54 protein-coding genes and 1 tRNA gene (1 of these 55 running past the window's edge) are annotated in these 55,412 nt (G+C 64.0%); 19 read left to right on the forward strand and 36 right to left on the reverse strand.

From position 1 onward, the window contains the following. Positions 1-255: 255 nt before the first annotated feature. The 5 genes from ACVWY1_RS11845 to ACVWY1_RS11865 form a co-directional block, all read right to left on the reverse strand. Entirely contained in the window at positions 256-1,029 is a 774-nt protein-coding gene (locus ACVWY1_RS11845) for a TSUP family transporter (protein ID WP_102685482.1), read from the reverse strand. Between the two features lie 171 nt (positions 1,030-1,200). Then, complete coding sequence (locus tag ACVWY1_RS11850; protein WP_277503435.1) at positions 1,201-2,553, reverse strand: glutamine synthetase family protein; 1,353 nt, start codon at positions 2,551-2,553, stop codon at positions 1,201-1,203. A gap of 10 nt (positions 2,554-2,563) precedes the next feature. Next, a complete protein-coding gene (locus ACVWY1_RS11855; protein ID WP_457378303.1) occupies positions 2,564-3,115 on the reverse strand; it encodes a helix-turn-helix domain-containing protein in 552 nt (183 codons plus the stop codon). Further along, the gene (locus ACVWY1_RS11860; RefSeq protein WP_457378304.1) at positions 3,108-4,397 is read right to left on the reverse strand and encodes an NAD(P)/FAD-dependent oxidoreductase; all 1,290 of its coding nucleotides are present in this window, start codon (positions 4,395-4,397) and stop codon (positions 3,108-3,110) included. The genes ACVWY1_RS11855 and ACVWY1_RS11860 overlap by 8 nt, the downstream gene beginning before the upstream one ends. A 91-nt stretch (positions 4,398-4,488) precedes the next feature. Further along, positions 4,489-6,435 (reverse strand): DNA topoisomerase III, encoded by a 1,947-nt coding sequence (locus ACVWY1_RS11865; RefSeq protein ID WP_457378305.1) that lies wholly within the window; start codon positions 6,433-6,435, stop codon positions 4,489-4,491. A gap of 237 nt (positions 6,436-6,672) precedes the next feature. Between ACVWY1_RS11865 and ACVWY1_RS11870 the strand changes: the two genes are divergently transcribed. Continuing rightward, a complete protein-coding gene (locus tag ACVWY1_RS11870) occupies positions 6,673-8,523 on the forward strand; it encodes a polyurethane esterase (protein ID WP_277503439.1) in 1,851 nt (616 codons plus the stop codon). 54 nt (positions 8,524-8,577) lie between these two features. Here the strand turns inward: ACVWY1_RS11870 and ACVWY1_RS11875 are convergent, their stop codons facing one another. The 7 genes from ACVWY1_RS11875 to ACVWY1_RS11905 form a co-directional block, all read right to left on the reverse strand. Beyond that, complete coding sequence (locus ACVWY1_RS11875) at positions 8,578-9,012, reverse strand: GNAT family N-acetyltransferase (RefSeq protein ID WP_102682656.1); 435 nt, start codon at positions 9,010-9,012, stop codon at positions 8,578-8,580. Then, entirely contained in the window at positions 9,005-10,171 is a 1,167-nt protein-coding gene (locus ACVWY1_RS11880) for a ribosomal protein uL16 3-hydroxylase (protein ID WP_277503440.1), read from the reverse strand. Before ACVWY1_RS11880 ends, ACVWY1_RS11875 begins: the two co-directional genes overlap by 8 nt. Positions 10,172-10,252: 81 nt before the next feature. Next, the gene (gene purB / locus ACVWY1_RS11885) at positions 10,253-11,623 is read right to left on the reverse strand and encodes an adenylosuccinate lyase (protein ID WP_277503441.1); all 1,371 of its coding nucleotides are present in this window, start codon (positions 11,621-11,623) and stop codon (positions 10,253-10,255) included. Between the two features lie 152 nt (positions 11,624-11,775). After that, entirely contained in the window at positions 11,776-12,402 is a 627-nt protein-coding gene (gene hflD, locus ACVWY1_RS11890) for a high frequency lysogenization protein HflD (protein WP_102682654.1), read from the reverse strand. Further along, on the reverse strand, positions 12,399-13,523 hold the full coding sequence (gene mnmA / locus ACVWY1_RS11895) for a tRNA 2-thiouridine(34) synthase MnmA (protein ID WP_457378306.1): 1,125 nt from the start codon (positions 13,521-13,523) through the stop codon (positions 12,399-12,401). Before mnmA ends, hflD begins: the two co-directional genes overlap by 4 nt. Before the next feature lie 51 nt (positions 13,524-13,574). Beyond that, positions 13,575-14,015 (reverse strand): NUDIX hydrolase, encoded by a 441-nt coding sequence (locus ACVWY1_RS11900; RefSeq protein WP_102682652.1) that lies wholly within the window; start codon positions 14,013-14,015, stop codon positions 13,575-13,577. 160 nt (positions 14,016-14,175) lie between these two features. Continuing rightward, the gene (locus ACVWY1_RS11905) at positions 14,176-16,401 is read right to left on the reverse strand and encodes an NADP-dependent isocitrate dehydrogenase (RefSeq protein WP_046856175.1); all 2,226 of its coding nucleotides are present in this window, start codon (positions 16,399-16,401) and stop codon (positions 14,176-14,178) included. 450 nt (positions 16,402-16,851) lie between these two features. Here ACVWY1_RS11905 and icd point away from each other — a divergent pair, with 450 nt between their 5' ends. Beyond that, positions 16,852-18,108: an NADP-dependent isocitrate dehydrogenase gene (gene icd / locus ACVWY1_RS11910; RefSeq protein WP_102682649.1), complete on the forward strand. Its 1,257-nt coding sequence runs from the start codon at positions 16,852-16,854 to the stop codon at positions 18,106-18,108. Positions 18,109-18,185: 77 nt separating this feature from the next. Here the strand turns inward: icd and cspD are convergent, their stop codons facing one another. After that, complete coding sequence (cspD, locus tag ACVWY1_RS11915) at positions 18,186-18,440, reverse strand: cold shock domain-containing protein CspD (RefSeq protein ID WP_102682648.1); 255 nt, start codon at positions 18,438-18,440, stop codon at positions 18,186-18,188. Between the two features lie 231 nt (positions 18,441-18,671). Between cspD and clpS the strand changes: the two genes are divergently transcribed. Both clpS and clpA read left to right on the forward strand, forming a co-directional pair. Continuing rightward, positions 18,672-19,046, forward strand: coding sequence for an ATP-dependent Clp protease adapter ClpS (clpS, locus tag ACVWY1_RS11920; protein WP_023630410.1), 375 nt, complete (start codon positions 18,672-18,674; stop codon positions 19,044-19,046). A gap of 30 nt (positions 19,047-19,076) precedes the next feature. Next, complete coding sequence (gene clpA / locus ACVWY1_RS11925; RefSeq protein ID WP_038705843.1) at positions 19,077-21,347, forward strand: ATP-dependent Clp protease ATP-binding subunit ClpA; 2,271 nt, start codon at positions 19,077-19,079, stop codon at positions 21,345-21,347. A gap of 144 nt (positions 21,348-21,491) precedes the next feature. Here clpA and infA read toward each other — a convergent pair whose 3' ends face one another. The 3 genes from infA to aat all read right to left on the reverse strand — a co-directional run bounded on the left by infA (position 21,492) and on the right by aat (position 23,259). Then, complete coding sequence (gene infA, locus ACVWY1_RS11930; RefSeq protein WP_002553999.1) at positions 21,492-21,710, reverse strand: translation initiation factor IF-1; 219 nt, start codon at positions 21,708-21,710, stop codon at positions 21,492-21,494. Between the two features lie 103 nt (positions 21,711-21,813). After that, positions 21,814-22,521: an arginyltransferase gene (locus tag ACVWY1_RS11935; protein ID WP_102682647.1), complete on the reverse strand. Its 708-nt coding sequence runs from the start codon at positions 22,519-22,521 to the stop codon at positions 21,814-21,816. Between the two features lie 57 nt (positions 22,522-22,578). Further along, positions 22,579-23,259, reverse strand: a complete 681-nt coding sequence (gene aat, locus ACVWY1_RS11940; protein WP_102682646.1) for a leucyl/phenylalanyl-tRNA--protein transferase — start codon at positions 23,257-23,259, stop codon at positions 22,579-22,581. Between the two features lie 379 nt (positions 23,260-23,638). On the opposite strand from aat, the gene ACVWY1_RS11945 reads away from it, so the two are divergent. The 6 genes from ACVWY1_RS11945 to cysG all read left to right on the forward strand — a co-directional run bounded on the left by ACVWY1_RS11945 (position 23,639) and on the right by cysG (position 31,214). Continuing rightward, the gene (locus tag ACVWY1_RS11945) at positions 23,639-26,116 is read left to right on the forward strand and encodes a DNA translocase FtsK (protein WP_139671871.1); all 2,478 of its coding nucleotides are present in this window, start codon (positions 23,639-23,641) and stop codon (positions 26,114-26,116) included. A 62-nt stretch (positions 26,117-26,178) separates the two neighbouring features. Next, the gene (lolA, locus tag ACVWY1_RS11950) at positions 26,179-26,802 is read left to right on the forward strand and encodes an outer membrane lipoprotein chaperone LolA (RefSeq protein ID WP_102682644.1); all 624 of its coding nucleotides are present in this window, start codon (positions 26,179-26,181) and stop codon (positions 26,800-26,802) included. Positions 26,803-26,814: 12 nt separating this feature from the next. Continuing rightward, the gene (locus tag ACVWY1_RS11955; RefSeq protein ID WP_102682643.1) at positions 26,815-28,140 is read left to right on the forward strand and encodes a replication-associated recombination protein A; all 1,326 of its coding nucleotides are present in this window, start codon (positions 26,815-26,817) and stop codon (positions 28,138-28,140) included. Further along, a complete protein-coding gene (crcB, locus tag ACVWY1_RS11960) occupies positions 28,137-28,511 on the forward strand; it encodes a fluoride efflux transporter CrcB (RefSeq protein ID WP_102682642.1) in 375 nt (124 codons plus the stop codon). The genes ACVWY1_RS11955 and crcB overlap by 4 nt, the downstream gene beginning before the upstream one ends. A gap of 30 nt (positions 28,512-28,541) precedes the next feature. Beyond that, positions 28,542-29,822 (forward strand): serine--tRNA ligase, encoded by a 1,281-nt coding sequence (gene serS / locus ACVWY1_RS11965; protein WP_102682641.1) that lies wholly within the window; start codon positions 28,542-28,544, stop codon positions 29,820-29,822. Then, positions 29,823-31,214 carry a siroheme synthase CysG gene (gene cysG, locus ACVWY1_RS11970; RefSeq protein WP_110698414.1) on the forward strand — a complete coding sequence of 464 codons (1,392 nt, stop codon included), beginning with the start codon at positions 29,823-29,825 and terminating at the stop codon, positions 31,212-31,214. A gap of 131 nt (positions 31,215-31,345) precedes the next feature. On the opposite strand, the gene ACVWY1_RS11975 is transcribed toward cysG, so the two are convergent. The 8 genes from ACVWY1_RS11975 to ACVWY1_RS12010 form a co-directional block, all read right to left on the reverse strand. After that, positions 31,346-32,305 carry a glutathione S-transferase family protein gene (locus tag ACVWY1_RS11975; RefSeq protein ID WP_457378307.1) on the reverse strand — a complete coding sequence of 320 codons (960 nt, stop codon included), beginning with the start codon at positions 32,303-32,305 and terminating at the stop codon, positions 31,346-31,348. Between the two features lie 97 nt (positions 32,306-32,402). Continuing rightward, positions 32,403-33,419, reverse strand: a complete 1,017-nt coding sequence (locus ACVWY1_RS11980; RefSeq protein ID WP_457378308.1) for a glycosyl transferase family protein — start codon at positions 33,417-33,419, stop codon at positions 32,403-32,405. After that, the gene (locus ACVWY1_RS11985) at positions 33,416-33,751 is read right to left on the reverse strand and encodes a TusE/DsrC/DsvC family sulfur relay protein (protein ID WP_102682637.1); all 336 of its coding nucleotides are present in this window, start codon (positions 33,749-33,751) and stop codon (positions 33,416-33,418) included. Before ACVWY1_RS11985 ends, ACVWY1_RS11980 begins: the two co-directional genes overlap by 4 nt. Then, entirely contained in the window at positions 33,748-34,044 is a 297-nt protein-coding gene (tusB, locus tag ACVWY1_RS11990) for a sulfurtransferase complex subunit TusB (protein ID WP_046856165.1), read from the reverse strand. Before tusB ends, ACVWY1_RS11985 begins: the two co-directional genes overlap by 4 nt. Next, positions 34,044-34,403: a sulfurtransferase complex subunit TusC gene (gene tusC / locus ACVWY1_RS11995; RefSeq protein ID WP_457378309.1), complete on the reverse strand. Its 360-nt coding sequence runs from the start codon at positions 34,401-34,403 to the stop codon at positions 34,044-34,046. The genes tusB and tusC overlap by 1 nt, the downstream gene beginning before the upstream one ends. 1 nt (position 34,404) lies before the next feature. Next, positions 34,405-34,797 carry a sulfurtransferase complex subunit TusD gene (gene tusD / locus ACVWY1_RS12000; protein ID WP_028692375.1) on the reverse strand — a complete coding sequence of 131 codons (393 nt, stop codon included), beginning with the start codon at positions 34,795-34,797 and terminating at the stop codon, positions 34,405-34,407. A gap of 85 nt (positions 34,798-34,882) precedes the next feature. Further along, positions 34,883-36,262, reverse strand: coding sequence for a nucleobase:cation symporter-2 family protein (locus tag ACVWY1_RS12005; RefSeq protein ID WP_110698403.1), 1,380 nt, complete (start codon positions 36,260-36,262; stop codon positions 34,883-34,885). A 212-nt stretch (positions 36,263-36,474) separates the two neighbouring features. Beyond that, positions 36,475-37,146: a Bax inhibitor-1/YccA family protein gene (locus tag ACVWY1_RS12010; protein ID WP_028692373.1), complete on the reverse strand. Its 672-nt coding sequence runs from the start codon at positions 37,144-37,146 to the stop codon at positions 36,475-36,477. Positions 37,147-37,292: 146 nt separating this feature from the next. Here ACVWY1_RS12010 and ACVWY1_RS12015 point away from each other — a divergent pair. After that, positions 37,293-37,380 (forward strand) — tRNA-Ser (locus ACVWY1_RS12015). A 730-nt stretch (positions 37,381-38,110) separates the two neighbouring features. Then, complete coding sequence (locus ACVWY1_RS12020) at positions 38,111-38,275, forward strand: hypothetical protein (RefSeq protein WP_155952720.1); 165 nt, start codon at positions 38,111-38,113, stop codon at positions 38,273-38,275. A 1,192-nt stretch (positions 38,276-39,467) separates the two neighbouring features. On the opposite strand, the gene ACVWY1_RS12025 is transcribed toward ACVWY1_RS12020, so the two are convergent. Next, positions 39,468-40,283 (reverse strand): alpha/beta fold hydrolase, encoded by an 816-nt coding sequence (locus tag ACVWY1_RS12025; RefSeq protein ID WP_457378310.1) that lies wholly within the window; start codon positions 40,281-40,283, stop codon positions 39,468-39,470. Between the two features lie 65 nt (positions 40,284-40,348). On the opposite strand from ACVWY1_RS12025, the gene ACVWY1_RS12030 reads away from it, so the two are divergent. Continuing rightward, complete coding sequence (locus ACVWY1_RS12030; RefSeq protein WP_457378311.1) at positions 40,349-40,699, forward strand: ArsR/SmtB family transcription factor; 351 nt, start codon at positions 40,349-40,351, stop codon at positions 40,697-40,699. Positions 40,700-40,994: 295 nt separating this feature from the next. Here ACVWY1_RS12030 and ACVWY1_RS12035 read toward each other — a convergent pair whose 3' ends face one another. From ACVWY1_RS12035 to ACVWY1_RS12045, 3 genes are all read right to left on the reverse strand, one after another. Then, positions 40,995-41,948: a nucleoside-specific channel-forming protein Tsx gene (locus ACVWY1_RS12035; RefSeq protein ID WP_457378312.1), complete on the reverse strand. Its 954-nt coding sequence runs from the start codon at positions 41,946-41,948 to the stop codon at positions 40,995-40,997. Positions 41,949-42,476: 528 nt separating this feature from the next. After that, positions 42,477-42,662, reverse strand: coding sequence for a hypothetical protein (locus ACVWY1_RS12040; RefSeq protein ID WP_277503448.1), 186 nt, complete (start codon positions 42,660-42,662; stop codon positions 42,477-42,479). A gap of 392 nt (positions 42,663-43,054) precedes the next feature. Continuing rightward, positions 43,055-43,996, reverse strand: a complete 942-nt coding sequence (locus ACVWY1_RS12045; protein ID WP_110698293.1) for a LysR substrate-binding domain-containing protein — start codon at positions 43,994-43,996, stop codon at positions 43,055-43,057. Between the two features lie 103 nt (positions 43,997-44,099). Between ACVWY1_RS12045 and ACVWY1_RS12050 the strand changes: the two genes are divergently transcribed. From ACVWY1_RS12050 to ACVWY1_RS12060, 3 genes are all read left to right on the forward strand, one after another. Beyond that, positions 44,100-44,804 (forward strand): SDR family oxidoreductase, encoded by a 705-nt coding sequence (locus ACVWY1_RS12050; protein WP_457378313.1) that lies wholly within the window; start codon positions 44,100-44,102, stop codon positions 44,802-44,804. Positions 44,805-44,882: 78 nt separating this feature from the next. Then, on the forward strand, positions 44,883-45,374 hold the full coding sequence (locus ACVWY1_RS12055) for a GNAT family N-acetyltransferase (protein ID WP_046856079.1): 492 nt from the start codon (positions 44,883-44,885) through the stop codon (positions 45,372-45,374). Between the two features lie 47 nt (positions 45,375-45,421). Further along, positions 45,422-45,775 carry an SH3 domain-containing protein gene (locus ACVWY1_RS12060; RefSeq protein ID WP_023631242.1) on the forward strand — a complete coding sequence of 118 codons (354 nt, stop codon included), beginning with the start codon at positions 45,422-45,424 and terminating at the stop codon, positions 45,773-45,775. Here the strand turns inward: ACVWY1_RS12060 and ACVWY1_RS12065 are convergent, their stop codons facing one another. Beyond that, complete coding sequence (locus tag ACVWY1_RS12065; RefSeq protein ID WP_110698289.1) at positions 45,776-46,336, reverse strand: cysteine hydrolase family protein; 561 nt, start codon at positions 46,334-46,336, stop codon at positions 45,776-45,778. It lies immediately after the preceding gene. Positions 46,337-46,947: 611 nt separating this feature from the next. Here ACVWY1_RS12065 and ACVWY1_RS12070 point away from each other — a divergent pair. After that, the gene (locus ACVWY1_RS12070) at positions 46,948-47,139 is read left to right on the forward strand and encodes a hypothetical protein (protein WP_031315428.1); all 192 of its coding nucleotides are present in this window, start codon (positions 46,948-46,950) and stop codon (positions 47,137-47,139) included. Between the two features lie 121 nt (positions 47,140-47,260). Here ACVWY1_RS12070 and ACVWY1_RS12075 read toward each other — a convergent pair whose 3' ends face one another. Beyond that, a complete protein-coding gene (locus ACVWY1_RS12075) occupies positions 47,261-48,178 on the reverse strand; it encodes a LysR family transcriptional regulator (protein WP_102682578.1) in 918 nt (305 codons plus the stop codon). 101 nt (positions 48,179-48,279) lie between these two features. Between ACVWY1_RS12075 and ACVWY1_RS12080 the strand changes: the two genes are divergently transcribed. Further along, on the forward strand, positions 48,280-49,041 hold the full coding sequence (locus ACVWY1_RS12080; protein WP_277503450.1) for a sulfite exporter TauE/SafE family protein: 762 nt from the start codon (positions 48,280-48,282) through the stop codon (positions 49,039-49,041). 1 nt (position 49,042) lies between these two features. Here ACVWY1_RS12080 and ACVWY1_RS12085 read toward each other — a convergent pair whose 3' ends face one another. From ACVWY1_RS12085 to lpxO, 5 genes are all read right to left on the reverse strand, one after another. After that, a complete protein-coding gene (locus ACVWY1_RS12085) occupies positions 49,043-50,461 on the reverse strand; it encodes a diguanylate cyclase (protein ID WP_457378314.1) in 1,419 nt (472 codons plus the stop codon). A 115-nt stretch (positions 50,462-50,576) separates the two neighbouring features. Next, positions 50,577-52,406, reverse strand: coding sequence for an SLC13 family permease (locus tag ACVWY1_RS12090; RefSeq protein ID WP_457378315.1), 1,830 nt, complete (start codon positions 52,404-52,406; stop codon positions 50,577-50,579). Between the two features lie 154 nt (positions 52,407-52,560). Then, on the reverse strand, positions 52,561-53,130 hold the full coding sequence (locus ACVWY1_RS12095) for a GNAT family N-acetyltransferase (RefSeq protein ID WP_102682574.1): 570 nt from the start codon (positions 53,128-53,130) through the stop codon (positions 52,561-52,563). A 78-nt stretch (positions 53,131-53,208) separates the two neighbouring features. Continuing rightward, positions 53,209-53,553 carry a carboxymuconolactone decarboxylase family protein gene (locus tag ACVWY1_RS12100; protein ID WP_046856072.1) on the reverse strand — a complete coding sequence of 115 codons (345 nt, stop codon included), beginning with the start codon at positions 53,551-53,553 and terminating at the stop codon, positions 53,209-53,211. A 138-nt stretch (positions 53,554-53,691) separates the two neighbouring features. Continuing rightward, positions 53,692-54,591 (reverse strand): lipid A hydroxylase LpxO, encoded by a 900-nt coding sequence (gene lpxO, locus ACVWY1_RS12105; protein ID WP_110698277.1) that lies wholly within the window; start codon positions 54,589-54,591, stop codon positions 53,692-53,694. 216 nt (positions 54,592-54,807) lie between these two features. Between lpxO and thpR the strand changes: the two genes are divergently transcribed. Further along, positions 54,808-55,353 carry an RNA 2',3'-cyclic phosphodiesterase gene (gene thpR / locus ACVWY1_RS12110; protein ID WP_277503455.1) on the forward strand — a complete coding sequence of 182 codons (546 nt, stop codon included), beginning with the start codon at positions 54,808-54,810 and terminating at the stop codon, positions 55,351-55,353. On the opposite strand, the gene ACVWY1_RS12115 is transcribed toward thpR, so the two are convergent. Further along, positions 55,317-55,412, reverse strand: the 3' portion of a protein-coding gene (locus tag ACVWY1_RS12115) for an ABC-F family ATP-binding cassette domain-containing protein (protein WP_457378316.1). 1,332 nt of this gene lie beyond the right edge of the window; only the last 96 of its 1,428 coding nucleotides appear in the window; its start codon lies beyond the right edge, outside the window; it ends in the stop codon at positions 55,317-55,319. The genes thpR and ACVWY1_RS12115 overlap by 37 nt on opposite strands.

Here is a 55,412-nt window from a genome sequence, read left to right on the forward strand (position 1 = left end):
ACGGCCATGGATGGCCGTCGAGCGCTGCGCCCCAGGATGGGGCGTACAGCGCGGTACCCACGGGAGCAAGAACGGAGCGAGGGAACCCCGGAGCGCAGCGCAGGGGCCGTATGAATGGAGCCAGCGGTTTTTGCCTACTTTTGCCCAAGAGCAAAAGTAGGTCGCCGTAAAGGCGAAAAGGTGACTAGATGTCGACATATTTCAAGAATATGTATGCAAAATCAAAACAATCGAGCCAGAGCCAAATCCAGATCCCTACCCAAACCAATGCTGCCAAGCCAACCGAACAGTCAACGCCAGCACCACAGTAATAAACACCGGCCGAATGAACTTGCTGCCCCCGCTGATCGCCGTACGCGCCCCGAAAAACGCCCCGACCATCACCGACACCCCCATGCACAACCCAACGATGTAATCCACCTGCCCGGAAATGACAAACACCGTCAGCGCCGCAATGTTGCTGACAAAGTTCATGCTGCGCGCCACACCACTGGCCCGAACCAGGTCGATGGGATAGAGCAGCAACGTGCTCACGGTCCAGAAGGCACCGGTACCCGGCCCGGCAACGCCGTCGTAGAAGCCCAGGGTGAAGCCCTGCGGAAACTGCCACTTCCTTTTGATCGGCGCATCGGCGTCCACCGGCGCCTTCGGTGTACCGCCGAACAGCAGGTAGACGCCACAAGCGAACACGATCACCGGCAGCATCTTGTTCAGCCACTCGGCTGGCATGTAGTGAGCCACCACCGCACCGATCAGCGCGCCCACCAGCGTGCCGAGAATCGCCAGGCGCCACTGCGCCGGATGGAACAGCTTGCGCCGGTAGTAGGTGATGCTGGCCGTGGCGGCGCCGAAGGTCGAGCTGAGCTTGTTGGTGCCCAGCACCAGGTGCGGTGGCATGCCTGCGGTGAGCAGCGCCGGGGTGGTTAGCAGGCCGCCGCCGCCGGCGATGGCATCGATGAAGCCTGCGACGAAGGCGACCAGGGCGAGAATCAGCAGCGTGAGCGGTTCTACGGTGAGTTCGAAAGGCATGAGGGCACGGGCAGGCTGGACGGGAGGGTGCGGCAAAAGGCCGCGCTAGAGGTGGTGCATGGTAATGCCCTGTGGTCGGTGTTACCAGTTTTGGCCTCATCGCCGGCAAGCCGGCTCCCACAGGGATCGCGGTCCATCTGTGGGGCTTGGCAATGATGAGTCCGGTGAAGCTTACAGGAACCAGCGATACTCCCGCGCACTGACCTCCTGGAGAAACGCCAGATGGTCCTGGCGCTTGTTCTCGCAATAGACCATCACGAACTCCGCGCCCAACCCCTCGTTCACCGCCGGATGCCCACGCATCGCTGCCACCGCGCCGAGCATGTCCTTGGGAAAATCGATCCCGCTGCCACGGTCCTCGTTCAGCGGCGCAATGGGTTCCTGCGCGGCATCCAGCCCGTGCTCCATGCCGCACAGGATCGCCGCCAGCACCAGGTACGGATTGGCATCCGCCCCGGCCAGCCGGTGCTCGATCCGCAGGTTGCGCGCATCCGACTCGGGGATACGGATACAGGCGTCGCGATCCTCGAAGCCCCAGCTGGCGCGGCTTGCGGCGTTGACCATGGCCCCGTAGCGGCGAAACGCATTGTGGTTGGCGGCGAAGATCGGCATGCAATGCGGCAGCAGCGCCAGGCAACCGGCCACGGCGTGGCGCAGCGGCCGCTGGTTATCGGCGGACAACAGGTTGTTGCCCGCCGGGTCGTACAGGCTGACATGCACATGCATGCCGCTACCCGGCGCGTGCAGATAGGGTTTGCTCATGAACGAGGCGCGCAGCCCGTGCTTGCGCGCCACGCCCCGGGTGCTGCGGCAGAACAGTGCCGCCCAGTCGGCGGCGCGCAGGCCATCGTCGCAATGGCCGAAGTTGATCTCGAACTGGCCGGGACCCAGTTCGGCGGTAATGACGTTGGCGTCCACCCCCTGGATGTTGGCAGTCTCGACCATTTCGCGCAGCACATCAGCAAAGCGCGACAGGCGCTCGATATGCATGTTCGGCTGGTCGTCGGCATCGCCACTGACCGGGTCGCGGGGGAACTGCGGCAAGCCCTCTTTCAACGCTTGGTCGAACAGGTAGAACTCCAGTTCGAACGCCACCACCGGGCGGATGCCTCGACGTTCGAGGCGTTGCAGGACGCGGGCCAGCACCTCGCGGGGTTCGAACTCGATGGGCGCCGCAGTGCCGTCCGAGGTGATCAGCATCTGCCCCAGCGGCTCTCGCTCCCAGGTCACCGGCTTGAGCGTACCGGGGACCAGGCGGCGCGGGGCGTCCGGGTCGCCGTCGTTGAAGCAGTAGTCGCCGATCGGGAACAGCCCGCCCTGCACGCCGAGCAGTACGCAGTTCTGCGGCAGCTTGAGCGGGCTGCCGGCGGCGACTTTTTCCAGCATGTCGATGGGATAGCGCTTGCCGTAGAAATGCCCGGGGATGTCCAGGCTGATCAGGTCGACGTAGCGCACGTCGGGGTGTCGGGTGCGCAAGGCGCGTACTTCGCTGAGCAGATCGGGGAAGCCTGTTGTACTTGTCATTGGCATGCTCTCAACGGAAGACCCAGAGAACCCGGGTCGTTCGGGCGGTCAGGTTGGCGTAGCGGAACTGGCTGTGGGGTGGCAGCTGGAAGCTGTCGTTGGGGATCAGGGTGACGGCGCCGTCCTGGCCTTCGAGCCACAAGGTCAGCTCGCCCTCAAGGACGAAACCGCCTTGTTCCGAGCTGTCGTCCAGATGCCCCTCGCCACTGCTGGCGCCGGGCGCCAGGTGGCTTTCGAGCATGGCGAAGCGGCCACTTAGCATCGGCGAGACCAGCACGTCGGTGATCCCGGCGGCGTAGTACAGGGTGCGCCGCTCGCCGGGGCGGGTCACCCAGTCGATCTCGCGGGGCGGCACGGCCTGGTAGAAATAGGTGGTAGGCACGTGCAGCGCTTCGCTGATGGCAGTCAGGTCAGCCACCGTGGGCCGCGACAGCCCGCGTTCGACCTGGGAGAGGAAGCCCAGCGAGCGGTTGACCCGAGTTGCCAGCTCGTCAAGGGTCAGGCCGCGGTGCTTGCGCAGGTCGCGCACCTGACGGGCGAGGGCGTGGGTATCGTCAGACATGATCGCGCATCCTGTACCAGGCCTTAGCAGCCGCTTCCAGTGGCGCGGCCAGCAGGTCGCCGCCTGGGAAACGGCCATTGTCGATGGCCTGGTACAGTTTCAGCAGCTCGTCGTCACCGAGGATTGCGTCGCTGACCGCGCGTGCACCAGCCAGGGTCGGCAGTACGCCGTGGCCGGAAAAACCCTGCAGCCAGTAACGTTGGCCCTGGCGACCGATATCCGGCGTGCGCTGGATGCTGCAATCAATGTGGCCGCCCCAGGCATGCTCGATGGCTACCCCTCGCAACTGTGGGAACACCCGCTCCAGGTATGGCCGGGTGGCGCCGGCGACGTCCTTGGGGATACCACCGAGGTACGTGCAGCCACCGCCGAACAGCAGGCGGTGGTCGGGGGTGAGGCGGAAATAGTCGGGGACGAACTGGTTGTCGATCACGCAGCTGTTGCGCGGCAGCAGCGAGGCGGCGAAGTCGGCGTCCAGCGGCGCCGTGGCCACCTGGTAGGAGCCCACCGGCAGCAGGCGACGCGAGAGCGCGCGGTCGAGGCGGTCGATGTAGGCGTTGCAGGCGAGCACTATTACGCGGCTGCGCACCTCGCCCTGATCGGTGCGGGCGACGAAGCCGCCGGCGTGTTCCTGGTAATCGATCACCTGGCTCTGCTCGTAGATCCGCCCGCCGTTCGCTTCGATCACGCCGGCCAGGCCCTGGGCCAGCTTCAGCGGGTTGAGGTGGGCGCCATTGGGATCGTACAGCGCGGCCTGGTAGCGGGGGCTGTCGATCCACTCGGGCAGTTCCTCGCGGCCGATCAGGCGCAGGCAGTCGTAGTCGAACTTCTCCTGTGCTTCACGCCGGGCCTCCTCCAGCAGTTTTACGCGGCGCGGCAACACGGCGGTCCACAGGCTTCCCAGGCGATAATCGACGTCGAAGCCATGGCGCTGGGGCAGTTCGTGCAGCTCGCGGGCGGCCCAGCACATGCTGTCCCAGAGGCGCCGGCTGCGCTCCAGGCCCAGGGCTCGCTCCAACGGGGGCATGTCGCACGACCAGCCCGGCAGTGCCTGGCCACCGTTGCGGCCCGAGGCGGCCCAGGCCACCCGGCTGGCTTCCAGCAGGGTCACGCGCTGGCCGGCCAATGCCAGGCGCAAGGCCGTATGCAGGCCGCTGAAACCGGCACCGACGATCAGGACGTCGGTGTCGTGGGCGCCCTGTAGGGTGGGGCGCAAGGGGATAGTGGCGGGGTAGGTGCGGGCGTAGTAGCTGGCGACGTGCTGGGCGGATTGCTTGAACATGTCGGGGCCTCGTGAAATTTTTTCTGATTATTTTCATGAAAAAATAGCAGAGGATTTTCATGGCGCCAGTCGGGGATGCCCTCGCGAGGCGTTAGGTCGCCGCCTTGCGGCGCGTCTGCCTGGGTTTGCTGGCTGCGGCTTTGTCCTTGGCCGCGCTTTTACGCTTCTTTTTCCATGGCGTCGCAGCCTTGCCCGCCGCCGGCCCGCTGATGGTCAGGCGCATGCCGCTGCAACGTTGCACCAGCTTGCCCATCCACGCCGATTGCCGGGCGACGAACTCCTCCAGGCTCATTTCCCCGCTCTGCACCATGTCCAGCGCCTGTTCCCAGATCGCCGTGGTGCCGGGGTCGGCGATGGCCCGGGGCACGGCGTCGATCAGGCTGAAGGCGGCGGGTGTGGCCGCGAGGGCCTTGCCGTTCTTGACCAGGTAGCCACGGTCGAGCAAGCCCTGGATGATGCTGGCGCGAGTCGCCTCGGTGCCGATGCCGGTGGTTTCCTTGAGCTTCTGCTTGAGCCTGGGGTCGTCCACCAGCTTGGCGACGTTTTTCATCGCCTTGATCAGGTCGCCTTCGGTGAAAGGCTTGGGTGGCTGGGTCCACAGGTCTTTCAGTTGCAGGTCCCGCACGGTGCAGTCCTGGCTTTCGCGCAACGCCGGCAGCACCTGGGCCGGTGGCGCCTCGCGACCCTTGGCCGGAGTCAATGCCTCGGGCAGCGCACGGCGCCAGCCGGGCTCAATAATCTGTTTGCCCACCGCGCGTAGCGCATGGCCGGCACAATCGAACTCGGCCTGGGTGCGGTCGTACTCGTGGTTGGGCAGGAACTGCGCCAGGTAGCGGGCGCGGATCAGGGTATACACCGCCTTGTGCTTGGGTGGCAGGCGCGCCGGGTCACTGGCGGCGGCGGTGGGGATGATGCCGTGGTGGGCGCTGACCTTCTGGTCGTTCCACGCCCGCGAACGGCGCTGTGGGTCCAGGTAGTCCCGCAGTGGCGCGAGGCTGCTGTCGGCGCGATGCAAGGCGGCGAGGATGGCAGGGGCCTCGCCATGCTGGCTGAGGGGCAGGTAACCGCTGTCGCTGCGCGGGTAGGTGATGAGCTTGTGGGTCTCGTACAGGGCTTGGGCGATATCCAGGGTTTCCTGGGCGCCGAGGCCGAGCTTCTTCGAGCACACCTCCTGCAGGGTGCCGAGGTCGAAGGGCAGCGGCGCGGCCTCGCGCACCCGTTCGGTGGCGATCTTCAGCACCCGGGCGCTGCCCGCGGCCTGCATGTCGGCCGCGGCTTGTTGCGCCATGTCCTGCTTCAGGCAGCGGCCCTGATCGTCGCAGGCGTCCTCGGGGGCGCGCCACTGGGCGTTGAACACGGCGCCCGCGCTTTCCAGTTGCACGTCGATGGCCCAGAACGGCACGGGCACGAAGTTGGCGATGCTGCGGTCGCGGTCCACCACCAGGCGCAGTGTCGGGGTCTGCACCCGGCCCACTGGCAGTACGCCCTGGTAGCCGGACTGGCGGCCGAGCAGGGTGAACAGGCGGCTCATGTTCATGCCGATCAGCCAGTCGGCCCGCGAGCGGCCCAGGGCCGAATGGTAGAGGCTGAAGGTCTCCTGGCCGGGCAGCAGGCGCCCGAGCGCCTTGCGGATCGAGGCATCGTCCAGCGCCGACAGCCACAGGCGCTGGATCGGCCCGCGGTAGCGGCAGTGCTCGACCAGTTCGCGGGCAATCATCTCGCCCTCGCGGTCGGCATCTGTGGCGATCACCAGTTCCCGGGCTTCGCCCAGCAGGCGCTTGACCGCCTTGTACTGGCTGGCGGTCTTGGGCTTGACGGTCATCTTCCACTTTTGCGGGATGATCGGCAGGTCTTCGAGGGTCCAGCGTTTGTAGCGCTCGTCGTAGCTGTCCGGCGGGGCGGTCTCCAGCAGGTGGCCGATGCACCAGGTCACGCAGACATCGGTGCCCTGCCAGCAGCCATCGCCGCGGCGCTGGGCGCCGAGGACCTTGGCGATGTCTTTTGCCTGGGAGGGCTTTTCGCAGAGAAAGAGGCGCATGGCCGAAAACGCTTCATCGTGAAAGTTGGCCCCTAGGATGCGCAAGCCAGGGCGCGCAGGCAAGTTTTATCTGTATGCATGTACAGGTTTTTTGCCCGCATCTTTGGCAGGGACGTCATCCCTTCGGGTTGGACGAGGTGGCAAATGCGTGCCAGCTTTGCCTTTCGCCCGTCAGTCGTGTCACCGGACGATGTCGCTGGGGTGTCCTTCCTACAAGAACAACAGGGATGTAAACCAATGCCCGTATTCGATTACCGACAGCTCGACAGCACTGCCTCCTCTGCGCTTTACAAGGACGCCATGGCGCTGGCCACCTACGCCTACCATGGCATCGACGATGGCTTCGGCGCCGGCTACCAGAAGTACGGCTTCGGTCTAGGTCTGCCGGCCACGCTGGTCAAGGCACTGATCGGCGGTACCGACAGCCAGGGCGTGATCCCCGGCATCCCCTGGAACCCGGACGCCGAAGCCAGGGCCCTGGCCCAGGTGAAGGCCGCCGGCTGGTCGCCGATCAGCGCGGCGCAATTGGGCTACCAGGGCAAGACCGACGCCCGCGGCACCTTCCACGGCGAAGCGCAGGGCTACACCTCGGCGCAGGTGGAGATACTCGGCCGCTACGATGCCGCCGGCCAGCTCAGCGGCATCGGCATCGCTTTTCGCGGCACCAGCGGTCCGCGTGAGAACCTGCTGGGCGACACCATCGGTGACGCCATCAACGACCTGCTGGCGGCGATCGGCCCGGCAGGCTATGCCCGTGATTACGCCGGTAACGCATTCGGGCAGCTGCTCGCCGATGTCGCGGCCTTTGCCAAGGCCAACGGCCTGAGCGGCGCGGATATCACCGTCAGCGGCCACAGCCTTGGTGGCCTGGCGGTCAACAGCCTGGCCGACCTGAGCGGTTCGCGCTGGGGCGGCTTCTACCAGGATGCGCGCTACGTCGCCTTCGCCTCACCGACCCAGGCTGCCGACGCCAACAAGGTGCTCAATATCGGCTACGAGAACGACCCGGTGTTCCGCGCGCTCGATGGCACCTCGGCGACCTGGGGCACCCTGGGCGTGCACGACGGCGCCAAGGCCTCGGCCACCAACAATATCGTCAACTTCAATGACCACTACGCGTCCGACGCCTGGAACCTGCTGCCGTTCTCCATCGGCAACATCGCCACCTGGCTGTCGCACCTGCCGACGGCCTACACCGATGGCCTTGGGCGTGTGCTGGATTCGTCCTTCTATCAGTGGACCAGCCGCGACTCGACCATCCTGGTCAGCAACCTGTCGGACGTGACCCGTGGCTCGACCTGGGTCGAGGACCTCAACCGCAATGCGGAGCCGCACAAGGGCAGCACGTTCATTATCGGCTCGGACAAGGACGACCTGATCCATGGCGGGCGCGGCAACGACTACCTCGAAGGCCGGGCCGGCAACGATACCTTCCGCGATGACGGCGGTTTCAACCTGATCGACGGTGGCGCCGGCCATGACACCCTGAAGCTGCAGGATGCCTTGGCCAACCTGAGCATCGCCCGGGATGGCGAAGGCACGCTGTACGTGCGCGACGCCGAGGGCGGCATCAGCCTGGTGCGCAATGTCGAGAGCTTGGTGAGCAAAGAGTCGAGCCTGCTGATCTTCAGCAAGGAAGTCAGTCACGCGGTGGCGGCGCAGGGGTTGTTCGAAAGCGGCAAGATCACCCCCTACGCGTCCTCGCTCAACGGCACCCAGGCAGGCGACCAGCTGGTGGCGGGTAATCAGGGGCAGTGGCTGTTCGGCCTGGGCGGTGACGACCGACTGCAGGGCGGCGCCGGCAATGACGTGCTGGTCGGCGGCACGGGCAACGATGTGCTGATGGGTGGCGGGGGGCGCGACACCTTCCTGTTCAGCGGCCATTTCGGCCAGGACCGGGTGCTGGACTTCACCGGCCAGGACCGGCTGGTGTTCATTGGCGTGGACGGCGGCACCGCCGCGCCGGACTGGCGTGCCCATGCCAGCCAGGTGGGGGATGACCTGGTGCTGAAGTTCGGCGGGGACAGCGTGACGCTGGTGGGGATTGCGGGGCAGGGCGTTGGGGATGGGCAGATCGTGATTGCCTGATCAGGCGCGAGACCCGCTCCCACGTTGTGGAAGCGGGTTTGCCCGTGAAGGTGATCAGGCGATCTCGCGCGAATCCCGAACCATGTCCACATGCGGGATGCCGGCCTCGAGGAATTCCTCGCTGACCACGCGGAACCCCAGGCGCTCGTAGAACGGCGTTGCATGCACCTGGGCGCTGAGCATCTGCTGGCTGAGGTCACGGTTCTGCGCCTCGATGATCACCGCGCGCATCAGCGCATCGCCCACGTGCAAGCCACGCCAGTCCTTGAGCACCGAAACCCGGCCGATGGTGCCGTCAGGCAGCAGGCGGGCAGTACCGATCGGGTAGTCGCCCTCCATGGCCAGGAAGTGCACGGCGGTTGGGTCTTCGGCGTCGAACTCCAGCTCTGGCGGCACGTGCTGCTCGGCAACGAACACGGCGCTGCGGATGCGGTGGATGTCGGCATTGTCCTTGTACCAGTCGGCCAGTCGAACACTGATCTTATTCATCGGCAAATCCCAGGCTGCCTTGCATGACCAGCTGTTGTACCAGCATCAGGCCGTCTTCGTCCTGCAGCCACTGCCCCAGGTTTTCGCTGTGCAGGGCGTCGGCGGAGCAGATCAGCTTCAGCAGTTCGCGCAGTTTGCCTGGCAGCGGGCAGCTGCGACCGCTGGCGAACAGCAGCAGGTCGTCACCGAACTCCGACCAGGCCAGGCGTGCGCTCGGGTTGCGAATCAGGATGGCGCCTTGGCCGAGATAGTCGAGCAGCTCCTGTTCGCTGAGCTCTTCGCCCACCACCTGCTCAGGATAGCGAGGCTCGGTCATGAACTGGCCGAACCAGGTCAGCAGCAGGTCCTTGTCGGACATATGCTTGTCGATCAGCGCCTTGAGGCGGTCGAGGGCATCGTGCTGGATCTGGTGCGGGTCGCTGACCGGCTGGGCGTCGGCATCGCTGTAGCGCTCTTCATCCGGCAGGAACTGGCCGAGGAAGTCGGTGAAGTGGGTCAGCACTTCGGCGGCGCTCGGGGCGCGGAAACCGACCGAGTAAGTCAGGCACTCGCTCTCGGCGACGCCGTAGTGGGCCAGGCGCGGCGGCAGGTAGAGCATGTCGCCGGGTTCCAGGGTCCACTCGTCGCTCTGCTCGAAATCAGCGAGGATGCGCAGGTCTGCGTGGTCGATCAGCGCACTGTCGCTGTTGCACATCTGCCCGACTTTCCAGTTGCGCGTGCCGTCGCCTTGCAGCAGGAACACATCGTAGTTGTCGAAGTGCGGGCCGACGCTGCCGCCGGGCGCGGCATAGCTGATCATCACGTCGTCGATGCGCCAGCTCGGCAGGAAGCGGAACTCTTCCAGCAGCTCGGCCACTTCCGGCACGAATTGGTCCACGGCCTGCACCAACAGGGTCCAGTCACGCTCGGGCAGCTCGCTGAAAGCGTCCTCGGCGAACGGGCCGCGGCGCAGCTCCCACGGGCGCTCGCCGTGCTCGAGCACCAGGCGCGACTCGACTTCTTCTTCCAGGGCCAGGCCGGCCAACTCGTCGGCGTCGATGGGGCTGACGAAGTCAGGGAAGGCCTGACGTACCAGCAGCGGCTTCTTCTGCCAGTAGTCGCGCAGGAATTCACGGGCCGTGAGGCCGCCCAACAGTTGCAGTGGAGTATCAGAATTCATGTTCAACCTATTGAAAAAACGTAATTTTCGTACGGGAATAAAAACGCCCGGCCAGGCCGGGCGTTGCACGCGACGGTCAGCTTAGATGCGTTTTGCCTGGGCCACCGCGTTGCCGATGTAGGTCGCCGGGGTCAGTTGCTTGAGCTCGGCCTTGGCTTCGGCCGGCATGTCCAGGCCGTCGATGAAGGTCAGCAGCGCGTCAGGGGTGATGCCCTTGCCACGGGTCAGCTCCTTGAGCTTCTCGTAGGGGTTCTCGATGTTGAAGCGGCGCATCACGGTCTGGATCGGCTCGGCCAGGACTTCCCAGCAGGCGTCCAGGTCAGCGGCGATACGGGCTTCGTTGACTTCCAGCTTGCCGATGCCCTTGAGGCTGGCCTCGTAGGCGATGACGCTGTGGGCGAAGCCCACGCCCAGGTTGCGCAGCACGGTAGAGTCGGTCAGGTCACGCTGCCAGCGCGAGATCGGCAGCTTGCTGGCCAGGTGCTGGAACAGCGCATTGGCGATACCCAGGTTGCCTTCGGAGTTCTCGAAGTCGATCGGGTTGACCTTGTGCGGCATGGTCGAGGAGCCGATTTCGCCGGCAACGGTCTTCTGCTTGAAGTAGCCCAGCGAGATGTAGCCCCAGACGTCGCGGTCGAAGTCGATGAGGATGGTGTTGAAGCGGGCGATGGCGTCGAACAGCTCGGCAATGTAGTCGTGCGGCTCGATCTGGGTGGTGTAGGGGTTGAACACCAGGCCCAGCTCGTCTTCGATGAAGGCGCGGGCGTTGGCTTCCCAGTCGATCTGCGAGTAGGCCGACAGGTGGGCGTTGTAGTTGCCCACGGCGCCGTTGATCTTGCCCAGCAGCGGCACGGCGGCCACTTGCGCGATCTGGCGCTCCAGGCGGTAGACGACGTTGGCCAGTTCCTTGCCCAGGGTGGTCGGCGAGGCTGGCTGGCCATGGGTGCGCGAGAGCATCGGCACGGCGGCGTGGGTGTGGGCCAGGGTGCGGATCGCTTCGGCGATCTGACGCATCAGCGGCAGCAGCACTTCGTCACGGCCGGCGCGCAGCATCAGGGCGTGGGACAGGTTGTTGATGTCCTCGCTGGTGCAGGCGAAGTGGATGAACTCGCTGACCTTGGCCAACTCAGGCAACTGCGCGGCCTGCTCCTTGAGCAGGTACTCGATGGCCTTGACGTCGTGGTTGGTGGTGCGCTCGATTTCCTTGACGCGTTCGGCGTGCTCGAGCTTGAAATCGGTGGCCAGGCTGTCCAGCACGGCGTTGGCTTCGGCGGAGAACGCCGGCACTTCGCCGATCTGCGGGTGGGTGGCCAGGCGCTGCAGCCAGCGCACTTCGACCAGGGCGCGGAAACGGATCAGGCCGAATTCGCTGAAAATGGGGCGCAGGGCCTGGGTTTTGCCGGCATAACGGCCGTCTACAGGGGAAACCGCAGTGAGCGAGGAGAGCTGCATGGGGTGTTCTCGGACAGTCAGGCTTTTGGAAGGGCGCATATCATACATGAAAAACGCGCCCGGGTCGGGTGGCTGACCAAAGGTCGGGCCATTTCGAAGCGTGTGGTGGCTGGCGCGGGAGCGGCGGCGCACCGCCGCTCCCGCGGTTCATTTCAATCGGCGGTACGCATCATGCCGTACAGCTCGTTGAGCAGCTTGCGCCGGCTGAACACCAGCTGCCAGCGATGTCCGCCCAGCTGGCGCCACAGGCGGGCGGCGCGGATGCCGGCCAGCAGCAGGGCGCGGATCTTCGAGGCGTTGCTGGCCTGCTGCAGGAAGCGCATGTCGCCGTGCACCTGGATACGTTGGCGCAGGGTGCTCAGGGTGTCCTGGTACAAGGCGCCGCTGGAGGCGATGACGTTTTCATGAACCAGGCCGAAATGCTCGGCCTGGGACTGGATCTGCGGCAGGCGGTTGCCGATTGTGTCGAGCAGGTCGCCACGCTTGTTCAGTTGGCGCTCAAGGCCCAGCATCGACAGGGCGTAGCGCAGCGGCTCGCGTTGCAGGCTGCTGGGGTCGCGCTCCAGGGCGCCGACCAGTGCCCGGTAACCGTCGCGCAGGTTGAGGTCGTCGCCGCCGAACACTTCCAGGGTGTCCTTGGGGTCGACCACCAGCAGGCTGCCGAGCATGCAGCCGATATTGGCTTCGCTGGCCTGGCCGGTGCGGGCGATACGGTCCACCAACACGGCGGCCTGGAACACGCCGCCCAGGGCAATCAGTTGCTCCTGGAGGTTGTTCATGGGCGCGGGCTCCATGGCTCGGCGATTTCGATCACGCCGCCGCCCAGGCATACCTCGCCGTCGTAGAACACCACCGACTGGCCCGGGGTGACAGCGCGCTGCGGCTCGTCGAACACTACGCGGTAGCCGCTGGCGGTCTGCTCCAGCGTGCACTGCTGGTCGCCCTGGCGGTAGCGCACCTTGGCGGTGAGCTTGCGCGGGCTGGACAGGTCGATCGGGTTTACCCAGAAAATTTCCGAGGCCAGCAGGGCGCGGGAGAACAGCCACGGATGCTCGTTGCCCTGGCCGACCACCAGCACATTGCGCGTGAGGTCTTTTTCCAGCACGTACCACGGCTCGTCGCTGGCGTCCTTCAGGCCGCCGATGCCCAGGCCCTGGCGCTGGCCGATGGTGTGGTACATCAGGCCGTGGTGCTGGCCGATCACTTCACCCTCGGTGGTCTGGATCTCGCCCGGCTGGGCCGGCAGGTACTGCTTGAGGAAGTCGCTGAAACGGCGCTCGCCGATGAAGCAGATACCGGTGGAGTCCTTCTTCTTGGCCGTGGCCAGGCCGTGTTTCTCGGCGATGGCGCGTACCTCGGGTTTCTCCAGTTCGCCTACCGGGAACAGGGTGCGGGCGATTTCCTTGCCGCCGACGGCGTGCAGGAAGTAGCTCTGGTCCTTGTTCGGGTCCAGGCCCTTGAGCAGCTCGGTCAGCTCGCCAGTGTCGCGGCGGCGCACATAGTGGCCGGTGGCGATCAGGTCGGCGCCCAGGGACAGGGCGTAGTCGAGGAAGGCCTTGAACTTGATTTCGCGGTTGCAGAGGATATCCGGGTTCGGCGTGCGGCCGGCCTTGTACTCCTCGAGGAAGTGCTCGAACACGTTGTCCCAGTACTCGGCGGCGAAGTTGGCGGTGTGCAGCTTGATGCCGATGCGGTCGCACACGGCCTGGGCGTCGGCCAGGTCTTCGCGGGCGGTGCAGTATTCGGTGCCGTCGTCCTCTTCCCAGTTCTTCATGAACAGACCTTCCACCTGGTAGCCCTGCTCCATGAGCAGAAGGGCGGAGACGGAAGAGTCCACGCCGCCGGACATGCCGACGATGACGCGGGTCTTGGCGGGGTCTTTGAGTGCTGGGCTGGTCATGGCTACCGATGTGTATCAGAGGGGAAAAACGCCGATTCTATCAAACCGGTGTCAGTCGCGCAGCAGGTCAAGGCTGTGCAGCGGGCCTTTGAGGTAGTCGTCGAGGCAGCGCGGCACCAGCTCGCTGCGCCAGCGCGACGGCTCGGCCAGCAGTTCGTCGCGGGTCAGCCATGCGGCGCGGACGATGTCGCTGTCCAGTGCGCGGCCTTGGTGGTGGCGCACGGGGCGGGCGGCGAAGCAGATGCGCTGGTAGGTGACGCCGTTGCTGGGGGCGGTATATAGGTAGATGCCGACCACGCCGGTGAGCTCGACTTCCCAGGCGGTTTCCTCGAGGGTTTCGCGCAGGGCGGCCTGGGTGATGGTTTCGTTGGCTTCGAGGTGGCCGGCGGGCTGGTTGAAGACATGCCGGCCGGCCTTGAACTCCTCGACGAAGAGGAACTTGCCCTCGTGTTCGACGACGGTGGCGACAGTGATGTGGGGTTGCCAAGACACGGTCGATTCTCTCCCTAAGTAGCAAGTTTCAAGCTGCAAGCCACAAGTAGAAGCAGTACGCGGACCGCTTTGGCTTATGCCTTGCAGCTTGAAACTTGCGGCTGAAAAAGCACAAACCCCGGTGCGTGGCCGGGGTTTGTGCTGTTACTTCAAGCGAACCTTACAGTGCGGCAATGGCGCTGTTCAGGGTCTGGCTTGGGCGCATCACCTTGGCGGTCAGCTCGGCATCCGGGGCGTAGTAGCCACCGATGTCGGCCGGCTTGCCCTGGACAGCGTTGAGCTCGGCGACGATGGTCGCTTCGTTCTCGCTCAGGGTCTTGGCCAGCGGGGCGAAGCGCGCCTGCAGGGCGGCGTCATCGGACTGGGCGGCCAGTGCTTCTGCCCAGTACAGGGTCAGGTAGAAGTGGCTGCCACGGTTGTCGATACCGCCAACCTTGCGCGAAGGCGACTTGTTGGTGTCGAGGAACTTGCCGGTGGCCTGGTCCAGGGTGTTGGCCAGGACCTTGGCGCGCGGGTTGTCGTAGGTGTTGCCCAGGTGCTCCAGGGAAGCGGCCAGGGCCAGGAATTCACCCAGCGAGTCCCAACGCAGGAAGTTCTCTTCAACCAGCTGCTGCACGTGCTTCGGTGCCGAACCACCGGCGCCAGTTTCGAACAGGCCACCGCCGTTCATCAGCGGCACGATCGACAGCATCTTGGCGCTGGTGCCCAGCTCCATGATCGGGAACAGGTCGGTCAGGTAGTCGCGCAGCACGTTGCCGGTCACCGAGATGGTGTCCTTGCCTTCGCGGATGCGGGCCAGGGAGAACTTGATGGCGTCGACCGGGGCCAGGATGCGGATATCCAGGCCGGCGGTGTCGTGATCCTTCAGGTACTGCTGCACCTTCTCGATCATCACGCCGTCGTGGGCGCGGGCCGGGTCCAGCCAGAACACCGCCGGGGTGTTGCTCAGGCGGGCACGGTTGACGGCCAGCTTGACCCAGTCCTGGATCGGCGCGTCCTTGGTCTGGCACATGCGGAAGATGTCACCGGCTTCGACGTTCTGCTCCAGGACGACCTTGCCCTTGCCGTCGACCACACGCACGACGCCGTCGGCCTTGATCTGGAAGGTCTTGTCGTGGGAGCCGTACTCTTCGGCTTTCTGCGCCATCAGGCCAACGTTCGGCACGCTGCCCATGGTGGTCGGGTCGAAGGCGCCGTTGGCCTTGCAGTCTTCGATGGTAGCCTGGTAGATGCCGGCGTAGCAGCGGTCCGGGATCACGGCCTTGGCGTCCTGCAGCTCACCTGCGGTGTTCCACATCTTGCCCGAGTCGCGGATCATCGCCGGCATCGAGGCGTCGACGATGACGTCGCTCGGTACGTGCAGGTTGGTGATGCCCTTGTCCGAGTTGACCATGGCCAGGGCCGGGCGAACGGCGTACAGGGCCTGGATGTCGGCTTCGATCTCGGCTTGCTTTTCAGCAGGCAGGTCCTTGATGCGGGCGTACAGGTCGCCGATGCCGTTGTTGGCGTTGAAGCCCACTTCGGCCAGCGCGGCGGCGTGCTTGGCGAGCACGTCGTTGTAGAACTCTTCGACGATCACGCCGAACATGATCGGGTCGGAAACCTTCATCATGGTGGCTTTCAGGTGCACCGACAGCAGTACGCCGGAGGCCTTGGCATCGGCGATCTGCTCGGCGATGAAGGCTTTGAGGGCCTTGCGGCTCATGGTCGCGCAGTCGATCACTTCGGCGGCTTTGACGGCGGTCTTTTCTTTCAGCACGGTGGTGCTGCCGTCCTTGCCGACCAGCTCGATGCGCAGGCTGTCGTCAGCCTCGATCAGCGCGGCCTTCTCGCTGCCGTAGAAGTCGCCCTGGGTCATGTGGGCAACGTGCGACTTGGAGTCGGCGGCCCAGGCGCCCATCTTGTGTGGGTGCTTACGGGCGTAGTTCTTGACCGACAGCGGCGCGCGGCGGTCGGAGTTGCCTTCGCGCAGGACCGGGTTCACGGCGCTGCCCTTGATGCGGTCGTAGCGGGCGCGCGATTCTTTCTCTTCGGCGCTGGCCGGCTCGTCGGCGTAGTCGGGGATGTTGAAGCCCTTGGCTTGCAGCTCCTTGATCGCGGCCTTCAGCTGTGGAACCGAAGCGGAAATATTCGGCAGCTTGATGATGTTGGCTTCAGGGGTGGTGGCCAGCTGGCCCAGTTCCGCCAGGTGATCGCCTACCTGCTTCTCGGCGCCCAGTTGCTCCGGGAAGGCGGCGAGAATACGGCCGGCCAGGGAGATGTCGCGGGTTTCGACGGCGATGTCGGCGGAGGCAGTGAACGCCTCGACGATCGGCAGCAGCGAGTAGGTGGCGAGGGCGGGGGCTTCGTCGGTGAAGGTGTAGATGATCTTGGAACGGGTGGGCATGCGGGTTAACTCTCTATGTGCTGAGCGTACTCGAGTCTCGAGGTGCGCAGGGTAGGCGCTTCGCCCTGGCGACGCCATGAGCGGAAAGTCGAGAGGCTGCGAGCGGTGATGGTGGATGCATCAGTCGAGCGTCAAGTGCTGGGCCGCGGTAACGACCCAGGCTTTGTGGCCATTCATGACCAAGGGCGAGCCGCATTTTCCTAGGGTTCGCCCCGATGACCCTATGGTCGCGCCGGAGTATATCAAACCCTTTGGGCTAATCAGCAAGGCGAAGTGGTATCAGCGCATTTATAAGACCAAAGACGTAGGGGCAATGTGGCGTGTTGCCGCAGGCATTTGCCAGCTGTTTGCCGGTGTTGGCGGGCTCCTGCCTTGCAGGTCGGCGGATGTGGTTTAGGCTCAGTGGATCGCACGATTTCCAATCACCCAGGAAAAGCGGAGTAGTGCAGCATGGGATACCAGAAAATCAAGGTTCCGACCGATGGTGCCAAGATCACCGTCAATGCAGACCATTCGCTCAATGTTCCCGACAACCCCATCATTCCCTACATCGAAGGCGACGGCATCGGCGTGGACGTCTCGCCGGTGATGATCAAGGTGGTGGATGCCGCTGTGGAGAAGGCCTATGGCGGCAAGCGCAAGATCGCCTGGATGGAGGTGTACGCTGGCGAGAAGGCCACCCAGGTCTATGACCAGGACACCTGGCTGCCCCAGGAAACCCTGGATGCGGTGAAAGACTATGTGGTGTCGATCAAGGGGCCGCTGACCACGCCGGTCGGTGGCGGCATCCGTTCGCTCAACGTGGCGTTGCGCCAGCAACTCGACCTGTATGTGTGCCTGCGTCCGGTGGTGTGGTTCCAGGGCGTGCCGAGCCCGGTGAAAAAGCCAGGCGACGTCGACATGGTGATCTTCCGCGAGAACTCCGAGGACATCTATGCCGGCATCGAGTGGAAGGCCGGCTCGCCCGAGGCGAACAAAGTGATCAAGTTTCTCAAGGAGGAGATGGGCGTCACCAAGATCCGCTTCGACCAGGACTGCGGCATCGGCGTCAAGCCGGTATCGAAGGAAGGCACCAAGCGCCTGGTGCGCAAGGCCCTGCAATATGTCGTGGATAACGACCGCAAGTCGCTGACCCTGGTGCACAAGGGCAACATCATGAAGTTCACCGAAGGTGCCTTCAAGGACTGGGGCTATGAGGTGGCCCGCGACGAGTTCGGCGCCGAACTGCTCGATGGCGGTCCGTGGATGAAGTTCAAGAACCCGCGCACCGGCCGCGAGGTGATCGTCAAGGATGCCATCGCCGACGCCATGCTCCAGCAGATCCTGCTGCGCCCGGCTGAGTACGATGTAATCGCCACGCTCAACCTCAATGGTGACTACCTGTCCGACGCCCTGGCGGCGGAGGTGGGCGGTATCGGCATCGCGCCGGGGGCCAACCTGTCGGACACCGTGGCCATGTTCGAGGCCACTCACGGTACCGCGCCGAAGTACGCAGGCAAGGATCAGGTCAACCCAGGGTCGGTGATCCTGTCGGCCGAGATGATGCTGCGGCACATGGGCTGGACCGAGGCGGCGGACCTGATCATCAAGGGCACCAATGGCGCCATTGCGGCCAAGACCGTGACCTACGACTTCGAGCGCCTGATGGATGGCGCGACCCTGGTCGGCAGCTCGGGCTTTGGCGAGGCGTTGATCAAGCACATGTAAGCGTGGAAAAAAAACCGGTCGCCTCTTTAATTAAAGGAGCGACCGGTTTTTTCGTTTACCGGCAGACGGGCCAGAGGTCAGGCTTCGACGGTGCTGCCTGGGTTCGTGGCGCTGGCCTGGACGTTGCTGGTGGCGCTTCTGATGTCGGTCGCATGCAGCCCTTTGGGGCCCTGGATGATCTCGAAGTTCACGGTTTGGCCGGCTTTCAGCGTCTTGTAACCGTCCATCTGGATCGCTGAATAGTGGGCGAACAGATCATCGGTCTTACCGTCCTCGTTGATGAATCCGTAGCCCTTGGCATTGTTGAACCACTTGACTTTACCGCTTGCCATCCCTATGTCCCTCTGCAAAGGACTCCATCACTGGAGTATCATCCACTTCATCCGCATACGAACCTTGCGAGAAAATCTGGTTGACTGCGCGGATCTTTATCGACCACGGTGGGTTCTTATTGGTTGTAACACCGTTTTGCCGATAGTCAAGGTCAGCCGGCGCCCGCGCCGGGAGGGGCCTGCGCAGTCAACCCACAACCTTAACCTGTCGATCATGATGAAATTCTTTCCATGCATGTACTCAGTGAGATTCGACTAACATTCAATCAGGATCGCCCGCAGTCACATGAGGACGGGCATGAGGACGATGGCGCGGGCCTTGCCGTCCAGGAGGCCAAGCCGATCCTGCAGGCGCCACCGATGTACAAGGTGGTTTTGTTCAACGATGACTACACGCCAATGGATTTCGTCGTCGAAGTGCTCGAGACGTTCTTCAATCTGAACCGCGAGCTGGCGACCAAGATCATGCTGACCGTCCATACCGAAGGGCGGGCAGTGTGCGGATTGTTTACCCGTGACATCGCCGAGACAAAGGCCATGCAGGTCAACCAATACGCCAGGGAAAGCCAGCATCCGCTACTCTGTGAAATCGAGAAGGACGGTTAATCGCCGACCACTTGGGTATGAGGTGAAGCTATGTTAAACCGCGAGCTCGAAGTCACCCTCAATCTGGCCTTCAAGGAGGCCCGTTCGAAACGTCATGAGTTCATGACCGTCGAACACCTGCTGCTGGCACTCCTTGACAATGAGGCTGCCGCGACCGTTCTGCGCGCCTGTGGCGCCAATCTCGACAAGCTCAAGCACGACCTGCAGGAGTTCATCGATTCCACCACCCCGCTGATCCCCGTGCATGACGAGGACCGCGAGACGCAACCGACGCTGGGCTTCCAGCGCGTGCTGCAGCGTGCCGTGTTCCACGTGCAGAGCTCCGGCAAGCGCGAAGTGACCGGCGCCAACGTGCTGGTGGCGATCTTCAGCGAACAGGAAAGCCAGGCGGTGTTCCTGCTCAAGCAGCAGAGCGTGGCGCGTATCGACGTCGTCAACTACATCGCCCATGGCATCAGCAAGGTGCCGGGCCATGGTCCGAACACCGACAGCGACCAGGACATGCAGGATGAGGAGGGCGGCGAGGCTTCCTCTTCCAGCAACCCGCTGGACGCCTACGCCAGCAACCTCAACGAACTGGCCCGTGCCGGTCGTATCGATCCGCTGGTTGGCCGGGAGCAGGAGGTCGAGCGCGTCGCACAGATCCTTGCCCGTCGGCGCAAGAACAACCCGTTGCTGGTCGGCGAGGCCGGCGTGGGCAAGACTGCCATCGCCGAAGGCCTGGCCAAGCGCATCGTCGATGGTCAGGTGCCCGACCTGCTGGCACAGAGCGTGGTCTATTCCCTGGACCTCGGCGCGCTGCTGGCCGGCACCAAGTACCGTGGCGACTTCGAGAAGCGCTTCAAGGCGCTGCTCGGCGAGCTGCGCAAACGCCCGCAGGCGATCCTGTTCATCGACGAGATTCACACCATCATCGGCGCCGGCGCGGCTTCGGGTGGCGTGATGGATGCGTCCAACCTGCTCAAGCCGCTGTTGTCGTCTGGTGAGATCCGCTGCATCGGCTCAACCACGTTCCAGGAGTTCCGCGGCATCTTCGAGAAGGATCGTGCGCTGGCGCGTCGCTTCCAGAAGGTCGATGTCACCGAACCGTCGGTGGAAGACACCGTGGGCATCCTGCGTGGCCTGAAAGGGCGCTTTGAAAGCCACCACAACATCGAGTACAGCGACGAGGCCCTGCGCGCCGCCGCCGAACTGGCGTCGCGCTACATCAATGACCGGCACATGCCGGACAAGGCCATCGACGTGATCGACGAGGCCGGCGCCTACCAGCGCCTGCAGCCTGAAGCCAATCGCGTCAAGCGTATCGACGTGCCGCAGGTCGAGGACATCGTCGCCAAGATCGCGCGGATCCCGCCGAAGCATGTCACCAGTTCCGACAAGGAGCTGCTGCGCAACCTCGAGCGTGACCTGAAGCTGACCGTGTTCGGCCAGGATGCGGCGATCGACTCGCTGGCCACCGCCATCAAGCTGTCCCGTGCTGGCCTCAAGGCGCCGGACAAGCCGGTGGGCTCGTTCCTGTTCGCCGGCCCCACCGGCGTGGGCAAGACCGAGGCGGCTCGCCAGCTGGCCAAGGCCCTGGGTGTCGAGTTGGTGCGCTTCGACATGTCCGAGTACATGGAGCGTCACACCGTGTCGCGGCTGATCGGTGCGCCGCCCGGCTACGTCGGGTTCGACCAGGGTGGCCTGCTGACCGAGGCCATCACCAAGCAGCCGCACTGCGTGCTGCTGCTCGATGAAATCGAGAAGGCCCACCCGGAAGTCTTCAACCTGCTGCTGCAGGTGATGGACCACGGGACCCTGACCGACAACAACGGGCGCAAGGCGGACTTCCGCAACGTGATCCTGATCATGACCACCAACGCCGGTGCCGAAACGGCAGCGCGGGCCTCGATCGGCTTCACCCACCAGGACCACTCCTCCGACGCCATGGAGGTCATCCGCAAGAGCTTCACGCCGGAGTTCCGCAACCGCCTGGACACCATCATCCAGTTCGGCCGCCTGTCCCACGAGACGATCAAGAGCATTGTCGACAAGTTCCTTATCGAACTGCAGGCGCAGCTGGAAGACAAGCGTGTGCTGCTGGAGGTCACCGACGCCGCGCGCGGCTGGCTGGCGGCCTCGGGCTACGACGTGCAGATGGGTGCGCGGCCAATGGCGCGGCTGATCCAGGACAAGATCAAGCGGCCGTTGGCCGAAGAGATCCTGTTCGGTGAGCTGGCCGAGCATGGCGGTGTGGTGCACATCGACCTGCGTGATGATGAGCTGGTGTTCGATTACGAGACCACGGCTGAGGTTGCGTAAGGCTGGGGCCGCTTTGCGGCCCATCGTGGCTAAAGCCGCTCCTACAGGGATACGTGGTGCCTGTAGGAGCGGCTTTAGCCGCGATGCGTTTCACCAGGCACAAAAAAGCCCGGCACAATGGCCGGGCTTTTTCATGGCTTGAGCTTAGCGCGCACGGTAGGTGATGCGGCCCTTGCTCAGGTCGTACGGCGTCAGTTCGACGCGGACCTTGTCGCCAGTGAGAATACGGATGTAGTTCTTGCGCATCTTGCCAGAGATGTGCGCGGTAACGACGTGCCCGTTTTCCAACTCCACGCGGAACATGGTGTTGGGCAGGGTGTCGACGACAGTGCCTTCCATTTCGAAGCTGTCTTCTTTCGACATGCAGTAAAGCCCTCGGTATCCAGTGATGGCCCGACGCGCAACTGCACCGGGCAAAAAAGTGGCGTGGATTATGCCCGAAAATTGTGTTTCAAGCCAATGCCTTTCAGTTGAGGGTGACCCAGCGCTGGTTGATCAGCAATTCGATGGGGCGGTACTGGGTCTTGTAGTTCATCTTCTTGCAGTTCTTGATCCAGTAGCCGAGGTAAACGGCCTCGAGGTTCTGGCGCAAGGCTTCGGTGATCTGCCAGAGGATCGCGTAGCGGCCAAGGCTGCGGCGCTCTTCTTCGGGCTCGTAGAAGGTGTAGACGGCCGACAGGCCGTTGGGCAGCAGGTCGCACACCGCCACGGCCAGCAGCCGGCCTTCCAGGCGGAACTCGTAGAACCAGCAGAACGGCAGGTCGCGCACCAGGAATGTGGAGAACTGATCGCGGCTTGGCGGGTACATGTCGCCGTCGGCGTGACGCTGTTCGATATAGCGCCGGTACAGGTCGAAGTACTCTTCCTTGTACGCCGGGCGGGCGGCGCTGACGGTCAAGTCGGCGTTGCGCTTGAGGATGCGCCGCTGCTGGCGGTTGGGAATGAACCGCGCGGCGGGGATGCGCGCCGGCACGCAGGCGTTGCACTGCTGGCAATGCGGGCGATAGAGGTGGTCACCGCTGCGACGAAAGCCCATTTCCGACAGGTCGGCGTAGACGTGCACATCCATCGGCTGGCTGGGGTCGAGAAACAGTGTGGTCGCCTGCTCATCCGGCAGGTAGCTGCAGGAGTGGGGTTGAGTGGCATAGAACTTCAACCGCGCCAGCTCTGTCATGATCAACCCCTTAGGTGAGACGTTGTATCTAAGTGTAAGCCAGCTCCGGGAACTCGCCTAGGCAACCCAGCTGGCCGCACTGGGCTGGTCCAGATGGCGCGCCAGGTAATCGGCGAAGCTGGCCCGGCTGATGGCGCGGGCACCCAGGCTGTGCAGATGGTCGGTCGGCATCTGGCAGTCGATCAGCACGAAGCCTGCCTGCTTCAGGTGCTCGACCAGTGTCACGAATCCCACCTTGGAGGCATTGTCGGCGCGGCTGAACATCGATTCGCCAAAGAACAGCTGCCCCATGGCCAGGCCATACAGGCCGCCGACCAGTTCACCCTCCCGGCGTACTTCGACCGAGTGGGCGATGCCGCGGCGGTGCAGCTCGCAGTAGGCGGCGCGCATGGTGTCGGTGATCCAGGTGCCATCGGCGTAATCCCGGGGCGCGGCGCAGGCGGCGATCACCGCCGCGAAGTCGCTGTCGAAGCTCACCTGGTAGCGGCCTTGGCGGATCAGCTTGGCCAGCGAGCGCGAGACATGCAGTTCGTCCGGAAGCAGAACGGTGCGCGGGTCGGGCGACCACCAGAGGATCGGCTGGCCGTCCTGATACCAGGGGAAGCAGCCGTGGCGGTAGGCTGCGACCAGGCGATCCGGGGTCAGGTCGCCGCCGGCGGCAAGCAGGCCGTTGGGGTCGTGCAGGGCCTTTTCCAGAGGCGGGAAGGTCAGTGAGTCGCGGGTCAGCCAGGTGAGCATGGTGTTCTTGGGCGGCGGGGGAGGGGAGAGCGCCCAGCATGGCGTGGCTAGTGGATGAGGTCAACGACCGTCATCCCGGGGCATGCCCAGCGACGGGGCTGCCCAGGCAAAATCGACTGCCGATAGTTCACGCATTCACACCGCCATCGGCACCATCTGGCACATTTGCTGTCACACCTGTGCAAAAACACAGCATAAGCCTTTGTCACAAAAGAAAATGCATGCTCAAATTGCATCCATATGAAAGTCGCCCCGTTCACGCGCCATACAGCGTGCCGCCATGGCGGCGGGTGGGCAGTAATGTTAAAAGTAGTGGTTCATTGGCCGGTGACCGGCCAATCACTACTGGACGCGCAGCACGCGCAGGAATAGACGCGTTTTGAAGAAATCCACCGCAACTCCAGCCCCCTTGCCAGTGCCCCTATGGCGGCAGCAGCTGCACTACCGCCTGAAGGAAGGTGCGCTGATTGCCGTTGGCGCCCTGTGCCTGTACCTGTGGATGGCACTGGTCACCTACGACACCGCTGACCCGGGCTTCAGCCACACCAGCAACGCCGAGCAGGTACAGAACGCCGCTGGCCGTGCCGGGGCCTATTTCGCCGACATCCTGTTCATGGTGCTCGGCTACTTCGCCTACATCTTCCCGCTGCTGCTGGCAATCAAGACCTGGCAGATCTTCCGCGAGCGGCATCAGCCCTGGCAGTGGAGCGGCTGGCTGTTCTCCTGGCGTCTGATCGGCCTGGTGTTCCTGGTGCTGTCGGGCGCGGCGCTGGCGCATATCCACTTCCATCCCTCGGCGAACATCCCGTTCTCCGCCGGCGGCGCACTGGGCGAAAGCCTGGGCGATCTGGCGCGCAACCTGTTGAACGTGCAGGGCAGCACGCTGATGTTCATTGCCCTGTTCCTGTTCGGTCTGACGGTGTTCACCGACCTGTCCTGGTTCAAGGTGATGGACCTGACGGGCAAGATTACCCTTGACCTGTTCGAATTGGTGCAAGGCGCAGCCAGCCGCTGGTGGGAAGCACGCAACGAGCGCAAGCGCCTGGAAGCCCAGCTGCGTGAAGTCGACGACCCGGTCTTTGACCTGGGCGGCAAAGGCGACAGGCGCGAGCCGGCCAAGGCGCAGCTGCGCGAGCGCGCCGAGCCTGTGATGACGCGCGACGAGCCGCCGGCCCGCCCAGTGGTGCCGCGCGAAGTGGCCGTGGCCCGCGAATCGGTCGTGCCGCGCGAAACCGTGGTAGCTCGCACCCAGCCCGCCGCCCCGGTGATCATCCCGCCGACCGCGGACAAGGCGCCGGAACCGAGCAAGCGGGTCATGAAGGAAAAACAGGCGCCGCTGTTCATCGACAGCGCGGTGGAAGGTACATTGCCGTCCATTTCCATCCTCGACCCGGCCGAGCAGAAGAAAATCGAGTACTCGCCTGAGTCCCTGGCCGGTGTCGGTCAGTTGCTGGAGATCAAGCTCAAGGAATTCGGCGTGGAAGTCGCGGTGGACTCGATCCATCCGGGGCCGGTGATCACCCGTTACGAAATCCAGCCGGCCGCAGGCGTGAAGGTCAGCCGCATCGCCAACCTGGCCAAGGACCTGGCGCGTTCGCTGGCGGTGACCAGCGTGCGCGTGGTCGAGGTGATACCCGGCAAGACCACCGTGGGCATCGAGATCCCCAACGAGAACCGCCAGATGGTGCGCTTCTCCGAGGTGTTGTCGTCGCCGCAGTTCGACGAGAACAAGTCGCCGGTCACCCTGGCCCTGGGCCATGACATCGGCGGCAAGCCGGTGATCACCGACCTGGCCAAGATGCCCCACCTGCTGGTGGCCGGTACCACCGGCTCCGGTAAGTCGGTGGGGGTGAACGCGATGATCCTGTCGATCCTGTTCAAGTCCGGCCCGGAAGACGCGCGGCTGATCATGATCGACCCGAAGATGCTCGAACTGTCGATCTACGAAGGCATCCCGCACTTGCTGTGCCCGGTGGTCACCGACATGAAGGATGCCGCCAACGCCCTGCGCTGGAGCGTCGCCGAAATGGAGCGGCGCTACAAGCTGATGGCGGCCATGGGCGTGCGCAACCTGGCGGGCTTCAACCGCAAGATCAAGGATGCCCAGGAAGCTGGCGAAGTCATCCACGACCCGCTGTACCGTCGCGAGAGCATGGACGACGAGCCGCCGACGCTGAAGACCCTGCCGACCATCGTGGTGGTGGTCGACGAATTCGCCGACATGATGATGATCGTCGGCAAGAAGGTCGAGGAACTGATCGCGCGTATCGCCCAGAAGGCCCGTGCCGCTGGTATCCACCTGATCCTCGCCACCCAGCGCCCGTCGGTGGACGTAATCACCGGCCTGATCAAGGCCAACATCCCGACCCGCATGGCGTTCCAGGTGTCGAGCAAGATCGACTCGCGGACCATCATCGACCAGGGCGGCGCCGAACAGTTGCTCGGCCACGGTGACATGCTCTACATGCCGCCGGGCACCAGCCTGCCGATCCGCGTGCATGGCGCCTTCGTCTCCGACGACGAGGTGCACCGCACGGTCGAGGCCTGGAAGCTGCGCGGCGCGCCGGACTACAACGACGACATCCTCAATGGTGTCGAAGAGGCCGGCAGCGGCTTCGACGGCGGCGGTGGTGGCGGCGATGGCGAAGACTCGGAAAGCGATGCCCTGTACGACGAAGCGGTGCAGTTCGTGCTGGAAAGCCGCCGGGCATCGATCTCGGCGGTGCAGCGCAAGCTCAAGATCGGCTACAACCGCGCCGCGCGCATGATCGAGGCGATGGAGATGGCCGGTGTGGTTACCCCCATGAACAGCAACGGCTCGCGCGAAGTGATTGCTCCGGGCGGCCCACGCGATTGATGAACAACCTGTCGGGCGCCATAGACGGCGCCCGGCCCCTTCACTGTGCAATGAGGATTTCCATGCGCGCGATTCGCATGCTGTTGGTTTCTGCCCTGGCCACGGCCAGCCTGTCGGCCCACGCCGGCGAACAGGACGTCCAGCGCCTGACGCAATTGCTGGAGAAGTCGCAGACCATCGAAGCCAATTTCTCCCAGTTGACCCTGGATGCTGGTGGCACCAGTCTGCAGGAGACCAGCGGCAAGATGACCGTCAAGCGTCCGGGCCTGTTCTACTGGCATACCGACGCGCCCCAGGAGCAGGTGGTGGTGTCCGACGGCAAGAACGTCACCCTGTGGGACCCGGATCTGGAGCAGGCCACCGTCAAGAAGCTCGACGTGCGCCTGAACCAGACGCCGGCGCTGCTGCTGTCCGGTGACGTCTCGAAGATCAGCCAGAGCTTCGACATCACCTCCAAGGAGCAGGGCGAGGTCATGGACTTCACCTTGAAACCCAAGACCAAGGACACCCTGTTCGACTCGCTGCGCGTGTCGTTCCGCCGGGGGTTGATCAATGACATGCAGCTGATCGACAGCGTCGGCCAGCGCACCAACATCCTGTTCAATGGCGTCAAGGCCAACCAGGCGGTGCCGGACAGCAAGTTCAAGTTCGACATCCCCAAAGGCGCGGACGTCATCAAGGAGTAAGCGGAGCCTGTGATGGACCTGTTTCGAAGCGAACCCGTCGCCCAGCCCCTGGCCGCCCGCCTGCGCCCGTCGAACCTGGACGAGTATGTCGGCCAGGAGCACCTGCTGGCGCGCGGCAAGCCGCTGCGCGAGGCGCTGGAGCAGGGTGCGCTGCACTCGATGATCTTCTGGGGCCCGCCCGGGGTGGGCAAGACCACCCTGGCGCGGCTGCTGGCGCAGTTTTGCGACGCCCACTTCGAAACGGTCTCGGCAGTGCTGGCCGGGGTCAAGGAGATCCGCCAAGCCGTCGAGGTGGCCAAGCAGCAGGCCGGCCAGTATGGTCGGCGCACCATCCTGTTCGTCGATGAAGTGCATCGTTTCAACAAGTCGCAACAGGACGCTTTCCTGCCCTACGTGGAAGACGGCACGCTGATCTTCATCGGCGCGACTACCGAGAACCCGTCCTTCGAACTGAACAACGCGCTGCTGTCGCGGGCGCGGGTCTATGTACTCAAGAGCCTGGACGAGGCCGCGCTGCGCAAACTGGTCGATCGCGCCCTGAGCGAGGAACGCGGCCTGGGCAAGCGCAACCTGCGGGTGGGTGACGAAGCCTTCAAGATGCTCATGGCCGCCGCCGACGGCGATGGCCGGCGCATGCTCAACTTCCTCGAGAACGCCTCGGACCTGGCTGAAGATGGCGGCGAGATCGGCGTCGAGCTGCTGCAGAGCCTGCTCGGTGACAGCCGCCGCCGCTTCGACAAGGGTGGCGAGGCGTTCTATGACCAGATCTCGGCGCTGCACAAGTCGGTGCGCGGCTCCAACCCGGACGGTGCGCTGTACTGGTATGCACGTATGCTCGACGGTGGCTGCGACCCGTTGTACATCGCCCGGCGGGTGGTGCGCATGGCCAGCGAGGACATCGGCAACGCCGACCCCCGCGCCCTGAGCCTGTGCCTGGCAGCCTGGGACGTGCAGGAGCGCCTGGGCAGCCCAGAAGGCGAGCTGGCGGTGGCCCAGGCCATCACCTACATCGCCTGCGCGCCAAAAAGCAACGCGGTGTACATGGGCTTCAAGGCGGCGATGCGCGAGGCGGCCGAGCACGGCTCGCTGGAAGTGCCGCTGCACCTGCGCAACGCGCCGACCAAACTGATGAAGCAACTGGGCTATGGCGATGAGTACCGCTATGCCCACGACGAGCCGGACGCCTATGCCGCCGGTGAGGACTATTTCCCCGAGCAGCTCGAACCGCGCCAGTACTATCAGCCAGTGCCCCGGGGCCTGGAACTGAAGATCGGCGAGAAGCTCAAGCACCTGGCCGAACTCGATCGCGCCAGCCCGCGCCAGCGGAGAAAACCGTGATTGCACTGATTGCCGCAGTCAGCGCCGGCGGCATCGCCGGCACGCTGTTGCGCTTCGCCACCGCCAACTGGGTCGCGGCCCACTGGCCACGGCACTTCTATGCCGGTACGCTGGCGGTCAATCTGGTCGGCTGCCTGCTGATCGGCCTGTTGTACGGGCTGTTCCTGCACAAGCCGCTGGTGCCGGTCGAGCTGCGCGCCGGGCTGATCGTCGGCTTTCTCGGCGGCCTGACCACCTTTTCCTCCTTCTCGCTCGATACCGTGCGCCTGATGGAAAGCGGGCAGGTCCCGCTGGCCTTGGGCTATACCATTATCAGCGTGGTGGGCGGCCTGCTCGCGACCTGGGCCGGCCTGTCCCTGACCCGATTCTGAACCAACACCTACTTATAACGAGAGAACGATATGCTCGATTCCAAACTGTTACGCGGCCAACTTCAGGAAGTGGCTGACCGCCTGGCCTCCCGTGGCTTCAGCCTGGATGTCGCGCGCATCGAATCGCTGGAAGAGCGCCGCAAGGCGGTGCAGACCCGCACCGAGCAACTGCAGGCCGAGCGTAACGCCCGCTCCAAGTCCATCGGCCAGGCCAAGGCCAAGGGTGAGGACATCGCCCCGCTGATGGCCGACGTCGAGCGCATGGCCAACGAGCTGGCCGCCGGCAAGACCGAGCTGGACGGTATCCAGGCGGAACTGGACGGTATCCTGCTGACCATCCCCAACCTGCCCGACGCCAGCGTGCCGGTCGGCGCCAGCGAAGACGACAACGTCGAAGTGCGCCGCTGGGGCACGCCGAAGGCCTTCGATTTCGAGATCAAGGACCACGTCGCCCTGGGCGAGGTCAGCGGTGGCCTGGACTTCGAGGCCGCGGCCAAGCTGTCCGGCGCCCGCTTTGCCGTGCTGCGTGGCCCGGTGGCCCGCCTGCACCGCGCCCTGGCGCAGTTCATGATCAACCTGCACACCGGCGAGCACGGCTACGAGGAGCACTACACCCCGTACCTGGTGCAGGCCCCGGCCCTTCAGGGCACCGGCCAGCTGCCGAAGTTCGAGGAAGACCTGTTCAAGATCACCCGCGAAGGCGAGGCCGATTTCTACCTGATCCCGACCGCCGAAGTGTCGCTGACCAACCTGGTGGCGGGTGAAATCCTCGACGCCAAGCAGCTGCCGCTGAAGCTGGTCGCCCACACCCCGTGCTTCCGCAGCGAGGCCGGTGCCTCGGGCCGTGATACCCGCGGCATGATCCGCCAGCACCAGTTCGACAAGGTCGAGATGGTCCAGGTGGTCGAACCCGCGAAATCCATGGAAGCCCTGGAAGGCCTGACCGCCAACGCCGAACGTGTGCTCCAGCTGCTGGAACTGCCGTACCGCGTACTCGCGCTGTGCACCGGCGACATGGGCTTCGGCGCGGTGAAGACCTACGACCTGGAAGTCTGGGTGCCAAGCCAGGACAAGTACCGCGAGATCAGCTCCTGCTCCAACTGCGGCGACTTCCAGGCGCGCCGCATGCAGGCCCGCTGGCGCAACCCGGAAACCGGCAAGCCGGAGCTGGTGCACACCCTAAACGGTTCGGGCCTGGCTGTCGGCCGTACCTTGGTCGCCGTGCTGGAGAACTACCAGCAGGCCGACGGTTCGATCCGCGTGCCTGAAGTGCTCAAACCATACATGGGTGGCGTCGAGGTCATTCGCTGAATGGACTACCTGCCGCTGTTCCACAAGCTGCAGGGTGGCCGTGTGCTGGTCGTCGGCGGCGGCGAGATCGCCTTGCGCAAGGCGCGCCTGCTGGCCGATGCCGGCGCCGCACTGCGGGTGGTGGCGCCTGAGGTCGACGGTCAGCTCGCCACGCTGGCCCGTGAGGGCGGGGGCGAGGTCCTGGTGCGTGGCTACCAGGCCTCGGACCTGGACGGCTGCCGGCTGGTGATCGCGGCGACCGACGACTCGGCGCTCAACGCCCAGGTCTCGGCCGAGGCCCAGGCACGCAGCCTGCCGGTCAACGTGGTGGACGCCCCGGCCCTGTGCACGGTGATCTTCCCGGCCATCGTCGACCGTTCACCACTGGTGGTGGCGGTTTCCAGCGGTGGCGACGCCCCGGTGCTGGCGCGGTTGATCCGCGCCAAGCTGGAAGCCTGGATTCCATCCGCCTATGGCGAACTCGCCGGCCTGGCCGCGCGTTTCCGTGAGCGGGTCAAGGCCTTATATCCGGACGTCAACCAGCGTCGCGGCTTCTGGGAAACCGTGTTCCAGGGTCCGATCGCCGAGCGTCAGCTGGCCGGGCAGGGCGCCGAGGCCGAGCGTCTGTTGCAGGCGATGGTCGACGGCGCGCCGGTGCAGCAGGGCGGCGAGGTGTACCTGGTGGGCGCGGGGCCGGGCGATCCGGACCTGCTGACCTTCCGCGCCCTGCGCCTGATGCAGCAAGCCGATGTGGTGCTGTACGACCGCCTGGTGGCCCCGGCCATCATCGAGATGTGCCGGCGTGACGCCGAGCGCATCTATGTCGGCAAGCGCCGCGCCGATCATGCCGTGCCGCAGGATAAGATCAACCGCCTGCTGGTCGACCTGGCTCGCCAGGGCAAGCGCGTGCTGCGCCTCAAAGGTGGCGATCCGTTCATCTTTGGCCGGGGAGGCGAGGAGATCGAAGAGCTGGCCGACGAGGGTATTCCGTTCCAGGTGGTACCGGGCATCACGGCAGCCAGTGGTTGTTCGGCCTATGGCGGGATTCCGCTGACCCACCGGGACTATGCCCAGTCGGTGCGCTTCGTTACTGGCCACCTGAAGGATGGCACCAGCAACCTGCCCTGGAATGACCTGGTGGCTCCGGCCCAGACCCTGGTGTTCTATATGGGCCTGGTCGGCTTGCCGACCATCTGCGCCGAGTTGATCCGCCATGGCCGTGCGGCGAGTACGCCGGCCGCGCTGGTGCAGCAGGGGACCACTCGCAACCAGCGGGTGTTCACCGGCACCCTGGCCGACCTGCCGGCGCTGGTGGCACGCCACGAAGTGCATGCGCCGACCCTGGTGATCGTCGGGGAAGTGGTGCAGTTGCGCGAGAAACTGGCGTGGTTCGAAGGCTCGCAAGACGTCTGAAATGACTGGGGCCGCCTTGCGGCCCATCGCCACGATAAGCCGGCTCGCATAGGATCATACAAGCCCCTGTGGGAGCCGGCTTGCCGTGGCGACGAACCGCGGCGATGGGCTGCAAAGCAGCCCCAGCTTTATCAAGCCTTCCAGATCCCTTTTCCCATTAACCGCTCCCGATCATGCGGCAAGCCGAAATCCTGCAGCGGCCCCTTGGGCACGATCCCGTTCGGGTTGATGGTCTTGTGGCTCATGTAATAGTGCTTCTGGATGTGCTCCATGTTCACTGTGTCCGCCACGCCCGGCCATTGATACAGCTCACGCAGCCAGTTGGACAGGTTCGGGTAGTCGCTCAAGCGGCGCAGGTTGCACTTGAAGTGCCCATGGTACACCGCGTCGAAACGCACCAGCGTGGTGAACAGACGCACATCGGCTTCGGTCAGGTACTCACCGGCCAGGTAACGCTGGCGGCCCAGTAGCGCCTCTAAGCGGTCCAGTTCGTTGAAGACATCGTCGAAGGCGGCCTCGTAAGCCTCTTGCGCGGTGGCAAAGCCTGCGCGGTACACGCCGTTGTTCACGGCCGGGTAGATACGTTCGTTGAGCGCATCGATGGTCGCGCGCAGCGGCTCGGGGTACAGGTCCAGGGTGTTGTCGGTCAGTTCGTTGAACGCGCTGTTGAAGATGCGGATGATCTCGGCCGACTCATTGTTGACGATGCGCTTCTCCTGCTTGTCCCACAGCACCGGCACGGTTACGCGCCCGGTGTAGTGCGGATCGTCCTGGGTGTAGCGTTGGTGCAGGTACTGCAATGCGTCCAGATGATCGCCGCTGGAGCCCTGCTGCTGGTCGAAGGTCCAGCCGTGCTCGCCCATCAGCCAACTGACCACAGAGATACCGATCAGCGGTTCCAGGCCCTTGATGGCGCGGAAAATCAGGGTGCGATGCGCCCAGGGGCAGGCCAGCGACACATACAGATGATAGCGGCCGGCCTCGGCGGCGGGCAGTTGATTGCGGCGCTGGGCGTTCTCGCGCTTGAACGCGCCATCCTGGCTGGTCTGGTACCACTGGTCATGCCAATGGCCATCGATCAAAAGGCCCATTGCAAAGCTCCTCGGAACAAAGTCGTTTGTCGTTGGAGCTCAGTCTAGTGAAAAGCGTTCGAGTAAATAGCGCAAAGACCGCGTCGTATCTATCGGCTTAATCGATGCTTCTACGGTTGGCCCAGTAGTCGCGAGCGCAGCTGAACGCCAGCTCGCGGCCCTGGCCCAGCCCGCGCAGGGCGAGGGCCATAGTGGCGACCACGGCCAGCTCGCCATAGCTGTCCTGTGCCTCGCCACGCCATACCGCCAGCAGGTGCTCGGGCTGCAGGCTGGCTGGCTTCACATGGCGCTGAGGGCTGAGGGCCGGCCACTCCTCGTCCCAGGCCTCGCCGGACGAAGTGCCATACAGGTGGCTGATGACATCCGGGTTGACCTCGATCTCGCCACCGTCGCCCTTGATCACCACGGCGTGGTCGCCGAGCAGGCGGCTGGCCTCGCGGTGCACCGCCTGGTAGCCAGGGTGGAAGATGCTCTGCAGGCCGCAGCGGGCGCCGAGAGGGTTGAGCACCCGGGCGAGGGAGTGGATGGGCGAGCGCAGGCCCAGGGTGTTGCGCAGGTCGATCATGCGTTGAAGCTGCGGCGCCCAGTCCTGCAGCGGGAAGAAGGCCAGCCGATGGCTGGACAGGGCTTGCTCCACGGCCGTCCAGTTGCGACACAGCGGAATGCCCAGCAGGTCGAGCAGTTGCTCGGTGTACAGCCTGCCCGCCGTATGGGCACCGCCGCCGTGCATCAAGATACGCACGCCGTTGCTCGCCAGGCACTTGGCCGCCAGCAGGTACCACGGCAGGTGGCGCTTCTTGCCGGCGTAGCTGGGCCAGTCGAGGTCGACGGCGATGCGGGGGGCGTGCAGGTGGGTACGCAGGGCCTCGGTGAAGCCGGCCAGCTCCTCGGCGCTTTCTTCCTTGTGCCGCAGCAGCATCAGGAAGGCGCCCAGCTGGGTGTCCTCGACCTTGCCCTCGAGCAGCAGGGTCATCGCGGCGCGGGCTTCCTCGCGGGTCAGGCCGCGGGCGCCACGCTTGCCCTTGCCGAGGATGCGCACGAACTCGGCGAACGGGTGTTCGGCCGGGGTTTGCAGGGTTAGTGGGCGTGCTTCGTTCAGCAGGGACTCGGTCATATGCAATTGGTCGGCTTGGGCAGGCCCGCCAGTTTGGCGGCGAGTTTGGCGGGGGTGCCGTTGAACAGGCGATTGAGGTGCGGGCTGTTGCCTTTCTCGGCACCGAGCTTGAGCGCGGTGTACTTGATCAGCGGCCGGGTGGCCGGCGACAGCTGGTACTCCTGGTAGAACTGGCGCAGTAGCTCGAGGATTTCCCAGTGGTCTGCGGTCAGGGCGATGCTTTCGCGCGTGGCGAGGGCCTCGGCGACTTCGCGGGACCAGTCCTGCAGCTCGACCAGAAAGCCGTCCTTGTCCAGGGCGATGCTGCGCTCGCCGACAGTCAGGGTACTCATAGCCAGCTGTTGACCTTGTCGTGGTGCAGGGTGAGCTCGACAAAGGCGGGGTAGTCCACTGCCTTGGCCAATTGGCTGTCGAGGGCGCGGGCCTGCAGGTCTTCGGTAAGTGCGAACAGGCGCTCGCCGAGATTGGCGGCCTGCAGGGCAGCGAAGGGCTCGGTGCCGGCCTTGAGCGCGTAGGTGGCGTCACCGCACAGCAGCAATGCGTCCTGTGGGCCCAGCAGGCGCAGGCAACTGGCCAGGCGCTCGTCACCGAAGGGCGAATGGGCGATTACGTGCAGGGTCGTCATCAGAGCGTCACCACCTGGTCGAAACGGGCAATCAGTGCGGTCAGTGCGGTGTTGTCGAGCACTTCCACCGGCAGTGACAGGGCGTCGTTGTCCAGCCCTCGGCGGGCGAGGCTGTGGCCACAGGCGAACAATTCCTCCACCCCGAACATCGGCAGGGCCTGGAGGTTGGCGGCCAGGTTCTTCTGTTGCACGGCGTCTGGCTGCTGTGCGGCGGCGAGCTGGAACACACCGTCATCGAGGAACAGCATGCCCATCGGCAAATCGAAGGCGCCACCGGCCAGGGCGATGTCCAGCGCCTCGCGAGCGGACGGGCCGCTCCATGGCGCCTGGCGGCTGATGATCAGCAAGGACTTGGCCATTTCAATCACCCCCGAAGCAGACCAGGCGGTCGGCAAGTTGCGCGGCTTCGTGCAGCTGGCCCAGGCCGGACAGCTCCCACGGCATCGGCAGGTTCACCGCCGGGCGCTGGTAGCGATTGGCCTCGGTGTCGTCGAGCACACCCCGGCGCAGGGCGGCGGCAATGCACACCACGGCGTCGAGCCGGTGATCGCTGACGAAAGCGCGCCACTGCGCGGCCACGTCCAGCTCATCCTGGGGCGTGACGATATTGGCCGAGGCGCTGTGTACCCCGTCCTGGTAGAAGAACAGCCGGGCAATTTCATGCCCGCCGGCCAGCACCGCCTCGGCAAAGCGCAAGGCGCGGCGGGAGGAGGGCGCATGGGCCGGGGAAAAGACCGCAATGGCGAATTTCATGTAAGGCTCGAGCAAATGAATGCGGCCATGATAAAGCAAAAAGCCCGTGCGGGTGGGCACGGGCTTCTGCTCTGGCTGGCGGGGCTCAGGCCTGGTCTTTGCTTTCTGGCAGGAACCAGTTGAGCACCAGGGCACAGATGCCGCCGGTGGCAACCCCCGACTCCAGTACGTTGCGCAGCGCCGACGGCATATGCGCGAGGAACTCCGGCACTTGGGCCACGCCCAGGCCCAGCGACAGCGACACGGCGATGATCAGCAGGGCGCGGCGGTCGAGGCGGGTGCTGGCGAGGATATTGATACCCGAGGCCGCGACGGCGCCGAACATCACCATGGCCGCGCCGCCAAGCACCGGCTCCGGCACTGCCTGAATCACCCCGGCAACCGACGGGAACAGGCCCAGCAGGACCAGCATGGCGGCGATCCAGATACCGATATGGCGGCTGGCAATGCCGGTCAGCTGAATCACGCCGTTGTTCTGGGCGAAAATCGAGCTGGGGAAGGTGTTGAACAGCCCGGCCAATAGCGAGTTGGCGCCGTTGACCAGCACCCCACCCTTGATCCGCTGCATCCACACCGGGCCTTCGACCGGCTGGCGTGAAACCTTGCTGGTCGCAGTCACGTCACCGATGGCCTCCAGCGAGGTGACCAGGTAGATCACCAGCATCGGGATGAACAGCGACCAGGAGAAGCCCAGGCCGAAGTGCAACGGCGTCGGCACCTGGAACAGTGCGGCCTGGTGCATGCCAGTGAAGTCCAGGCGGCCCAGGTAGCCGGCCAGGGCGTAGCCCACAGCCAGGGCGATGACGATGGCGCAGCTGCGCATCCATACCACCGGGACACGGTTGAGGATGACGATGATCGCCAGCACCACGCCCGACAGCAGCAGGTTCTCGCCATCGGCGAAGGTGCCGTTGGCCATGGCGCCGAAGCCGCCGCCCATGCTGATCAGGCCGACCTTGATCAAGGTCAGGCCGATCATCAGCACGACGATCCCGGTCACCAGCGGGGTGATCAGGCGCTTGACGAAGGGCAGGATGCGCGACACGCCCATTTCCACGAACGAACCGGCGATGACCACGCCGAAGATCGCCGCCATCACGCCTTCAACTGGCGTGCCCTGCTTGACCATCAGCGCGCCGCCGGCGATGAGCGGGCCAACGAAGTTGAAGCTGGTGCCCTGCACGATCAGCAGCCCGGCGCCGAACGGCCCAAAGCGCTTGCACTGGACAAAGGTGGCGATGCCCGAGATCACCAGCGACATCGACACGATCAGGTTGGTATCACGCGCCGACACGCCCAGCGCCTGGCAGATCAGCAAACCCGGCGTGACGATCGGCACGATGATCGCCAGCAAGTGCTGCAGTGCCGCCAGCAGGCCGATCAGCAGGCGAGGCTTGTCCTCGAGGCCAAGGACCAGTTCATTGGCAGGCGCCGCCGCGCCTGGGCCGTGTTCGTGTGAACTCATGGGAAAATGCCGCCCCGGAAGAAAAAAGGAGCGCATTCTACGGGCAGAACGGCCATTGCGGTAGAGGCAAGCACGATGGGTGCACAATCGCGGAGGAAGGTGCTAATAAGCTGACTTTTAAGTCAATGTTTGTGAGGTTCCCGGCGCTGTTCAACGGGCATGAAAAAGCCCGCCGAAGCGGGCTTTTCCTTAAGCGCTGGCAACCGATTCGATCAGTCGTCGCGGCCCATGATGCCGAACAGCTGCAGCAGGCTGACGAACAGGTTGTAGATCGACACGTACAGGCTGATGGTAGCCATGATGTAGTTGCGCTCGCCGCCATGGATGATGGCGCTGGTCTGGAACAGGATGCAGACCGACGAGAACAGCACGAAGCCAGCGCTGATCGCCAGTTGCAGGCCGCTGATCTGGAAGAAGAAGCTAGCCACCACGGCACCCAGCAGGACGAAGAAGCCGGCGGTGATGAAGCCGCTGAGGAAGCTCATGTCCTTGCGGGTGATCAGCACGTAGGCCGACAGGCCGCCGAACACCAGGGCGGTCATGGCGAAGGCCGAACTGACCACCTCGGCGCCACCGGCCATGCCCAGGTAGCGGTTGAGGATCGGGCCGAGGATGAAGCCCATGAAGCCGGTGAGGGCGAAGGTGGATACCAGGCCCCAGGCCGAGTCACGCAGCTTGTTGGTGAGGAAGAACAGGCCGTAGAAGCCGATCAGCACCACGAAGATGTTCGGGTAGCCGACACGCATCTGCTGGGCGACGAAGGCCATGATGCCGCTGAAGGCGAGGGTGAGGGCCAGCAGGCTGTACGTGTTGCGCAGGACCTTGCTGACCTCCTGCTGCTCGACCTGCTGGCCGTGTTGGACGGCGTAATCCTGTTCGCGCATGGCGCACTCCTTTGGGGTGAGACCGCGGTCCGGGACCTGCGGTAGTGGAACGTATGGTGCAGAGCATATCAGAGCTGTCGCAAGCCGCGACACAGAGAGTTTGACAGCTTGTTACATTAAGGTATTATTGCCGCCGCAAAACAGCTGGAAGCGTGGCCGAGTGGTTTAAGGCAACGGTCTTGAAAACCGTCGATGGGCAACTATCCTAGAGTTCGAATCTCTACGCTTCCGCCACATTCAAAGCCCTGATTTTTCAGGGATTTTTGCGTTTATTGGGCATGCGTTCAAGCCGGATAATGCGCGCAGGTGTTCCGCACCTTTTCAGTGGTGTTCCGCAATCTGGCTTGTTTATCCCATCACCGGGTAGGTTTTACAACCTCGCCGACGCGGCGGTAAACCACCTCTGTTATGCGCTTGTCGGTATGACCGAGCAGCCTGCTTGCATGGGCCAGGTCCTCGATTTCGCTGGCGGCCTTCGGGCGAATGTCGCGGAACTGGATTGGCTGATCCGGCCCGCTAGCACCTGGTCTCCGGCTACTACAGCTTCCTTCGTGGCGTTCTGGGCATCGTCCCATCGGTGGCGAAGCATCGGTGGCGTGCCACGTTTATCGTTATCAGTCAGCAGAGGTGTGGGAAGGCGTGCGGAGCGTTGCTCTCCAGGATCTTTCTGATCAGCGTGCCCAAACTGCTCTCTACTCCGTCCACCTCAAGCATGATCCGCAGCTTCTTTTGGCCTTCTGCTGCTTTATGCCGAGGGCCTTGTCCTCGATGTCGTCCCTGATCATTGCAGTACGTCTGCCGGACGCTGGACCGTCAAATATGCCAAGTCCATGGCGTCCTTCAGCTCACCCACCGCTTTCGCGTACACCGTGTTCCAGATCGCGTCTTTAGCCTGCAATCGGGGTAAAGGGGGTATATTGGGGAGCGAGTCGGCATTCGTCCGGCTCATCGAAGGGGTAAGAACATGTACGAATCCGCGACGCATCAGGCGCATTTGCATCTGAAGCAAAAGATTGAACAGTTCTTATCCAAAGGCGGGGAAATTCAGAATGTCCCCTCAGGTGTCAGCGGCTTTAACCGAAGCTTACCTAAGGCCCACTGGGCCAAAGGGCAATCTGTAAAATCGTGATCACGATGGTCAGAGCCGTCTTCAAAAGGCGGCTTTCTAGCGTGCAGTGACTCGGGGGCGTTATTCGCCCATTGGTCGCATTTAAGCGAAATTACTATCTATCCCTCTTTTGGGTAAGCCCAGCGCTTCACTTTCGTCATTACGACGAAGTTCTTGAAGGCTGCAGAAATATCGACGTGCAAGCCAAAACTTCGCGAACTGATGAAACACAAATATTTATAGGAGGGCGCTGCAAAAATAACGACCGAACTGCACAGGTGCCTTGCAACTTCAGGTCGAACGGAACTATGAGTCGAGCCTTGGTCTGGGGCTGCGGGCGAAAGCATTCGTGATGGGTGGGCGGAGGTAGGTCTGCTTTTCGCATTTGAGCTTGCTCTGGGTACGATGGTGCCTTGTCGCCATATCGCTGTACGAACAGCCTAGTGAGGAGAGTACTGCAGCGGGATGGGGCGGATATACGCCTGATTAGGTCGATTTCAATGATCGAACTGTTCGGCCACTGGGTCATTGCAATAGGCTTGCGCATTTTTCGCCGACGATCGCGCACTGCATAAATCGGTCTGCAGCTTCTTGAATTGCACGTCATTCATGGCTGTAGCGTTCGTGCGAACGTAATTCCCTTGTTTCGTTCAGTCATGTCCGGTGGTCTGATAAATAATTTCTTCAATTGCTATGGGTGCATACTAAGTTAGCTCGGAATTTCTGAGCGTTGAGAGGTGTGTATGACCAGAGATAGGTATGGGATAGATAGTGACAGGTTGAGGGGCAAGCCATCTGAAAGTAATGGTTCTCCAGACGTTTTTGACGATCTGAGCAGAAGAGCACGAGCAGAGGAGCATGATGACAACCTCAAAAACCGGCCCTTTCGAGGCGATCACAGGCAAGGCCCGCCGGACTCATCGCGGGCATCCAACAATGCGCCTTATAGCCATGACAAGCGCCCACTTGAGTAATTGAAGGAGGTCGATACCAAAGCAATCTTGGAGTTCTTTGCTATAGCGTCAGCTTTGGGCTGGGCCTTTTTTATGATCCTTCACGGATTGCCGGAAAACCTTCTTGGCGATTTGCTCGGGTGTCCACCCAAAGGCTCGCAATCGCTTTTAACCCTCGGCCAGTTCAAGAGGGGAAAGCTTTTCGACTTCTTGGCGGGTGATGGTCCGTGCGACTGGCCCGAAGAAGATCAGCGAACCTCTCAAGGCTCAATCTGCTTCAAGACCCCAGCTACAATCGCTTCCGGCCTGTCTTCCTGCATCAGGTGGCCTGAGTTCTCCACTCGCGCGCAGGGCTGCTGGGAAATAAGCTCTGCAAGACGCTCCCCTTGGGAATACGGAATCCAGGCGTCCTCCGCGCCCCAAAGTACTGACACGGGGCAATCCAGCTTCCCGTAAAGCGGTTCAATTTCCTCGGTATAGACCTGATCCATCTGCGCGATCTGGCGGTAAAAGGCCGCCTGGCCAATGGGCCCCAGCCATGGTGCGCTGTAAACCTGCAGGGCTTCGTCACTGAGTGGATTGGCCGCAGAGGTTTGCAGATAGGCGGCCAGCAGTGCGCGGTGCATGTAGTCGGGCATCCCGGAAAAAGCGGCCTCATGTTGACGGACATGTTGTACGAACGCCGAGCCCCAGGGGGCCAGGGCCACCGCATCAAAAAGGGTGAGGGACGCATAGCGCAGACCGTTCAGGTAGTACGCGCGCAGCGCTGTCGCGCCGCCAAAATCATGGGCCAGGACGTCGGGGCGTTCGATGCCCCACTCCTCGAAAAGCGCAGCCATGACGTTGTTCTGAATCGCCAATGAAACGTCCTGGCCCTCCCGCATTTCAGACAGGCCATAGCCAACCAGGTCGAAGTAATACACGGTTCTGCGGTCAGCGAGGTGCGGCATGACGCGCCTCCATACCTGCGAAGAGAAGGGGGTGCCGTGGATGGCGACCAGCGGCGCGCCTGTCCCCAATTTCCCCCATCTGACGGTGTTGCCTTCGATGCTCGATGCGTAGGGTAGATCCAACATGGCTCACCTCACATTGTCATTTAGCTAAATGACTATATGATGCGGGCATGGACAGATCAACACAGATGAAAGCGATGAGCAGTGAGGTCCGCATGGCGATCCTTCGCTTGCTCGCAGCGCCGCGTGAGCACTTCGCCGATCAATGGTCGGCAGACCCCGTCGAGTTCGGCATCTGCATGACCCTTATCGCAAGTGCGTTGGGTATTGCCCAGCCCACAGCGAGCCGGCACCTTGAAATTCTCAAGCAGGCGGGGTTCATATCGGTTTCAAAGCAGCATAAATGGTCATATTGCAAACGTAATGACGCTGAGATTCTCGAGTACCTGGAGTGGCTCAGGCTTGAGTTGTCGCCGCCCGGCCATCTTGGTCCCCTGGAACCTCGCAGTACGGCAGGCGATAGGGAGAGTGAGCGCTAATGGGCAAAAGATTGGATAAGGTCCGAGAGTGGTTCACGCCACGCAGACGTATATGGGCAGGAGTAGCCCTGTTGGCCGCTTATTTTATGATTCCGACGGTCAGCCCCGGCACGACGGTGAGTTGGCTGATAGGGCCAGCGGCCGTTTTCTTGATGGGCGGCATCAAGCCCGAGTCGACCAGAAAACCATAAGGCGGTGGCGGGCAGCGCCAGCGGGTCAGGTGGCTCGGGCCTTGAAAGCGAGCATGGGGATAGACGGTGCATCACGCGCATGCAAGCTTCCATGGCCCAGGTAATCAGAACTGATAACCAACCCCGGCGTAATACCCCCAGCCATCGGACCGACCGCGGAAATCGCCGTCACCGAAATTCAGCTGGCTGCCGTCCTGCCAGTTGCCGCCATTGTGGAAATGGCGACCCACCAGGGTGAAGCGCAGGTGGGTGAAGGCGTACAGCAACACGTTGGTGGATACCGTGGCATTGGCCGTGCGGTTGGGATTGTCCTTGTGCAGGTCCGAGCCGAAATCGAAGTTGGTGAAACCGATATAGGTCAGCGAGGCGCCGTTGTCGAACTTGCCGAGGGGCACGATGTACTTGAGCTGGGCCCGGTAACCGTCCCACGAATACTCGTTGCTGGCGCCATAGTTTTCCCACTGGTAGCGGCCGTAGAAGTTGGCCGACAGGTTGACCCGCGAATGGGTGTCGATGTCGGTGCCCAGGCCGCTGAAGAGGGTATTGGCGCGGTTGGCGCTGTTGCTGCCGTGGTCATAGATCCAGTCGAAGGCTACGTACCACTCCTTGAACGGGCCGACGGCCAGGCTGCGTCCGGCCAGGTAGTCGATGGAGATCCGCGGCTCATGCTCCATGAACAGTGGTGAGCCGTGGTCCCACGCGCCTTTGTCATGGCTGTTGCCGATATCGAGGATCTTCGGGATGTCGATGTAGCCGTAAAGCTCGAACGGCCCCTTGCGGCCGAAGTACTCGTATTCGAGGTAGATATCGTCGACAGGGCGGGGGCCGAAACTGATGTCCTTGGTGCCGATCAGGGTGAAGTTCTGGTTGTACCAGTCCGACAGGTAGGGGCCCGATTTGGCCGGCGCGGCGGCCGGGCTCAAGGTCTCGCCCTGGGCCGACTCGCTGGGGGGATTGTCCTGGGCCTGCGTGGTGACGCTGAGTAGTCCCGTAACAGCGCCCAGTAGCAGTTTGGCAGCCAGGGAGCGGGCCGTTGCGGGTAAAGACGGTCGGTGCATTGAAAATCCTTGTTCATGCAGTGGTAAGCCCCTGGGGGCTGCGATGTGTCGAGAGCTGCAGCGATTGTTCGCTCAATGGCTCGGAGCAAACGTTTGCATAGTCTGTACCAAATCACCCGAGGTCTTTGAAATAAAAGCCGATCCGGCGTTTGAGCTGATCATTGGGTTAGAAAAACGCGCTGAAATCGGGCATGGCGCATGAGCGCATGGAGGGGCCTGATCTTTCTGCGTCGCAAAACCCATTCGATTGAAATAATCCAGCAAAAAATGGGTTCTAGTCGCCGACCATGGAAGGCATTTGTGCCCAAGGAGGAAGCGAGTAGGCCGAGGCGGCGCTGGGCCGCGCCCTCCGCTGCCCCGTGGCGAATTTGCGCTCATGCGGCGTTGTCGCTCCTCGCCGTAGCTGGGCTACGACTCGTCGCGACGCCTTGCCTGAGCGCAAAAAACGCTCGCGATTTATGGGGCGTATTTGCAAAACACCACACTAGATGAGCACCGCATATCCATCGCCATTTGCCGGGCATCACTTCACTGCAACGTCTCGGGCTTCCTCCCCTGGGAAGCCTTCTTCAATCCCTGTTCCATCCGCCCGATTACCTGCGCCAGTATCGCCGCTCTTTCCAGCTCTCCTGACGCCTTCATCCGGGCATGATCCCTTCGCAGGTTCAACAGGCATTTTTGCAGTCCAAGTGCCGAGCTGTCGTAGTTGTCCATGCTGTACTCGTTGGTCGTGGGCATCCGTGCCGTTGTAAGAAAGGCTCGACGGTATCAGGTCAATTCTCCCGCCAATACTGATTATTCATACACTGGCTCACAATCCCGTAGAAACGTCCTACATCGACAAAAGAGGCGTCTTACAGGATGGCTTGGGTGAGTGTTTCGGGATGCTTCCGCTCATTTTGCGGCAGGCCCCGAAGTACAAGGCCTGCCGCGTAAAAGACGGGTCGTAGCGATAATCCGTGTTGCCCGGCACCCAACACGCGCCACTGAAACGATATGTTGCAATTGCCCCTAGAGGTGGTCCGCATCCACCACCGCCTTGACGAACGCCTCGGGCGCTTCCTGCGGCAGGTTGTGGCCGCTCCCACGCAGATTACTAAAGCCCGCTAAATCAAAGAGTCATGATTTGAAAGTGCTTGAGCATCAGCGTTCACCTGGGCCAGCAGCCAGTTCACCACCTGCTCGGCGGCCGAGCCTGCCAGCGGCGCATGGCTGGCCAGCAAGTGGAAGCCGGCGTCGCTGCGCAATTCATGGCCTTCCAGCGCCAGCACCAAGGCCCCGGCTTTCAGGGCATTCTCCACCAGCAGGCGCGGCACCAAGGCGATGCCCATGCCTTGCTCGGCGGCCTCGATGGCGAGGATGGTTTGCGAGAACACCGGGCCGTTGAACCGTGTGCCGGGCAACGCGTAGTGGTCGAACCAGCGCTTCCAGTTGTTGTGGCTGTCGGAGATCAGCGGGTGTTGCGCAAGCTCCGCGGCTTGCCGCCAAGGGTGCTCGCCGCGCAACCCCGGCGCGCACACCGGCACCGCCATGCCGGGCAGCAGGGGCAGGGCGTAGGCCTCGGCGAAGGGCGGCGCCCCCCAGCGCACGGCCAGGTCCACCGCACCCTTGCCGCTCAGGGGGCGGGTACTGTCGGAGGCGTCGATCATCAGGGCCACCTGCGGATGCGCCTCGGCCAGGCGCCCCAGGCGCGGGATCAGCCAGCGGCTGGCGAAGGCGGGGGTGGTGCTGAGCAGGACCTGCTGCGGATCGCGCTGGTTGTCGCGCTCCAGCAGTTCGCCGGTGGCGTCCTCGATGATCTCCAGCGCCAGGCGCACACGGGCCAGGTAGTCGGCGCCGTCCCGGTTGGGCCGCAGGCCGCGGGGCAGGCGCTCGAACAAGGGGCGGCCAAGTTTGTCTTCCAGGGTGCGCACCTGCTGGGCGACTGCGCCCGGCGTGACATGCAGCTCGTCGGCGGCAGCGCGAAAGCTGCCCAGGCGGGCGGCGGCCTCGAAGGCTACCAGGTGATTGACGATGGCGGGGGCGTTGCGTCGCTTGGGCGCGCTCATCCAGTAGATTTCCTGCAGGCTGCTGCCAGTATTCGTGATTGGTGCGTTGAGCCGGATTCTGGCTTCATGGGCCCACTTGATCAACTCCCGGAAGGAGCGGCATATGTCTTCTCAGAAAGTGGCAATCATCACCGCAGGTGGCAGTGGCATGGGCGCGGAGGCTGCGCGGCGGTTGGCTGCCGACGGTTTCAGGGTGGCGATCCTGTCGTCCTCGGGCAAGGGCGAGGCCCTGGCGGCCGAGCTGGGCGGCATCGGTGTGACGGGCTCCAACCAGTCGGCAGAGGACCTGCAGCGTCTGGTCGATACCGTGATGCAGCAATGGGGGCGTATCGATGTGCTGGTCAACAGCGCCGGGCATGGCCCGCGTGCGCCGGTGCTCGAGCTCAGCGACGAGGACTGGCACCGGGGCATGGAGGTGTACTTCCTCAACGTGGTGCGCCCGACCCGCCTGGTGACCCCGATCATGCAGCGGCAGCAGGGCGGGACCATCATCAATATCTCGACCTTCGCCACCTTCGAGCCGGATCCGGCATTCCCGACCTCCGGCGTGTTCCGTGCCGGGCTCGCGGCCTTCACCAAACTGTTCGCCGACCGTTACGCGGCCGAGAACATCCGCATGAACAACGTGCTGCCAGGCTTCATCGACAGCCTGCCGGAGAAGGAGGAATTCCGTAGCCGGATTCCCATGGAGCGGTACGGTAAGGCCGAGGAAATCGCGGCCACTGTCGGCTTCCTTGCCTCCGAGGGCGCGGGTTACATCACCGGGCAGAACCTGCGGGTTGATGGGGGGATTACCCGTTCGGTGTAGGTGACATGGCGAGCCTGTGGCAGGGCGGCGACTTCCGTTAGGATGTCGCCCCTGTTTCCCGCTATCCGGATTCCGCCCATGAGCACACCGACATTCCGCCAGGCCACCTCCAGCGATGTGGACCGCTGCTACCAGATCGAGACCAGCGCCTATGAAGGCGACGAAGCCGCCACCCGGGAAAAGATCGCCACGCGCATCGCCCAGTACCCGGAGGGCTTCCTCGTGCTGGAGGCCGAGGGCCAGGTGATCGGCTTCATCAACAGCGGTTGCGCCGACCAGGTGGTGATGTCGGACGAGGCTTTCAAGGAACTGGTCGGGCATGACCCGCAGGCGCCCAATGTGGTGATCATGTCGGTGGTGCTTGACCCCGCGTACCAGGGCCAGGGCCATGCCAGCCGGTTGATGGCGCGCTTCGTCGCGCAGATGCGCGAGCGCGGCAAGGCCACCATCCACCTGATGTGCAAGGAGCGCCATGTCGGGTTGTACGAGAAGATGGGCTACGCCTATGTACGCCCGTCGGCTTCCGACCATGGCGGCATGGCCTGGCATGAAATGGTCATGGTGCTGTAGAGGCCCTTCGACTAGCATCGACGCTTTTCGCAGCCAGGGAGAGGCCTGTGAAGTACGTCGTGATCGAGACACACCGCAGTGAGTATCCTGCGCCCATCACCTTCGCCCGTGGCACGCTGCTGGAGATCGGCCAGCGCTACGAGGGCGACGAGCAGTGGGAGGACTGGTACCTGTGCAGTTGCCAGGGCCAGGCAGCAGGGTGGGTGCCAGCCCAGTTCATCGAACGGCTGGGCGTGGGCCGGGGCAGGGCGCTGGAAGCCTATTCGGCCCATGAACTGGACGTCGACCCCGGCCAGCAGCTCGATAGTCTGCGCCCCTTGAATGGCTGGGCCTGGTGTCGCCGGGTGAGCAATGGCGAGCTCGGCTGGGTGCCGCTGGCCAAGCTGCGCGCGCTGGCGTGATCAGCGTGCGGCCAGCACCGCCGCACTGTGCAGAACGCGCGCATAGTCCATGGCCAGGTTGCTCAGCGCCAGGGCATGGACATCCTCCGCCGGCCACAGCCGGCCTTGCAGATCATGCTGGTCGAAGGTGTAGCAGGCGTCGCCCACCACCACCGTTGCGAACCCCAGGTTGCCCGCCGAGCGTGCGCTCGACTCTACCGAGTTGTTGGTGATCACGCCGGTGATGACCAGTTGCTGGATGCCGCGCTGGTGCAGCCAGTGTTCCAGGCCGCTGTTGCAGAAAGCGTCGGGCAGGTGTTTTTCAAACACGGCCTCGTTCGCCTGCGGGGTGAAGGCGGGCTGGAACTCGCAGCCGGGCTGACCTGGCCGGAACACCGAATCCGGATCGCGGGAGATATGGCGCACGTGCACCACCGGGCGCGTGCTCGCGCGCCAAAAGGCGAGCAGTTCGCTGATGCGCTGTTCGGCTTCGGGGTTGTTGCGACGGCCCAGGCGAGGGTGGTTGATGCCGTTCTGCATGTCGATGATCAGCAGGGCGGCGTTGCTGGCGAGCGCGGTCATTTGCGGTGGTTCTCCTTGTCTGGGCTTCGGACCGTAGCATAGGTGTGTTGCCTGCGCGGATGTATCGCGGGGCAAGCCCGCGCCCACGCCGACCGCGTTGACCTCACGTTGTGCACTCGTGGGAGCGGGCTTGCACCGCGATGGTCGATTACCATCTGATCCGCTTTTTTTCCACGAACCTGAATCTGTAACCGTATCAGCCGCTGCCGGACAATACGCCCAGGCCCAGCCTTCCAATCCGGTGTGCGCTGGGCAGGCTGCCCCGCTGCACTACCGCAGCGGCCAGCCCCGCCGTTACGTCATCACACTGTAGAGGTTCCGATGGGCAAGCTCGCGCTGTTTCTGGGTGGTTTTCTGCTGCTGACTATCATGATTGGCCTGCTGGGCACCATTCCGCCAAGCTGAGCCGCAACTTTTTCCTGTCCCGGCCCGCCTGGCGCAATGGCGGGCCAGACTCTTCCCTCCCGGTTTTCCCGCCGAATACCGCAGTCGTCTAGACAAGCGGTAGCTGCAAGTCGTTCTCAAGTGCAAGTCGCTCGTGTAATCTCCCGCCCCCAATCAAAGGGCCCGGGCACACGGGCCATTCACTTGCCTTGGAGACAATACACACTATGGAATGCAAGAAAGGCACTGCAGCGATGCTGGAGTGGCGCGGTCGTTTTCTCGGCGAGGGCATCCTCCACGAAGAGGACTACGATCAGGCACTGCGCCGTGCCGAAGAGTTGGAGCGTTCCGGTGTGATCAGCGCAAGCGAATGGATCGAGTTGGTCAAGCTGGCCAACGTGGCCTTGCTGCGCTTGTAATTTTTCCTTCAAGGCTTGCGGAAACTGTCCACAAAAATCGTGGGTAGGTCTGTGGATAAAACGCTACAGGCCAGTATTGGCAAGCACTCTGTTAGATTGAGCAGAAATTGAGCAGGCCTGTTCAGGGCTGTTCCCATAGGCGCGGACGGGCATCGCGCAGGGCCTGCAGCAGCTCGCGAGCCCGTGCCGGCAGGTCGCCGGCGGGGTACACGGCATGCATCTGCGGGTCGTGCCCGGTGCTGGATGTCAGGTGAAAATCGGGGCAGACCCGCACCAACCGTCCGGCTCGCACCTCCGGTTCCCCCAGCCAATCGGCCAGCCGCGCGATGCCGGCGCCCGCCAGGGTGGTTTGCAGTACTGCCACCCCTGAGCCCAGGCGCAGCCGCGGCCGTGGGCGCAGGCTGGAGATGCGCCCATCCTTGCTGAAATGCCAGGCCTTGAGGATGCGCGGTGCGGTATGCAGGATCAGCGCATGCCGTTCCAGGTCTTCCAGCCCTTGGGGCGTGCCGGCCTGCGCCAGGTACTCAGGACTGGCGTACAGGTGGCGGCGGTAACGCCATAGCGGGTAGCCGATCAGTTCGCTGGACTGTGGGAAGGCTCCGCGGATCACGAAGTCCAGCTTGCCTTGCAACGGATCCAGAGCCTGATCGTTGTACTGCACGTCGAGGGTGACATGAGGGTGGCGACGAGAGAACTCGGCCAGCACACCCGGCAATATCTGCTGGGCCAGAACCTCGGGCGCGGCCAGGCGGATCCAGCCCTTGGCGTTGCCGGTCAGCGCGGCCAACTCGTCGGCGGCATCCCGTTGCACATCCAGCAAGCGTTCGGCGTGAGGCAGCAGACGCTCGCCGGCCTCGGTCAATGACACGGCGCTGGCGCTGCGGTTGAACAGCTTGGCGCCGCTATTGTCCTCCAGCGCCTGCACCGCACGAGTTACTGCGCTGGGCGAGCGGCCCAGGGCACGGGCGGCGCTGACAAAGCTGCGCTTGTGCGCAACGCTGACGAACGCTTGTATTTCACGCAGCATGTCCAGGGCCATACAAGGGCTCCTTGTTGCAGTTTTCGCAATATGGCATTTCAACACAAGCACGGCGCTTTGATTAGTCTGGCAGCCTGTTTTGTGCCGCCTGGACCTTCGAGATGATGGATATTGCCCTGCTTTCGCTGTTTGCCTTCGCCGCTGGCCTGATCGACGCTGCCGTCGGTGGCGGCGGGCTGATCCAGATCCCCGCGCTGTTCAACGTGCTGCCCAACGCCCAGCCGGCGGCACTGCTGGGCAGCAACAAGCTGGCCTCGGTGTGCGGTACCACGTTCGCGGCGCGTTCGTTCATCCGCAAGGTCAAGCTGGACTGGGGGTTGATCGTGCCCGCGGCGCTGAGCGCCTTCGTGATGTCGTTCTTCGGCGCGGCCACCGTATCCCTGGTGCCGGCGAGCGTGATGCGGCCGATGGTGCTGGTGCTGATCGTGCTGATGGCCATCTACACCTTCTGCAAGAAGGATTTCGGCACTCTGCACAAACCCATGGCCATCGGCCGCAAGGAGCAGTGCCTGGCGGTGCTGATCGGTGGCGCCATCGGCTTCTATGACGGACTGTTTGGGCCGGGCACCGGCAGTTTCCTGATCTTCCTGTTCATCCGCTTCTTCGCCCTGGATTTCCTGCATGCCTCGGCCTCGGCGAAGCTGGTCAACATCGCCACCAACCTGGCCGCGCTGGTGTTCTTCATCCCGTCGGGCAATGTGCTGTGGGCCATCGCGCTGCCGATGGCGCTGTTCAATGTCCTTGGCGCGCTGACCGGCACCTGGCTGGCGGTGCGCAAGGGCGCCGGGTTCGTGCGGGGGTTGTTCCTGGTGCTGCTGTGCGTGCTGATCGCCAAGCTGAGCTGGGACCTGCTGGCCGGTTGACTCACACCACCTGGCGCTGCCCATCGGCTTGTTCGACACGGTTACGGCCCTGGGCCTTGGCCCGGTAGAGCGCCTGGTCGGCGCTGGCCAGCAGCACGTCGAGGCTGGGTGCCGGGGTGCCGGCGGCGCAACCGCTCACACCGATGCTCACGGTGATCCGCAGCGACTGCCCGGGCTGCGCGATGTGCTGGTCCTGCACCGCCCGGCGCAGGCGCTCGGCGGTGAACCTGGCCAGCTCCGGCGCCAGCCCCGGCACGACGATGACGAACTCCTCGCCGCCCAGGCGGGCGAACAGCTCGCCATCGTGCAACTGGTCCTGCAGGGTCATGGCGAACTGGCGCAGCACCTGGTCGCCGATTGCGTGGCCATGCTGGTCGTTGATGGTCTTGAAGTGATCGATGTCGAGCATCATCAAGGTCAGCGGCGCTTGCTGGCGGTTGTCGAGCAGGGCGTGGGCGCGGCGGATGAAGGCGCTGCGGCTGAGGGCCCCGGTCAGGTGGTCGATGGTCGCCTGGTGCGCCAGGCGCGCCATCAGGCTGCGGTTGGCGCTGCTGACGCAGGCCAGCACCAGCGGGCCGAGCACCAGCATGGCGATGCCCAGGCGCGCCGACATCAAGGTAGTGACCCCCGACTCGCTCTGCGGGATGTTGAAGTGCATGAGGTTCTGCGCCACGGCGACGATCAACGTGCTGCCCGCGGTGAGAGTCAGCAGCGACACGAGAAAGGGCGAATAGCTGAGCGCGCACCACAACAGCGCGGCAATCGGGAAAGCGATGGCGCCGGGCCCGCCGAAGATGATACTGACGCTCAGCGAGGCGAACAGCACCAGCAACGGCGCCAGGCGCACCGTCTGGCCGGTGCTGCCGGGGCGGGTCAGGGCCCTGGGCGATGGCGCGGTGAGCAGCACCGGCAGGACCAGCACGCTGGTGGAGAACTGTTCGCTGAACCAGGCCAGCCAGGTGGCGCGCAGCGATTGTTCGAACCACGGCGCGGCCATTACGCAGGCCAGGCTCGCGGCGACCACCGCACCGACGGCGCAGGCACCGAACAGGCACAGAGTGCCGTGCGGGGTGCGCAGGCGACGATGCACGCGCGGCAGCCGAGCCATCAGGTACCAGATGGTGGCGATGGCGCCGAGGTTGCACAGGTTGAACCACAAGGCCGGGCGCCAGGCGCTGCCGCAGGCCAGGTCGGCACCGACCATGGCCAGATAGACCAGGGCAAAGCCGCCGGGGCTGGCTTGGCGTGGGTTGCGCAGCAGCACGCCGGCGAGTACCGCGTTCACCGGCCAGAACAGCGACAGAGATTCGATCGGGCGGGCGAGGATGCCGCCCAGGGTCAGCGCCAGGGTCAAGCCGAACAGGATCAGCGGGGGCAGCAGGCGCGACGGGACTGGAGACACCATGAGCTCGACCGGCAAGCGAAGACAGAATCCAGGAAAACGGCTGTAGGCACCTGGGACGATGTCGTGTCAGTGTCTTTCAACTGGTCAATTGATGTCAATTCGCCGCAATCGGCCCTGATCGTGCCCACGACTACAGCTCGAACACCCACGGCACCATCAGCACGGTCACCAGCATCACCAGCAGGGTGAACGGCACGCCGACCTTGACGAAGTCGGCAAATCGGTACTGGCCGGGCCCCAGCACCAGGGTGTTGACCGGAGACGACACCGGCGTCATGAACGCCGCCGACGCCGCCAGGGCCACGGTCATGGCGAACGGGTAGGGCGACATGCCCAGCTGCTGCGCGGTGCTCACCGCCACCGGGGCCATCAGCACCGCGGTGGCGGTATTGGAGATGAACAGCCCGATCAGCGCCGTCACCGCGAACAGGCAGGCGAGGATCACGCTGGGCCCGGCGCCGCCGAGCGCACCGACCAGCGCACCGACGGCCAGGTCGATGCCGCCGGTCTTCTGCAGGGCCAGGGCAAAGGGCAGCATGCCGACGATCAGCACCAGGCTCTGCCAGTGGATGGCGCGGTAGGCGCTGTTCATGTCGATGCAGCGCCCGGCGCCCATCAGTAGGCAGCCGATCAGCGCGGCGATGACGTTGGGCACCAGGCCGCTGACCATCAGCCCGACCATCACCGCCAGGCTGATCAGCGCATAGGGCGCCCGGGCGCGCGCCGGCGCGACCTGGTCGATTTCCGCCGGCAGGCTCAGTACCAGGAAGTCGCGCGGCTTGCCCTGCAGCTGGCGCACCGCCTTCCACGGGCCGACCACCAGCAGGGTGTCGCCCAGGCGCAACTTTTCTTCCACCAGTTGCCCTTCGATGGCTTGCTGGTCACGGCGCAGGCCGACCACGTTGAGGTCGTAGCGGGTACGGAAGGTCAGTTCGAGGATGCTCTTGCCGATCAGTTGCGAGCCGGGCGGCAGCGAGACCTCCGCCATGCCCAGCTCCTGGGATTGGTCGATGAAGTAGGCGGCCTTGAAGTGCAGGGGCTCGAGCAGCATGGTCTGGCACAGGCTGCGCAGGTCGTCGCGGTTGGCGAACAGATCCAGCAACAGCACGTCGCCCTGCTGCAGCAAGGTGCCGGAGTCGGCGCTGATCACGCGGGTGGTGAACTTGTGCTGGCGCTCGATGCCGATCACGTTGGCGCCGTGGCGGGTGCGCAGCTCCAGCTCGCCGAGAGTGTGGCCGATCAGCGGCGAATGCGGGCGGATGCGCAGGCGTCGTTCGCGACCGTTGAGCTTGTAGTCCAGCACCAGGTCGAGCAGGGTGCGGCGGCTTTCGACCCGGCCGTCCTTGCGCACCTCGCCGTTGAGCCAGTGGCGGGTCAGCAGCATGTAGCCGATCCCGAGCACCAGCACCACCAGGCCGAAAGGGGTGAAGCTGAAAAAGCCGAAGCCGCTCTCGCCGTGGCGCACCAGCTCGCTGTGCACCACCACGTTCGGCGGTGTCGCCACCAGGCTCAGCATGCCACTGATCAGGCCGGCGAAGCTCAGCGGCATCATCAGCCGGCTGGGCGAAAGCTGCTGGCGCGCGGCAATGCTCAGCACCACCGGGATGAAGATCGCCACCACGCCGGTGGAACTCATCACCGAACCCAGGCCGGCCACGGCCACCATCAGCAGCACCAGCAGGCGCGCCTCGCTGTTGCCTGCGCGCTCGCTCATCCATTCGCCGATGCGGTAGGCGATGCCGGTGCGCACCAGCCCTTCGCCGATCACGAACAGCGCGGCGATCAACACCACGTTGGGGTCGCTGAAGCCGGCCATGGCCTGCTCCACGGTGAGGATGCCCGACAGCGGCAGGGCGACGATCACCAGCAGGGCGACCACGTCCATGCGCGGGCGGTTGAGGATGAACAGGACGACGACGACGGCCAGCAGGCCAAGGACCCAGAGCAGCTCATGGTTCATGGGGAGGGGGTGTTCCTTCACACAGGCACGAAAGGCAATGGCCCTAGTGTGGCAGCTTGACGCGACCGCGTCGTTGACGTGCTGCAGTGTTTTGCCGGGTGATGACCCGGCAAGGGGCAGGGGCGGGCCGCTCGGCGGCCCGCTGTAGCAGCCGCTAGCGACCGCGTCGCCGCGACACCCGCGCCTCGATGTTCTTGCGCCCGATCAACAGCGGCGGTTTCTCCACCACCGGCTCGTCGGCTAGCCACTTGTACATCACCAGGCAATCGACCAGGCCCAGCTCGCCATGACGGTAGGCCTTGGGCAGGCGGCCGACGGTCTCGAAGCCGAGCTTGTGCCACAGCGCCACGGCCACTTCGTTGGTCGCCACCACCGAATTGAACTGCAGGGCCAGGAAGCCTTCCTGGCGGGCGAGCTTCTGCGAATGCTCGCACATCAGCCTGGCCACGCCACGGCCACGGGCGTTTTCGCACACCATGTAGCCGCAGTTGCCCACGTGCGCTCCGGGCCCGGCGGCATTGGCCTTGAGGAAGTAGGAACCAAGCAGTTCGCCGTCCGCCTCGGCCACCAGGGTGCGCAACGGGTTCTCCAGCCACAGCGTGCGGGCCTGGTCACTGTTCAGGGCAGGGTCGAAGGCGTAGGTCTGGCGAGCCTGGACAATGGCCTGGAAGGTCGGCCAGAAGCGCTCGAAGTCTTCCGGGGTCATGGGGCGAATCTGGATCATGGCGGTTCCTGCACGGGCTGAGCCGCCAAGTCTGGGTGCCAGGGCGTCGTCGCGCAAGGGCGGCGACGCCTTGGTGTGTCAGGCGCCGGCCTTGCCCACCGCGTCCAGGGCTCGGGCCGAGTAGACCAGTGCCGCGCCGGCGTTCATCGCCACCGCCACGCCCAGGGCCTCGGCGATCTCCTCGCGGGTGGCGCCATGCTTGACCGCCTGCTGCGAATGCACGGCGATGCAGCCGTCGCAGCGGGTGGTGACGGCCACGGCCAGGGAGATCAGCTCGCGGGTCTTGGCGTCCAGGTGGTTGGTCTTGGCCCCGGCGCCACTGGCGGTCATGTAGCCGGCCACGGTATCGGGGGAGAGTTGCTTGAGATCGCCGATGCCGGCCATCAACTGCTTACGGTAGGCGTCCCAGTCCATCATGCTCATCGTCTTCACCTTGTCAGGTTGGCAACAGGAGCTTTCAGGCTAGTCGAAGACGGGATGTGCAGCGGGGAAAACACTCGCGGGGCAAGCCGCTCCCACTGTTGGCAGGAGCGGGGTTGCCCCGCGAGGATGACGACCGGATCAGATGTAGATGAACACCAGCACCAGCGCCGCGACCACCGCCCACTTCTCCAGGTAGTAGCGGGTACGGTTGCGCTTTTTCATGGCCTTGCCGCGCTCACGGATCTTGTAGATGCGCGTGAACAGGCGGTTGATGCCGCCGGTCTTGTCATTGGCGTCGTTGGGCGCGGCTGCGGCGGCCATCACGTTACGGCTGAACCAGCGGTTGAACGCGGCTGCCCAGCGGTACTTGAGCGGGCGCTCGACGTCGCAGAACAGGATGATGCGGTTGTGCTCGGTGGTGTTGGCGGCGTAGTGGATGTAGGTTTCGTCGAACACCACGCCCTCACCGTCGCGCCAGGAGTACTTCTCGCCGTCCACGTCGATGTAGCAGCCATCGTCGTTGGGCGTGTCCAGGCCCAGGTGGTAGCGGTAGGAGCCGGCGTACGGGTCACGGTGGCGTACCAGCTTGGCGCCCGGCGGCAGGGTGGCGAACATCGCCGCCTTGACTGTGCCGATGCCGGCCAGCAGTTCGGTGGTACGCGGGCACAGGGTCATCGCCGAGGGGTGGCTCTCGCCGTACCACTTCAGGTAGAAGCGCTTCCAGCCGGTCTTGAAGAACGAGTTGAAGCCGACATCGTCATAGTTGTCGGACTTCTTGATCTCGCCGGCCTGCAGCAATTGCTGGCCTTCCTTGCGGATCTCCTGCCAGTGGTCCTGCAGCACCTGCAGCTCAGGGAAGGCGCTGACCGGCAGGTAAGGCTTGGCCGGGTGCTTGGAGAACAGGTACAGGAAGGCGTTGACCGGGGCCAGGAAGCTGGAGTGGTCACCCAGCTGGCGGGTCAGCTTGTGACGAACCCGACCGCGCAGGTGAACATAGGCGATCGAGAGGACGAAGATCAGTACGAATGCAATTTTCATGGACGTTTACTTGTCGAAAAAATGGCCATGCGCCATGGCGTAAGCCCGCCAGCATAAACAATCGTGGCCAGGGTTTGTACTTATTGTTACGACAAAACGGCCCGACTTAGGTGGCATGGCCTACAGCTTGCGCAAACGATTCATCCGCATGAGTGGGTATTTCTGACGACCCGGCGTTTACAATCCGGTGGCCGTCCATCCAGCAAGGAACTCCCGATGATTCAGGACGCACGCCCTAATGGGGCCCCCTTCAAGCGGCTGTTCTTCGCCCTGTCGCTGGGCGACGAACAGCGCCGTGGCATCAGCCAGTGGCGGCGTGGTCTGGGCCTGCGCAGCGGCAAGCCAGTGCCAAGCGAGAACTTCCATGTCACCTTGCTGTTCCTGGGCGATGTCGATGCCGCCCAGGTGCCGGCGGTGTGCGCTGCGGTGGATACGCTGCGGCTTCCTGAGGCCAACCTGCGCCTGGTCCTCGACCAGTTGCAGGTGTGGCCGCGGGCTTCGGCGTTGGTGCTTGCGCCCGAGCAGGCGCCGCTGGCCCTGCGCCAGCTGGTGTACGGCTTGCAGCAGGCGCTGCTGCCCCTGGGTATCGAGCCGCAGGTGCGCGATTACCGGCCGCACTTGACCCTGTCCCGGGATTTTCCTGGCCCCTTGCCGGAGGCGGCCGAGGCGCCGGCGTTCCACCTCATCGCCCGCCACTTCACCTTGTACGAGTCACGCAAGGGCCGCTACTGGCCCTTGGCCGAGTGGTCCCTGGCGCAGTGAAAGTGACGGTCGATGCCCAGGCCGTCGAGGAAGTCCTGGTCGTGGGAAATCACCAGCAG

It is taken from the genome of Pseudomonas sp. TE6288, from assembly GCF_054062095.1.

Coding starts and splice junctions, on each gene's coding strand:
- ACVWY1_RS11845 (WP_102685482.1), bottom strand. CDS start 1,029: ATGCCTTTCGAACTCACCGTAGAACCGCTCACGCTGCTGATTCTCGCC.
- ACVWY1_RS11850 (WP_277503435.1), bottom strand. CDS start 2,553: ATGACAAGTACAACAGGCTTCCCCGATCTGCTCAGCGAAGTACGCGCC.
- ACVWY1_RS11855 (WP_457378303.1), bottom strand. CDS start 3,115: ATGTCTGACGATACCCACGCCCTCGCCCGTCAGGTGCGCGACCTGCGC.
- ACVWY1_RS11860 (WP_457378304.1), bottom strand. CDS start 4,397: ATGTTCAAGCAATCCGCCCAGCACGTCGCCAGCTACTACGCCCGCACC.
- ACVWY1_RS11865 (WP_457378305.1), bottom strand. CDS start 6,435: ATGCGCCTCTTTCTCTGCGAAAAGCCCTCCCAGGCAAAAGACATCGCC.
- ACVWY1_RS11870 (WP_277503439.1), top strand. CDS start 6,673: ATGCCCGTATTCGATTACCGACAGCTCGACAGCACTGCCTCCTCTGCG.
- ACVWY1_RS11875 (WP_102682656.1), bottom strand. CDS start 9,012: ATGAATAAGATCAGTGTTCGACTGGCCGACTGGTACAAGGACAATGCC.
- ACVWY1_RS11880 (WP_277503440.1), bottom strand. CDS start 10,171: ATGAATTCTGATACTCCACTGCAACTGTTGGGCGGCCTCACGGCCCGT.
- purB (WP_277503441.1), bottom strand. CDS start 11,623: ATGCAGCTCTCCTCGCTCACTGCGGTTTCCCCTGTAGACGGCCGTTAT.
- hflD (WP_102682654.1), bottom strand. CDS start 12,402: ATGAACAACCTCCAGGAGCAACTGATTGCCCTGGGCGGCGTGTTCCAG.
- mnmA (WP_457378306.1), bottom strand. CDS start 13,523: ATGACCAGCCCAGCACTCAAAGACCCCGCCAAGACCCGCGTCATCGTC.
- ACVWY1_RS11905 (WP_046856175.1), bottom strand. CDS start 16,401: ATGCCCACCCGTTCCAAGATCATCTACACCTTCACCGACGAAGCCCCC.
- icd (WP_102682649.1), top strand. CDS start 16,852: ATGGGATACCAGAAAATCAAGGTTCCGACCGATGGTGCCAAGATCACC.
- cspD (WP_102682648.1), bottom strand. CDS start 18,440: ATGGCAAGCGGTAAAGTCAAGTGGTTCAACAATGCCAAGGGCTACGGA.
- clpS (WP_023630410.1), top strand. CDS start 18,672: ATGCATGTACTCAGTGAGATTCGACTAACATTCAATCAGGATCGCCCG.
- clpA (WP_038705843.1), top strand. CDS start 19,077: ATGTTAAACCGCGAGCTCGAAGTCACCCTCAATCTGGCCTTCAAGGAG.
- infA (WP_002553999.1), bottom strand. CDS start 21,710: ATGTCGAAAGAAGACAGCTTCGAAATGGAAGGCACTGTCGTCGACACC.
- ACVWY1_RS11935 (WP_102682647.1), bottom strand. CDS start 22,521: ATGACAGAGCTGGCGCGGTTGAAGTTCTATGCCACTCAACCCCACTCC.
- aat (WP_102682646.1), bottom strand. CDS start 23,259: ATGCTCACCTGGCTGACCCGCGACTCACTGACCTTCCCGCCTCTGGAA.
- lolA (WP_102682644.1), top strand. CDS start 26,179: ATGCGCGCGATTCGCATGCTGTTGGTTTCTGCCCTGGCCACGGCCAGC.
- ACVWY1_RS11955 (WP_102682643.1), top strand. CDS start 26,815: ATGGACCTGTTTCGAAGCGAACCCGTCGCCCAGCCCCTGGCCGCCCGC.
- serS (WP_102682641.1), top strand. CDS start 28,542: ATGCTCGATTCCAAACTGTTACGCGGCCAACTTCAGGAAGTGGCTGAC.
- cysG (WP_110698414.1), top strand. CDS start 29,823: ATGGACTACCTGCCGCTGTTCCACAAGCTGCAGGGTGGCCGTGTGCTG.
- ACVWY1_RS11975 (WP_457378307.1), bottom strand. CDS start 32,305: ATGGGCCTTTTGATCGATGGCCATTGGCATGACCAGTGGTACCAGACC.
- ACVWY1_RS11980 (WP_457378308.1), bottom strand. CDS start 33,419: ATGACCGAGTCCCTGCTGAACGAAGCACGCCCACTAACCCTGCAAACC.
- ACVWY1_RS11985 (WP_102682637.1), bottom strand. CDS start 33,751: ATGAGTACCCTGACTGTCGGCGAGCGCAGCATCGCCCTGGACAAGGAC.
- tusB (WP_046856165.1), bottom strand. CDS start 34,044: ATGACGACCCTGCACGTAATCGCCCATTCGCCCTTCGGTGACGAGCGC.
- tusC (WP_457378309.1), bottom strand. CDS start 34,403: ATGGCCAAGTCCTTGCTGATCATCAGCCGCCAGGCGCCATGGAGCGGC.
- tusD (WP_028692375.1), bottom strand. CDS start 34,797: ATGAAATTCGCCATTGCGGTCTTTTCCCCGGCCCATGCGCCCTCCTCC.
- ACVWY1_RS12005 (WP_110698403.1), bottom strand. CDS start 36,262: ATGAGTTCACACGAACACGGCCCAGGCGCGGCGGCGCCTGCCAATGAA.
- ACVWY1_RS12010 (WP_028692373.1), bottom strand. CDS start 37,146: ATGCGCGAACAGGATTACGCCGTCCAACACGGCCAGCAGGTCGAGCAG.
- ACVWY1_RS12020 (WP_155952720.1), top strand. CDS start 38,111: ATGTACGAATCCGCGACGCATCAGGCGCATTTGCATCTGAAGCAAAAG.
- ACVWY1_RS12025 (WP_457378310.1), bottom strand. CDS start 40,283: ATGTTGGATCTACCCTACGCATCGAGCATCGAAGGCAACACCGTCAGA.
- ACVWY1_RS12030 (WP_457378311.1), top strand. CDS start 40,349: ATGAAAGCGATGAGCAGTGAGGTCCGCATGGCGATCCTTCGCTTGCTC.
- ACVWY1_RS12035 (WP_457378312.1), bottom strand. CDS start 41,948: ATGCACCGACCGTCTTTACCCGCAACGGCCCGCTCCCTGGCTGCCAAA.
- ACVWY1_RS12040 (WP_277503448.1), bottom strand. CDS start 42,662: ATGGACAACTACGACAGCTCGGCACTTGGACTGCAAAAATGCCTGTTG.
- ACVWY1_RS12045 (WP_110698293.1), bottom strand. CDS start 43,996: ATGAGCGCGCCCAAGCGACGCAACGCCCCCGCCATCGTCAATCACCTG.
- ACVWY1_RS12050 (WP_457378313.1), top strand. CDS start 44,100: ATGTCTTCTCAGAAAGTGGCAATCATCACCGCAGGTGGCAGTGGCATG.
- ACVWY1_RS12055 (WP_046856079.1), top strand. CDS start 44,883: ATGAGCACACCGACATTCCGCCAGGCCACCTCCAGCGATGTGGACCGC.
- ACVWY1_RS12065 (WP_110698289.1), bottom strand. CDS start 46,336: ATGACCGCGCTCGCCAGCAACGCCGCCCTGCTGATCATCGACATGCAG.
- ACVWY1_RS12070 (WP_031315428.1), top strand. CDS start 46,948: ATGGAATGCAAGAAAGGCACTGCAGCGATGCTGGAGTGGCGCGGTCGT.
- ACVWY1_RS12075 (WP_102682578.1), bottom strand. CDS start 48,178: ATGGCCCTGGACATGCTGCGTGAAATACAAGCGTTCGTCAGCGTTGCG.
- ACVWY1_RS12080 (WP_277503450.1), top strand. CDS start 48,280: ATGATGGATATTGCCCTGCTTTCGCTGTTTGCCTTCGCCGCTGGCCTG.
- ACVWY1_RS12090 (WP_457378315.1), bottom strand. CDS start 52,406: ATGAACCATGAGCTGCTCTGGGTCCTTGGCCTGCTGGCCGTCGTCGTC.
- ACVWY1_RS12095 (WP_102682574.1), bottom strand. CDS start 53,130: ATGATCCAGATTCGCCCCATGACCCCGGAAGACTTCGAGCGCTTCTGG.
- ACVWY1_RS12100 (WP_046856072.1), bottom strand. CDS start 53,553: ATGAGCATGATGGACTGGGACGCCTACCGTAAGCAGTTGATGGCCGGC.
- lpxO (WP_110698277.1), bottom strand. CDS start 54,591: ATGAAAATTGCATTCGTACTGATCTTCGTCCTCTCGATCGCCTATGTT.
- thpR (WP_277503455.1), top strand. CDS start 54,808: ATGATTCAGGACGCACGCCCTAATGGGGCCCCCTTCAAGCGGCTGTTC.